Annotated in this window: 50 protein-coding genes and 18 pseudogenes (1 of these 68 only partly in view); 40 read left to right on the top strand and 28 right to left on the bottom strand. The window is 68.1% G+C overall.

Features of this window, described 5'->3' with window-relative positions:
* A protein-coding gene (locus ACWGJM_RS41205; RefSeq protein WP_453416876.1) for an IS630 family transposase crosses the window boundary here: on the top strand, positions 1–686 show its 3' portion. The gene continues 394 nt to the left of window position 1, outside the view; only the last 686 of its 1,080 coding nucleotides appear in the window; the start codon falls outside the window, past its left edge; the stop codon is at positions 684–686.
* Between the two features lie 116 nt (positions 687–802).
* Here the strand turns inward: ACWGJM_RS41205 and ACWGJM_RS41200 are convergent.
* Both ACWGJM_RS41200 and ACWGJM_RS41195 read right to left on the bottom strand, forming a co-directional pair.
* Positions 803–1,138: pseudogene (locus tag ACWGJM_RS41200) on the bottom strand (thioredoxin family protein); the annotation flags it as partial.
* A gap of 37 nt (positions 1,139–1,175) precedes the next feature.
* Entirely contained in the window at positions 1,176–2,390 is a 1,215-nt protein-coding gene (locus ACWGJM_RS41195; RefSeq protein ID WP_453416875.1) for an RNA-guided endonuclease InsQ/TnpB family protein, read from the bottom strand.
* Positions 2,391–2,439: 49 nt separating this feature from the next.
* On the opposite strand from ACWGJM_RS41195, the gene tnpA (ACWGJM_RS41190) reads away from it, so the two are divergent.
* Positions 2,440–2,868, top strand: coding sequence for an IS200/IS605 family transposase (tnpA, locus tag ACWGJM_RS41190; protein ID WP_453416874.1), 429 nt, complete (start codon positions 2,440–2,442; stop codon positions 2,866–2,868).
* A 666-nt stretch (positions 2,869–3,534) separates the two neighbouring features.
* Here the strand turns inward: tnpA (ACWGJM_RS41190) and ACWGJM_RS41185 are convergent.
* Positions 3,535–4,674 (bottom strand): PucR family transcriptional regulator, encoded by a 1,140-nt coding sequence (locus ACWGJM_RS41185; protein WP_453416873.1) that lies wholly within the window; start codon positions 4,672–4,674, stop codon positions 3,535–3,537.
* An 87-nt stretch (positions 4,675–4,761) separates the two neighbouring features.
* Here ACWGJM_RS41185 and ACWGJM_RS41180 point away from each other — a divergent pair, with 87 nt between their 5' ends.
* From ACWGJM_RS41180 to ACWGJM_RS41160, 5 genes are all read left to right on the top strand, one after another.
* The gene (locus tag ACWGJM_RS41180) at positions 4,762–5,817 is read left to right on the top strand and encodes a ferredoxin reductase (RefSeq protein ID WP_453416872.1); all 1,056 of its coding nucleotides are present in this window, start codon (positions 4,762–4,764) and stop codon (positions 5,815–5,817) included.
* Between the two features lie 7 nt (positions 5,818–5,824).
* A complete protein-coding gene (locus tag ACWGJM_RS41175; protein ID WP_453416871.1) occupies positions 5,825–6,943 on the top strand; it encodes a fatty acid desaturase family protein in 1,119 nt (372 codons plus the stop codon).
* A gap of 825 nt (positions 6,944–7,768) precedes the next feature.
* Entirely contained in the window at positions 7,769–7,930 is a 162-nt protein-coding gene (locus ACWGJM_RS41170; protein ID WP_453416870.1) for a hypothetical protein, read from the top strand.
* Between the two features lie 499 nt (positions 7,931–8,429).
* Positions 8,430–8,831: a YciI family protein gene (locus tag ACWGJM_RS41165; protein WP_453416869.1), complete on the top strand. Its 402-nt coding sequence runs from the start codon at positions 8,430–8,432 to the stop codon at positions 8,829–8,831.
* Between the two features lie 9 nt (positions 8,832–8,840).
* Positions 8,841–10,082 (top strand): RNA polymerase sigma factor, encoded by a 1,242-nt coding sequence (locus ACWGJM_RS41160; RefSeq protein ID WP_453416868.1) that lies wholly within the window; start codon positions 8,841–8,843, stop codon positions 10,080–10,082.
* 44 nt (positions 10,083–10,126) lie between these two features.
* Here the strand turns inward: ACWGJM_RS41160 and ACWGJM_RS41155 are convergent, their stop codons facing one another.
* Positions 10,127–10,318 (bottom strand): hypothetical protein, encoded by a 192-nt coding sequence (locus ACWGJM_RS41155; RefSeq protein WP_453416867.1) that lies wholly within the window; start codon positions 10,316–10,318, stop codon positions 10,127–10,129.
* A 385-nt stretch (positions 10,319–10,703) separates the two neighbouring features.
* Here ACWGJM_RS41155 and ACWGJM_RS41150 point away from each other — a divergent pair.
* Both ACWGJM_RS41150 and ACWGJM_RS41145 read left to right on the top strand, forming a co-directional pair.
* Positions 10,704–11,522, top strand: a pseudogene (locus ACWGJM_RS41150) (IS256 family transposase); the annotation flags it as partial.
* A 140-nt stretch (positions 11,523–11,662) separates the two neighbouring features.
* Entirely contained in the window at positions 11,663–12,316 is a 654-nt protein-coding gene (locus tag ACWGJM_RS41145) for a class I SAM-dependent methyltransferase (RefSeq protein ID WP_453416866.1), read from the top strand.
* Between the two features lie 29 nt (positions 12,317–12,345).
* On the opposite strand, the gene ACWGJM_RS41140 is transcribed toward ACWGJM_RS41145, so the two are convergent.
* Complete coding sequence (locus tag ACWGJM_RS41140) at positions 12,346–12,468, bottom strand: hypothetical protein (protein WP_453416865.1); 123 nt, start codon at positions 12,466–12,468, stop codon at positions 12,346–12,348.
* A gap of 183 nt (positions 12,469–12,651) precedes the next feature.
* Between ACWGJM_RS41140 and ACWGJM_RS41135 the strand changes: the two genes are divergently transcribed.
* On the top strand, positions 12,652–13,047 hold the full coding sequence (locus ACWGJM_RS41135; RefSeq protein WP_453416864.1) for a VOC family protein: 396 nt from the start codon (positions 12,652–12,654) through the stop codon (positions 13,045–13,047).
* Between the two features lie 25 nt (positions 13,048–13,072).
* Here the strand turns inward: ACWGJM_RS41135 and ACWGJM_RS41130 are convergent.
* Together ACWGJM_RS41130 and ACWGJM_RS41125 are read right to left on the bottom strand one after the other, a co-directional pair.
* Positions 13,073–13,799, bottom strand: a pseudogene (locus ACWGJM_RS41130) (IS5 family transposase).
* Between the two features lie 261 nt (positions 13,800–14,060).
* Positions 14,061–14,525: a site-specific integrase gene (locus tag ACWGJM_RS41125; RefSeq protein ID WP_453416863.1), complete on the bottom strand. Its 465-nt coding sequence runs from the start codon at positions 14,523–14,525 to the stop codon at positions 14,061–14,063.
* 140 nt (positions 14,526–14,665) lie between these two features.
* On the opposite strand from ACWGJM_RS41125, the pseudogene ACWGJM_RS41120 reads away from it, so the two are divergent.
* Positions 14,666–14,797, top strand: a pseudogene (locus ACWGJM_RS41120) (hypothetical protein); the annotation flags it as partial.
* Positions 14,798–15,024: 227 nt separating this feature from the next.
* A pseudogene (locus ACWGJM_RS41115) lies at positions 15,025–15,225 on the top strand (PHP domain-containing protein); the annotation flags it as partial.
* A gap of 106 nt (positions 15,226–15,331) precedes the next feature.
* On the opposite strand, the gene ACWGJM_RS41110 reads toward ACWGJM_RS41115, so the two are convergent.
* Positions 15,332–15,700, bottom strand: coding sequence for a winged helix-turn-helix transcriptional regulator (locus ACWGJM_RS41110; RefSeq protein ID WP_453416862.1), 369 nt, complete (start codon positions 15,698–15,700; stop codon positions 15,332–15,334).
* Positions 15,701–16,145: 445 nt separating this feature from the next.
* Here ACWGJM_RS41110 and nadC point away from each other — a divergent pair, with 445 nt between their 5' ends.
* The 3 genes from nadC (at position 16,146) to ACWGJM_RS41095 (ending at position 18,563) form a co-directional block, all read left to right on the top strand.
* Positions 16,146–17,039 carry a carboxylating nicotinate-nucleotide diphosphorylase gene (nadC, locus tag ACWGJM_RS41105; RefSeq protein ID WP_453416861.1) on the top strand — a complete coding sequence of 298 codons (894 nt, stop codon included), beginning with the start codon at positions 16,146–16,148 and terminating at the stop codon, positions 17,037–17,039.
* On the top strand, positions 17,027–17,884 hold the full coding sequence (locus ACWGJM_RS41100) for a PhzF family phenazine biosynthesis protein (RefSeq protein ID WP_453416860.1): 858 nt from the start codon (positions 17,027–17,029) through the stop codon (positions 17,882–17,884). The genes nadC and ACWGJM_RS41100 overlap by 13 nt, the downstream gene beginning before the upstream one ends.
* Positions 17,885–18,269: 385 nt before the next feature.
* The gene (locus ACWGJM_RS41095; protein WP_030978521.1) at positions 18,270–18,563 is read left to right on the top strand and encodes a DUF1330 domain-containing protein; all 294 of its coding nucleotides are present in this window, start codon (positions 18,270–18,272) and stop codon (positions 18,561–18,563) included.
* Between the two features lie 647 nt (positions 18,564–19,210).
* Here the strand turns inward: ACWGJM_RS41095 and ACWGJM_RS41090 are convergent.
* Positions 19,211–20,070, bottom strand: a pseudogene (locus ACWGJM_RS41090) (IS3 family transposase); the annotation flags it as partial.
* Positions 20,071–20,267: 197 nt separating this feature from the next.
* On the opposite strand from ACWGJM_RS41090, the pseudogene ACWGJM_RS41085 reads away from it, so the two are divergent.
* Together ACWGJM_RS41085 and ACWGJM_RS41080 are read left to right on the top strand one after the other, a co-directional pair.
* Positions 20,268–20,606: pseudogene (locus ACWGJM_RS41085) on the top strand (transposase); the annotation flags it as partial.
* Positions 20,585–20,893, top strand: coding sequence for a GH32 C-terminal domain-containing protein (locus ACWGJM_RS41080; RefSeq protein WP_453416859.1), 309 nt, complete (start codon positions 20,585–20,587; stop codon positions 20,891–20,893). The pseudogene ACWGJM_RS41085 and the gene ACWGJM_RS41080, both read left to right, overlap by 22 nt.
* On the opposite strand, the pseudogene ACWGJM_RS41075 reads toward ACWGJM_RS41080, so the two are convergent.
* Positions 20,860–20,967 (bottom strand): annotated as a pseudogene (locus ACWGJM_RS41075) (IS5 family transposase); the annotation flags it as partial. The gene ACWGJM_RS41080 and the pseudogene ACWGJM_RS41075 sit on opposite strands and share 34 nt — an antisense overlap.
* 513 nt (positions 20,968–21,480) lie before the next feature.
* Here ACWGJM_RS41075 and ACWGJM_RS41070 point away from each other — a divergent pair.
* Together ACWGJM_RS41070 and ACWGJM_RS41065 are read left to right on the top strand one after the other, a co-directional pair.
* Positions 21,481–22,461, top strand: a complete 981-nt coding sequence (locus ACWGJM_RS41070) for a hypothetical protein (protein WP_453416858.1) — start codon at positions 21,481–21,483, stop codon at positions 22,459–22,461.
* On the top strand, positions 22,428–22,967 hold the full coding sequence (locus tag ACWGJM_RS41065) for a hypothetical protein (RefSeq protein ID WP_453416857.1): 540 nt from the start codon (positions 22,428–22,430) through the stop codon (positions 22,965–22,967). Before ACWGJM_RS41070 ends, ACWGJM_RS41065 begins: the two co-directional genes overlap by 34 nt.
* A gap of 663 nt (positions 22,968–23,630) precedes the next feature.
* Here ACWGJM_RS41065 and ACWGJM_RS41060 read toward each other — a convergent pair.
* From ACWGJM_RS41060 to ACWGJM_RS41050, 3 genes and pseudogenes are all read right to left on the bottom strand, one after another.
* Positions 23,631–23,863 (bottom strand): annotated as a pseudogene (locus ACWGJM_RS41060) (IS630 family transposase); the annotation flags it as partial.
* A 246-nt stretch (positions 23,864–24,109) separates the two neighbouring features.
* A complete protein-coding gene (locus tag ACWGJM_RS41055) occupies positions 24,110–24,445 on the bottom strand; it encodes a hypothetical protein (RefSeq protein WP_453416856.1) in 336 nt (111 codons plus the stop codon).
* 1,241 nt (positions 24,446–25,686) lie between these two features.
* Positions 25,687–26,418 (bottom strand): SDR family NAD(P)-dependent oxidoreductase, encoded by a 732-nt coding sequence (locus tag ACWGJM_RS41050; RefSeq protein ID WP_453416855.1) that lies wholly within the window; start codon positions 26,416–26,418, stop codon positions 25,687–25,689.
* 91 nt (positions 26,419–26,509) lie between these two features.
* Between ACWGJM_RS41050 and ACWGJM_RS41045 the strand changes: the two genes are divergently transcribed.
* The 4 genes from ACWGJM_RS41045 to ACWGJM_RS41030 all read left to right on the top strand — a co-directional run bounded on the left by ACWGJM_RS41045 (position 26,510) and on the right by ACWGJM_RS41030 (position 30,007).
* The gene (locus tag ACWGJM_RS41045) at positions 26,510–26,935 is read left to right on the top strand and encodes a MarR family winged helix-turn-helix transcriptional regulator (RefSeq protein WP_453416854.1); all 426 of its coding nucleotides are present in this window, start codon (positions 26,510–26,512) and stop codon (positions 26,933–26,935) included.
* Between the two features lie 1,390 nt (positions 26,936–28,325).
* Entirely contained in the window at positions 28,326–29,306 is a 981-nt protein-coding gene (locus ACWGJM_RS41040) for a hypothetical protein (protein WP_453416853.1), read from the top strand.
* A gap of 309 nt (positions 29,307–29,615) precedes the next feature.
* A complete protein-coding gene (locus ACWGJM_RS41035) occupies positions 29,616–29,843 on the top strand; it encodes a DUF6368 family protein (RefSeq protein WP_453416852.1) in 228 nt (75 codons plus the stop codon).
* Positions 29,840–30,007 (top strand): DUF6368 family protein, encoded by a 168-nt coding sequence (locus ACWGJM_RS41030; protein ID WP_453416851.1) that lies wholly within the window; start codon positions 29,840–29,842, stop codon positions 30,005–30,007. Before ACWGJM_RS41035 ends, ACWGJM_RS41030 begins: the two co-directional genes overlap by 4 nt.
* A gap of 139 nt (positions 30,008–30,146) precedes the next feature.
* On the opposite strand, the gene ACWGJM_RS41025 is transcribed toward ACWGJM_RS41030, so the two are convergent.
* Positions 30,147–30,377 (bottom strand): hypothetical protein, encoded by a 231-nt coding sequence (locus ACWGJM_RS41025; protein ID WP_453416890.1) that lies wholly within the window; start codon positions 30,375–30,377, stop codon positions 30,147–30,149.
* A gap of 259 nt (positions 30,378–30,636) precedes the next feature.
* Between ACWGJM_RS41025 and ACWGJM_RS41020 the strand changes: the two genes are divergently transcribed.
* Positions 30,637–31,110 (top strand): VOC family protein, encoded by a 474-nt coding sequence (locus ACWGJM_RS41020; protein ID WP_453416850.1) that lies wholly within the window; start codon positions 30,637–30,639, stop codon positions 31,108–31,110.
* Here ACWGJM_RS41020 and ACWGJM_RS41015 read toward each other — a convergent pair.
* Both ACWGJM_RS41015 and tnpA (ACWGJM_RS41010) read right to left on the bottom strand, forming a co-directional pair.
* Complete coding sequence (locus tag ACWGJM_RS41015) at positions 31,038–31,478, bottom strand: DUF5996 family protein (protein WP_453416849.1); 441 nt, start codon at positions 31,476–31,478, stop codon at positions 31,038–31,040. The two genes, ACWGJM_RS41020 and ACWGJM_RS41015, sit on opposite strands and share 73 nt — an antisense overlap.
* A gap of 445 nt (positions 31,479–31,923) precedes the next feature.
* Positions 31,924–32,340, bottom strand: coding sequence for an IS200/IS605 family transposase (gene tnpA / locus ACWGJM_RS41010; protein ID WP_453416848.1), 417 nt, complete (start codon positions 32,338–32,340; stop codon positions 31,924–31,926).
* Positions 32,341–32,367: 27 nt separating this feature from the next.
* Between tnpA (ACWGJM_RS41010) and ACWGJM_RS41005 the strand changes: the two genes are divergently transcribed.
* A complete protein-coding gene (locus tag ACWGJM_RS41005; protein WP_453416889.1) occupies positions 32,368–33,612 on the top strand; it encodes an RNA-guided endonuclease InsQ/TnpB family protein in 1,245 nt (414 codons plus the stop codon).
* A gap of 403 nt (positions 33,613–34,015) precedes the next feature.
* On the top strand, positions 34,016–34,282 hold the full coding sequence (locus ACWGJM_RS41000) for a hypothetical protein (protein WP_453416847.1): 267 nt from the start codon (positions 34,016–34,018) through the stop codon (positions 34,280–34,282).
* Here the strand turns inward: ACWGJM_RS41000 and ACWGJM_RS40995 are convergent.
* The 3 genes from ACWGJM_RS40995 to ACWGJM_RS40985 all read right to left on the bottom strand — a co-directional run bounded on the left by ACWGJM_RS40995 (position 34,263) and on the right by ACWGJM_RS40985 (position 37,109).
* On the bottom strand, positions 34,263–35,210 hold the full coding sequence (locus tag ACWGJM_RS40995; RefSeq protein WP_453416846.1) for a DUF5996 family protein: 948 nt from the start codon (positions 35,208–35,210) through the stop codon (positions 34,263–34,265). The genes ACWGJM_RS41000 and ACWGJM_RS40995 overlap by 20 nt on opposite strands.
* Before the next feature lie 75 nt (positions 35,211–35,285).
* On the bottom strand, positions 35,286–35,891 hold the full coding sequence (gene wrbA / locus ACWGJM_RS40990; protein WP_453416845.1) for an NAD(P)H:quinone oxidoreductase: 606 nt from the start codon (positions 35,889–35,891) through the stop codon (positions 35,286–35,288).
* A gap of 693 nt (positions 35,892–36,584) precedes the next feature.
* Positions 36,585–37,109 carry an SRPBCC domain-containing protein gene (locus ACWGJM_RS40985; RefSeq protein ID WP_453416844.1) on the bottom strand — a complete coding sequence of 175 codons (525 nt, stop codon included), beginning with the start codon at positions 37,107–37,109 and terminating at the stop codon, positions 36,585–36,587.
* Between the two features lie 214 nt (positions 37,110–37,323).
* Here ACWGJM_RS40985 and ACWGJM_RS40980 point away from each other — a divergent pair, with 214 nt between their 5' ends.
* Positions 37,324–37,659 (top strand): winged helix-turn-helix transcriptional regulator, encoded by a 336-nt coding sequence (locus ACWGJM_RS40980; RefSeq protein ID WP_453416843.1) that lies wholly within the window; start codon positions 37,324–37,326, stop codon positions 37,657–37,659.
* Between the two features lie 74 nt (positions 37,660–37,733).
* Here the strand turns inward: ACWGJM_RS40980 and ACWGJM_RS40975 are convergent, their stop codons facing one another.
* A complete protein-coding gene (locus ACWGJM_RS40975) occupies positions 37,734–38,426 on the bottom strand; it encodes a maleylpyruvate isomerase family mycothiol-dependent enzyme (RefSeq protein ID WP_453416842.1) in 693 nt (230 codons plus the stop codon).
* A 123-nt stretch (positions 38,427–38,549) separates the two neighbouring features.
* Positions 38,550–38,691: pseudogene (locus tag ACWGJM_RS40970) on the bottom strand (Sua5/YciO/YrdC/YwlC family protein); the annotation flags it as partial.
* 8 nt (positions 38,692–38,699) lie between these two features.
* On the opposite strand from ACWGJM_RS40970, the pseudogene ACWGJM_RS40965 reads away from it, so the two are divergent.
* Positions 38,700–38,807: pseudogene (locus ACWGJM_RS40965) on the top strand (IS5 family transposase); the annotation flags it as partial.
* Between the two features lie 2 nt (positions 38,808–38,809).
* Here ACWGJM_RS40965 and ACWGJM_RS40960 read toward each other — a convergent pair.
* Positions 38,810–39,656: pseudogene (locus ACWGJM_RS40960) on the bottom strand (IS110 family transposase); the annotation flags it as partial.
* 342 nt (positions 39,657–39,998) lie between these two features.
* Between ACWGJM_RS40960 and ACWGJM_RS40955 the strand changes: the two are divergent.
* Positions 39,999–40,274 (top strand): annotated as a pseudogene (locus tag ACWGJM_RS40955) (transposase); the annotation flags it as partial.
* Positions 40,275–40,393: 119 nt separating this feature from the next.
* On the opposite strand, the gene ACWGJM_RS40950 reads toward ACWGJM_RS40955, so the two are convergent.
* Positions 40,394–40,951: a hypothetical protein gene (locus ACWGJM_RS40950; RefSeq protein ID WP_453416841.1), complete on the bottom strand. Its 558-nt coding sequence runs from the start codon at positions 40,949–40,951 to the stop codon at positions 40,394–40,396.
* A 359-nt stretch (positions 40,952–41,310) separates the two neighbouring features.
* A complete protein-coding gene (locus tag ACWGJM_RS40945; protein WP_326623315.1) occupies positions 41,311–41,688 on the bottom strand; it encodes a MerR family transcriptional regulator in 378 nt (125 codons plus the stop codon).
* 75 nt (positions 41,689–41,763) lie between these two features.
* Here ACWGJM_RS40945 and ACWGJM_RS40940 point away from each other — a divergent pair, with 75 nt between their 5' ends.
* Positions 41,764–42,492 carry an SDR family oxidoreductase gene (locus tag ACWGJM_RS40940; protein ID WP_453416840.1) on the top strand — a complete coding sequence of 243 codons (729 nt, stop codon included), beginning with the start codon at positions 41,764–41,766 and terminating at the stop codon, positions 42,490–42,492.
* Positions 42,493–42,571: 79 nt separating this feature from the next.
* Here ACWGJM_RS40940 and ACWGJM_RS40935 read toward each other — a convergent pair whose 3' ends face one another.
* Positions 42,572–43,813 (bottom strand): IS701 family transposase, encoded by a 1,242-nt coding sequence (locus tag ACWGJM_RS40935; RefSeq protein ID WP_453416888.1) that lies wholly within the window; start codon positions 43,811–43,813, stop codon positions 42,572–42,574.
* Positions 43,814–43,968: 155 nt separating this feature from the next.
* Between ACWGJM_RS40935 and ACWGJM_RS40930 the strand changes: the two are divergent.
* From ACWGJM_RS40930 to ACWGJM_RS40910, 5 genes and pseudogenes are all read left to right on the top strand, one after another.
* Positions 43,969–44,179 (top strand): annotated as a pseudogene (locus ACWGJM_RS40930) (transposase); the annotation flags it as partial.
* A 213-nt stretch (positions 44,180–44,392) separates the two neighbouring features.
* Positions 44,393–44,956 (top strand): TetR/AcrR family transcriptional regulator, encoded by a 564-nt coding sequence (locus tag ACWGJM_RS40925; RefSeq protein ID WP_453416839.1) that lies wholly within the window; start codon positions 44,393–44,395, stop codon positions 44,954–44,956.
* A gap of 74 nt (positions 44,957–45,030) precedes the next feature.
* Positions 45,031–45,933: an SDR family NAD(P)-dependent oxidoreductase gene (locus ACWGJM_RS40920; RefSeq protein ID WP_453416838.1), complete on the top strand. Its 903-nt coding sequence runs from the start codon at positions 45,031–45,033 to the stop codon at positions 45,931–45,933.
* 287 nt (positions 45,934–46,220) lie between these two features.
* A complete protein-coding gene (locus tag ACWGJM_RS40915; protein ID WP_453416887.1) occupies positions 46,221–47,585 on the top strand; it encodes an IS1380 family transposase in 1,365 nt (454 codons plus the stop codon).
* A gap of 662 nt (positions 47,586–48,247) precedes the next feature.
* Complete coding sequence (locus ACWGJM_RS40910; protein ID WP_236041762.1) at positions 48,248–48,790, top strand: nuclear transport factor 2 family protein; 543 nt, start codon at positions 48,248–48,250, stop codon at positions 48,788–48,790.
* 3 nt (positions 48,791–48,793) lie between these two features.
* Here the strand turns inward: ACWGJM_RS40910 and ACWGJM_RS40905 are convergent, their stop codons facing one another.
* Positions 48,794–48,967, bottom strand: a complete 174-nt coding sequence (locus ACWGJM_RS40905; RefSeq protein ID WP_453416837.1) for a transposase — start codon at positions 48,965–48,967, stop codon at positions 48,794–48,796.
* 131 nt (positions 48,968–49,098) lie between these two features.
* A pseudogene (locus ACWGJM_RS40900) lies at positions 49,099–50,017 on the bottom strand (IS982 family transposase).
* 70 nt (positions 50,018–50,087) lie between these two features.
* Between ACWGJM_RS40900 and ACWGJM_RS40895 the strand changes: the two are divergent.
* The 3 genes and pseudogenes from ACWGJM_RS40895 to ACWGJM_RS40885 all read left to right on the top strand — a co-directional run bounded on the left by ACWGJM_RS40895 (position 50,088) and on the right by ACWGJM_RS40885 (position 52,710).
* Complete coding sequence (locus tag ACWGJM_RS40895; RefSeq protein ID WP_453416836.1) at positions 50,088–50,477, top strand: hypothetical protein; 390 nt, start codon at positions 50,088–50,090, stop codon at positions 50,475–50,477.
* Positions 50,478–50,830: 353 nt separating this feature from the next.
* Positions 50,831–52,047, top strand: a pseudogene (locus ACWGJM_RS40890) (PP2C family protein-serine/threonine phosphatase).
* A gap of 213 nt (positions 52,048–52,260) precedes the next feature.
* Positions 52,261–52,710 (top strand): SPW repeat protein, encoded by a 450-nt coding sequence (locus ACWGJM_RS40885; RefSeq protein ID WP_453416886.1) that lies wholly within the window; start codon positions 52,261–52,263, stop codon positions 52,708–52,710.
* 393 nt (positions 52,711–53,103) lie between these two features.
* Here the strand turns inward: ACWGJM_RS40885 and ACWGJM_RS40880 are convergent.
* A pseudogene (locus ACWGJM_RS40880) lies at positions 53,104–53,452 on the bottom strand (IS630 family transposase); the annotation flags it as partial.
* A gap of 886 nt (positions 53,453–54,338) precedes the next feature.
* Between ACWGJM_RS40880 and ACWGJM_RS40875 the strand changes: the two are divergent.
* Positions 54,339–54,584, top strand: coding sequence for a hypothetical protein (locus ACWGJM_RS40875; protein WP_453416835.1), 246 nt, complete (start codon positions 54,339–54,341; stop codon positions 54,582–54,584).
* 109 nt (positions 54,585–54,693) lie between these two features.
* Positions 54,694–54,909, top strand: a pseudogene (locus ACWGJM_RS40870) (IS256 family transposase); the annotation flags it as partial.

Raw genomic sequence — 54,909 nt, 5'->3', positions numbered from 1 at the left:
GCTTCAGCCCGCAGGTCCCCGCGCGGCGGGTCTCCGAGCGCGACGAGCAGGCCGTCACCGTCTGGAAGGAGGCGACATGGGACGAGGTAGAAGAGCCCCGGGCGGCCTGCGGAGGCTACATCTGCTTCGAGGACGAAGCAGGCTTCACCCGCCGGCCGCCCAAAGGACGCACCTGGGGCCGACGCGGAGTGACTCCGCAGGTGACGGTGAGCGGAAGACGTTCAGGACGGCTGTCCGTGGCCGGACTGATCGCCATGAGGCCCGGCTCCCGGACCCGGCTGTGCCACCGCCTGCGCACCCACGCCTCGGGCAAGGGCAACCGCCGCAGCATGGGAGAACGCGACTTCATCGCGCTGGTCGACGGCACTCACCAGCTCGTCAAAGCGCCGATCGTGCTGGTGTGGGACCGCTTGAACACCCATGTTGCCCACGCCATGCGTAAGCTGATCGCCGAGCGTGCATGGCTGACGGTGTTCCTGCTGCCCGCCTACTCGCCCGACCTCAACCCCGTCGAGTGGGTATGGGCACACGTCAAGCGCAGCCTGGCCAACCTCGCCGTGGTCGCCCTCGACCGGCTCGAGGCCCTCGTCCGCAACCGGCTCAAACGACTTCAGTACCGGCCCCACACCCTCGACGGCTTCATAGCGGGCACCGGCCTGACCCTCGACGATCCAGCATCACCCTGACCAGCTGAAGTCAGTACCTGAGCTGTGGGGGTGTCTCAGCCCCAAGGTGTCTCAGGCGGCGCAGCTCCCATAGACGAGACGTGACGGGCGTCGCGGCCACGTGCCACAGCGGCCGCTCAGATGCGGCCGTCCAGGAACTTCCGTACCTCGGCGATGGTCATAGGCCCCGTGCCGTGCGCCACCGCCTCTCCCTCCTTCAGCAGGACGTAGGACGGGGCTCCGGTGATCCCGTATCGCTCGGTTGCGGCCGGACAACGTGTGATGTCGGCGCGGACGGCCGTCAGGCGGCCCGTGTAGTCGTCGGCGATGCCACCCACGACGAGGTCCATCACCCGGCAGGGCTCGATTGCCTTGGGCCATGTCCCGGTGAAGCATGCAAGGACCGGAACTCCGCTCATCCCGAGGATGAAATTGAACTCCGCGTCCTCACGGGGTCGGTGAACCCTGTTCGCCGTGACTCCTCCCCGTCCTGAAGGACGGGGCTTCTCGCTATGCCGGGTTGGCGTGGCGACGGACCAGCCCGGCCCGTAACACGTTGGTGGCTCCGATTGTGTCGGCGTGGGCGGTGTGGCCGCAGGCGACGCAGTGGAACTTTTCCTGGGTGGGCCGGTTCTCCTTGGCGGTATGCCCGCATGCGGGGCAGGTGCGGGAGGTGTTGCGGGGGTCCACGGCGATCACTTCCCGTCCGGCGCTTCCAGCCTTGGCGTGCAGGATCGTCAGGAACACCCCCCAACCGGCATCGTTGATCGATGTGTTGAGCCCTGCCTTCGCGGCGGCCCCGTTGGGCAGGAACGCGCCCGGCCGGTCGGGGTCGGGCTTCGGCGCGGGAGCCTTGCTCATATTGCGGATCTTGAGGTCCTCGTGCGCGATCAAATCGTGCGCGCGGACCAGGCCGAGGGCGGTCTTGTGTGCGTGGTCGAGGCGCTGGCGCCGTACCTTGCCGTACAGTTCGGCGACTTTCTCCACAGCGCGCTGGTGGTTGGCGGTGCGATCCTTGGCCTTGCGGCGCGGGAACCGGGACAGGGCCTGCTGCGCGGCTTCGAGTTTCGCCGCGGCCTTACGCCCGTGGCGCGGGTTGGGGACGAAATCGCCGTTCGAGTCGGCGAGGAAGTTCGCGATGCCCAGGTCGATCCCGACCACGCTGCCGGTCGCGGGCAGCGGCTCCGGCCGTTCCTGTTCGGCGGTCAGTACGACGAACCACCGACGGCCCTCACGCTTCACCGAGACGGTCTTGATCTTGCCGAGCACCGGCCGGTGCTGGTTGACCTTCACATGCCCGACGCCCTGGAGGCGGACGCGGGTGGTCGCATCGCGCGGCGTGGAGTCCCACCGGCAGCCGTCCCCGTCCTTCGGGAAGTCCACCGTGTCGAACCAGTTCACCCCACGGAAACGCGGATAGCCGGGCGCGTCACCGGACTTGACCCGACGGAAGAACGCGACGAACGCCTTGTCGAGACGGCGCAAGGTGGCCTGCTGCGAGCTGAAGGACCAGCGGCCCTGACGCTCCTGGTCGAACGCCCGGATGCCCTTGAGCTGCGCCGACTGGTCACCGTACTTGACGCTGGTCTTCGACGGGTGCCGGTAGGCGTCACGCCGCTCCTGCAAGGCCCCGTTGTAGAGGGAGCAGTGATCCCGCAGCATCTCGGACAGTGCCTGCGCCTGACGGACGGTGGGCCGCAGGAGGAACTTGTACGCACGGATCATCCAGCCCACCCCCTCCGGTCGAGTTCGTCGATCCTACTACACTTGGTGTATGTCACCACGCTGGGAACCAGATCCCGACGTCAGACGGGGAAACCACGTTGTCCACAACCTCCACGCACACTTGGTGTTTGTCACGAAGTACCGGCGGGAGGTCTTCAATGACGACATGCTGACGCGCTGCGAGGAGATCATGCGGGACGTGTGCCAGTCCTTCGAGGCCGAGCTGCGTGAGTTCAACGGTGAAGGCGATCACGTCCACCTGCTCGTGCATTACCCGCCGAAAATCGCCCTGTCCAAACTCGTCAACAGCCTCAAAGGCGTCAGCTCCCGCTACCTGCGCGCGGAGTACACCGGCCGGATCAACCGGATCGGCACGGGATCCGTGTTCTGGTCCCCCTCCTATTTCGCAGGGTCCTGCGGCGGCACACCGCTGAGCATCGTCAAGGACTACATCGAGAGCCAGAAGCGGCCGGCCTGACCGTCACCCCACAGACGTAGAGAACTCCGGCGCTTCGCGCCTTCGGACCGAGGATCGCATTCCCGCCCGGCCCGAAGGCCGGGATTCCCTGCGAAGAGCAAAGGGATGGAAGCTCCTGACCTCACGTTCCGTCATTCCATCCCCATCATCCCTCCCGCGGTGTGCCAGGCCGGCCCGGTCAATCGTCCGGCTGACCTGTCGGAAGGGAGGCACGGGGCCATCACAGAACCACGGTGGTCCCCGGCGCGAGCGGCCCGGCCCCCCGGCCCCTGGTGATCGGGCCTGGCCGCCCCGCCGAACACCCAGCTGCAGCCCGCCGCGCCCGTGGGCCAGTTCGTGCCAGGACAGCGCCTCCACGACGACATGAAAGCCGTTTTCCAGGGTATAGCGGCCCAGATCACCGACAGATGCTCGATGAGCGCGTCGACGAGCGGGCCGGTGCGCATCGTCCACCGGATCCAGTCGAGCCGTATCCGCCACCGCGCTTCTCAGAGACAGCGCCCCCGACGGGCTTCCCGAGGCCTTGTCTGGTCTTCACATCACCCCCCCGTCTCAGCTGGCTCATACCGCTCTTCCCCGGGCCGCATGAGCCAGCTGATGGCACCGAGAACGAGGCACGATTCCTGGACCGCTCGCGGACGCGGTCGTGGACGGTCGAAGTACGCGTCAGCTGACCCGAAGACCGACCGCCAGCGTCAGTTCAAGAACCCGGTGCGGCGATGCGAGATCCGGAAACAGCTCCCGCAGCTGCGACATCCGGTACCGGACTGTCTGGGGATGGACGAACAACGCCGCCGCCACCTCGTCCCGCCTGCCCTGGTGCAGCAGCCACGCCCGCAACGTCTCCTCCAGCCGCCGTGCGGTCGCGACAGGCAAGGTCCGCAGCGGTGCGAGGGCTCGGGCACGCAGGTCTGCGAACGCGTCCACGTCGGCGCTCAGCACCAGCTCGGGCAGGTGGTCCTCAGTGTCGCGAATATCAGAGGAGAGGGAGCGCGCGCGTACGGCTCGAGCGTACGAGGCGGACGCACGAGTCCATGGCCGGGGCGGGCCGACCACGGCGGTGCGGTCGGTCAGCTGCCGCAAGAGATGTGATCGGTCGGCATCGGGGACGAGCAGCACACCGGTGGCGTCCGGCAGGTCGTCGAGGACGAGGGTGCTCGGGTCGAGCACGCGGTAGGCAGGCCGGGCCTGGGCAGCGGGCAGCAGGACCGCGGTCAGCGAAACCGGAGGCTGCCATCCGGCCCGTTGAGCAGAGGCCAGCAGCACGTCCGGGCTCGCGCCGGCGAGGAGGTCGCGGGCCAGGTGTTCCAGGTGGCGCTCGTGGTCCCTGCCGCGGGCGGCCAGTTCGTCGGCGTGGCCCGCGGCGCTCGCGGCGGAGAGCTCGTCGATGTAGGCGAAGGTCAGCTCGGCGAACTTGGCGACCTCGGCGGCGGGCAGACCTGCGGGTACGGCGCCCGCTGCCAGGCATCGCCAGGCCACGCGGGCGCCGACGCGGTAGGCGCTGAGCAGGGCGTCCATCGAACGGCCGTCGCGCACCTCGCCGCGGCCCAACTCGTAGGCTGCGTCACCGGCGTCGCCGCCTGTGGTCTTCCCGCTCGCGAGGTCCAGGTAGTGGCCCAGGGCGGTGCGGACGGCTCGGCGGATGGTGCCGCCCATGCTGCCCGAAAGGGCGTTGGCGTAGGGAGGGACCTCGTCGATGATCGCCTGGACGACCTCGTCGGCGGTGGTCTTCAGCGCCGCCCGAAGTGCGGTGACCGTCGTCTCATCCAGGGCCAGTTCGCTGGCCCTCTGGATTGCATGGCTCACGTTTCTATTCCCTGCGAACAATTCAGCCAGCCAGATTTACGTCCTGCGGTCAGGACTTTACGCCTTGAGGCGCAGCAAGCTGGAGACATGACGAGTGCAGCCCTCCGCAGCAGGGCGTGGAAACTGCTGGAGATGGTCACGACGCCGCTGCTGCCGTCGGACTACCTCGACCTGGTCAGCCCGCTGCGTGCGGGCGCTGACCTGCGTGGGCGCATCGAGGCCGTGCACCCCGAGACGGGTGACGCCGCGACCATCGTGATCAGGCCGGGACGGGGCTGGCGCGGCCACACAGCCGGTCAGTACGTGCGGATCGGGGTCGACGTCGACGGGGTGCGCCTGTGGCGTGCCTACTCCCTCACCTCGCCGACAAACCGCCGGGACGGCCGCGTCACGATCACCGTGAAGGCGATGCCGGACGGCAAGGTCAGCAACCACCTGGTCCGCAGGGCGAAACCGGGCACGCTGATCCAGCTCGACCAGGCGACCGGTGACTTCGTGCTGCCGCAGGCCAAGCCCGCCAAGGTGCTCTACCTGACGGCCGGCAGCGGCATCACGCCCGTGATGGGCATGCTGCGCGACACCGAGTTCGACGACGTCGTCATGGTCCACTGCGCGCCACAGCCGCAAGACGTGATCTTCCGCAACGAACTGCACGACCTGGCCGCGGACAAGAAGCTGCGGCTCACCGAGGTGCACACCGACACAGACGGCATGCTCGACATCGCCCGTCTCGACGAACTCGTGCCCGACTGGGCCGAGCGCGAGACCTGGGCCTGCGGGCCCGCGGGCCTGCTCGACGCCGCCGAAGCGCACTGGAGCGAGCACGGCGTCCAAGAGCGCCTGCACACCGAACGCTTCCGTCCCAGCATCGTCGTCGCCGGCGACGGCGGCGAGGTCACGTTCAGCGCCACCGGCAAGACCGTCGACGCGGACGGCGCCACGCCGTTGCTGGACATCGGCGAGGAGGCCGGCGTGCTCATGCCCTCCGGGTGCCGCATGGGCATCTGCTTCGGCTGTGTCACGCCGCTCAAGGCGGGGGCCGTGCGCGACCTGCGCACGGGCGAGATCACCGAGGCCGAGCCGGGCGTCCTCATCCAGACTTGCGTGTCCGCCGCGGCGGGCCCCTGCGACATCGAACGGTAGGAGCATCTTGACCGCCATCGACCCCACCGCCCACCTGACCGCGGAGCAGATCGAAGAGCTGGGCCGCGAGCTGGACGCGATCCGCGACGAGGTGATCGCCGGCCGCGGCGAGAAAGACGCCGCCTACATCCGCAAGGTCATCTCGGCGCAGCGCAAGCTCGAGCTGGTCAGCAGGGGCGTACTGCTGTTCTCGATCTTCCCGCCCGCGTGGCTGCTCGGCACCGCCGGGCTGTCCGTGGCGAAGATCATGGACAACATGGAGATCGGCCACAACGTCCTGCACGGCCAGTGGGACTGGATGCGGGACCCGAAGATCCACTCCACCACCTGGGAGTGGGATCACGTCTCGCCGTCCGAGCAGTGGAAGCACTCGCACAACGAGCTGCACCACACCTACACCAACGTGATCGGCAAGGACAACGACCTCGGCTACGGCATCATGCGCGTCGACGAGGACCAGAAGTGGCACCCGTTCCACCTCGGCCAGCCGCTGTGGAACTTCATCAACGCCTGCTTCTTCGAGTACGGCATCGCAGCGTACGACCTGGAGCTCGGCAAGAACCTGAACAAGCGCCGCCGAAAGAACCCGGAGTTCCGCGCGCGGGCCAAGGCCGTGGGCCGCAAGATCCGCAAGCAGGTGCTCAAGGACTACGTGATCCACCCGCTGCTGTCGGGCCCGTCGTTCCTCCCCACGCTCGCCGCCACGTTCACCGCGAACCTGGTCCGCAACGTCTGGTCCCACTCGGTGATCATGTGCGGGCACTTCCCCGAGGGCGTACAGGTCTTCGAGCGCCGGTCGATCAAGGGCGAGACGCGCGGCCAGTGGTACCTGCGCCAGATGATGGGATCGGCGAACATCAGCGGCAGCAAGGCCATGCACTTCATGACCGGCAACCTGTCGCACCAGATCGAGCACCACCTGTTTCCGGACCTGCCGAGCAACCGGTACGCCGAGGTCGCGGTGAAGGTGCGCGCGCTGTTCGAGAAGTACGAGCTGGAGTACGTCACCGGCCCGCTGCCCAAGCAGGTGTTCTCCGCGTGGCACAAGGTCTTCCGGCTCTCGCTGCCGAACACGAAGCCCAAGGTCAAAACGCCGGACCGCGAGCAGGAGCTCGTCGCCGCCTGATTCCCGGTATTGGTTCAGATCTCTCGGCCGTACCGGCGGTGCCGCCGGTACGGCCGGGTTCGGTGAGATCCGTTGCGGACGGTGGGCGACCGCGACGTCAGACCGTACGACACGGGATCCGGCGCATACCAGCAAGGCCCACATGCGAATGATGGAGCGTTGGCTTCAGAGCAAGGACCAGCCATATGGACTTGAGAACCCGTACGTGACGCCACGCCTCCTCGGGCATCGCGTACGGGTTCCGCGAGTTCGAGCATCAGGAATTCTCGAACTCGCGCGCTTCGGCGTTCGACGTCCTGGCCCATCCCGCGGCGGGCTTCCCTGACCTGCGCCCGCGCCCGTACTCGGAGCGCCGCCAGGTCCTCCTGGACGTGCTCGCCGACGTCGGCCCGCCGATCGAGCCGGTGTGGTCGACCACCGACCGCAGCAAGGCCCTGCTCTGGTACACCGCGCTCGAAGGGACGGGCGTGGAGGGGATCGTCGCGAAGCCGCTCAAGTCGGCGTATGCGGCGGGCCGGATCTGGTCGAAAGTGAGGCACGCGGACACGGTCGACGTTGGATGGGCCGGTGGAAGCGCCACCGCCGCAACAAGTGAGGACGGCCCCTCGAAGAGTCCTGGCCACGGGTGCGAGTCCGCGGGAGCGAGTATCGACGGGTGCGGGTTCCCTCGCCGAGTAGGGCGCGGAGACCCGCACCCCTTCGTCCGCCACAGGAAGCGGTCCAGAGATCACGGGGGCTTTCGACGGCCGCCTCCATCAGGTCCGGACGGATCCTTGGATGATGTCGCGCGCCAACAGACGTGCAGGTCCGCGCAGTTCCTCCGCGATGGCGTCCGCCGCAGCCGCCGTCATCGTGACGGTCCCGGGCTGGGTCGCCGCGTGGGACAACCAGGCGATACGCAAAGCGGGCGGCACCGATGCGTCACACCCGTCCCTGCGCAGACCCGCGGGGACAGAAGCGGTCGGCGGCGCGTCACCGGAGGAGTGACTGTCGAGGCTGTGCCCCCACGCGCGAGGCAGCGCCTCGGCGTGGGTGGCCACCCGCTCTCAGAACAGCTGGTCGGCGCCGTCCGCGGAATCGCGGCGGAACGTCCGTGCCACGACCGCCAGACGGTGCACCTCGACACTCACCGCGCCGGCCAGTTGCCGATTCCGCACAGCGGCGATGGCGGCCCTGGTGACGCCGTCCGGGCAGCGGCAGCATCCGCCAGGTACTCCGCGTGCCGGGACCCGTTCAGCGCGAGCGAACGATCGACCTCGATGTCAGCTCTACAAACCGGGCGTGGCGGCGCGGCGTGGTCGGCCGGTGGCACGGTCGCTGCGGCCGCGGAGGCGGTGCGGGTCGCGGGGCTGCTGCGGGCCCATCCCCTGGCGGCCGCTAAATTTTTTCGTGGATTCCCGTCGAGGATGTCGAAAACGCCGAGCGTGCTTCTACCTACCCGTGACGGCCCCGCCTGGGGCGGGTATGACGAACGAGGAGCAGAACCATGAAGTACATGCTGCTGATGCAGTTCAGCGAGCAGAACGTCGACTTCCCCAAGCTCGACGAGTGGAAGCCCGAGGAGATCCAGGCCCACATCCAGTTCATGAAGCAGACCAATGCCGGCCTCGCCGCCGCCGGGGAACTGGTCGACGCCCAGGGCCTGGCCATGCCGGAGACCGCCCGGATCGTGCGCTCCCACAGCGGCGGCGCGCCGGTCGTCACCGAGGGCCCCTTCCCGGAGTCCAAGGAGTGGGTGGCCGGCTGGTGGATCGTGGACTGCGACACCGAGCAGCGGGCGACCGAGATCGCCGCCGCCGTCTCCGCCGCCCCCGGCCCGGGCGGCCGGCCGCTCAACATGCCGATCGAGGTGCGCCAGATCATGGCGGCCCCGCCCACCGAGCTGTGAACACCCCCCATGACGACTTTCGAACCAACCGTCGAGGACCTGCTGCGCAAGCTCGCGCCGCAGGTCGTCGGCGTGCTCACCCGCCGCTACGGGGACTTCGCCGCCGCCGAGGACGCTGTTCAGGAGGCCCTGCTGGACGCCGCCACGCAGTGGCCGGCCGAGGGTGTGCCGCGTAACCCGCGCGGCTGGCTGGTTCAGGTCGCCAGCCGCCGGATGACCGAGCAGGTCCGTAGCGAGCAGGCCCGCCGCCGACGCGAGGAACTGGTGGCCGGTCAGGTCCCCGCCGGCGGGCGGTCCGCACCAGGGGCCGACGCCGGGGACCAGGGTGCGCACGACGACACCCTCGCGCTGCTGTTCCTGTGCTGTCACCCTGTGCTGTCGCCGGCCTCGGCGATCGCGCTCACCCTTCGCTCGGTCGGCGGACTGAGCACGGGGGAGATCGCCGCGGCGTTCCTCGTCCCCGAGGCGACCATGGGCCAGCGGATCAGCCGGGCCAAGCAGCGGATCAAGGACTCCGGGGTGCCGTTCCGGATGCCGGACAGCGCCGAGTGGCCAGCTCGCCTGGATGCGGTGCTACACGTTCTCTATCTGATCTTCAACGAGGGCTACGCCAGCAGCACCGGCGCCGAGCTGCGGCGCATCGGACTCTCCCAGGAGGCGATCCGCCTCACCAGGGCCGTCCACACGCTGCTGCCGGACAACGCCGAGGTGGCCGGTCTGCTCGCGCTGATGCTGCTCACCGAGGCGCGCGGGCCCGCCCGTACCGGCCCGCACGGCGAACTCGTCCCGCTCGCCGAGCAGGACCGCGGCCGATGGGACACAGCCGCGATCGCCGAGGGCGTCTCGCTGATCACCGCCGCCCTGCCGCGCGGTCCGGTCGGCCCGTACCAGGTACAGGCGGCGATCGCGGCCGTCCACGACGAGGCGCATACCGCCGCCGACACCGACTGGCCGCAGATCCTCGCCCTGTACGGGGTACTCGCCCGCATCTCCGACAACCCGCTGATCATCCTGAACCGGGCGGTCGCCATCGCCATGGTGGACGGCCCCGCCGCCGGCCTCGCCCTGCTCGCCGACCCGCCGCCCGCGCTCACCGGCCACCACAGGCTGTACGCGGTCCGCGCCCATCTGCACGAACTCGCCGGGGACCGGGAGGCCGCCGCCGCGAACTACCGCATCGCCGCCCGCCGCACCGCCAACCTCCCGGAGCGGCACCACCTCAGTCTGCGCGCCGCCCGACTGGCCACGTAAGCGGGAAGGTAAGTCACCGATCAAAATTCGGTGAGGCAGCGCAACTACGACTCCGGCCGGTCGGCCGCCGTCGGCGGTGAGGCGGGCCTCGAAGCCGTCGAGGAGGGGATCGCCGCCATGACGGCCTCGACCGCCGGGTGCGGCAGCTGGGACAGGGCGTACTGCAGCGCGACGGTCTTGCCCTGGCCGGCGACGCCGTACAGACGGACACGCCCACAGCGGGCAATCACCTTCATGGATCACTGAGGCGAGATGAGACTCACTGCAGTGGGTACAGGGGGCCGGTCGGCCGTGGCTCCGACTTCAGGACCAGCCGGACTGCGGCGGCGTACGCGGCGGGCGAGCAGGCCCCGTAACGCCTCAGCCAACCGACGCTAGTGATTGTGACCGGGGTGGGGGCTTGCCGTCAGATCAGTCTTCATTGAGTCGGGCCGAGTACCTCGTCGGCGCTGCGCGGCTCTGTGCGCGGCTGTTGGTTGAGCTTGTGGCGCGCGATGGAGGAGTGGGAGCAATGCTCAGAACCTGTGGATCGGCCCGGGGAGGACGTACCTTCCCGGGTGATTGATCGATAGGTCACCGAGCAAGACCGGTGTTCACAGCACCGGCCGGGAAGGCACGTCCGTGCTCAGCGTAGTGAACGACGACGGCACCACGGCCAACAGCTCCTCCCTGATCGACGAGATCGTCCGGGAGGGCGACGCACGAAGAATGCTGGCCGCCGCACTGGAGGCCGAAGTCAACGCCCACATAGCCGAGTTGGCGGACCAGCGCGATGAGCACGGCCGACGGCTCGTGGTCCGCAACGGCTACCACCAGTCCAGGAAGGTCACCACCGCGGCTGGCGTAATCGAGGTCAAGGCCCCGAGGGTGAACGACAAGCGTATCGATGAGACCACGGGCGAGCGCAAGCGGTTCTCCTCGGCGATCCTGCCGCCCTGGTGTCGCAAGTCCCCAAAGATCAGCGAGATGCTGCCGCTGCTCTGCCTGCACGGCCTGTCGTCCGGCGACTTCGTGCCCGCGCTGGAACAGTTCCTCGGCAGCGCGGCCGGGCTCTCGTCCGCGACCGTCACTCGGCTGACTCAGCAGTGGCAGGCCGACCACGCGGCTTTCATGGACCGCGACCTGTCCGAGGTCGACTACGTGTACGTGTGGGCCGATGGCATCCACCTCAACGTCCGCTTGGAAGAGGCGAAGGCGTGCGTGCAGGTGCTCGTCGGGGTGCGCGCCGACGGGTCCAAGGAACTGGTTGCGCTCAAGGACGGATACCGCGAGTCCGGCGAGTCGTGGGCGGACCTGCTGCGCGACTGTGCCCGCCGGGGCATGCGTGCTCCCGTGCTCGCTGTCGGGGATGGCGCCCTGGGCTTCTGGAAGGCCCTGGCCGAGGTGTTCCCCGACACCCGCGAGCAAAGGTGCTGGGTTCACAAAACGGCCAACGTGCTCGACTGGCGGGCGGTGAACGCACCTCACCTCGTCGCTCTCGTCCGGGCGGGTGCCCGCTTCGAATGCGGCCGGCTCGTCGAGCGCCCCACAGCCGTGGCAGCATGACCGGCTTCAGCCAAGCGCCCAGGGAGGCATCCGCCATGTCCGACCTCGACAGCCAGGTTCCCTACTGGGATGCCGCTGCGGGCACGAAGACGTTCACCCACCCGCTCCATCTGCCCTGGCTCGACGGGATCAGCAGGCACGCCGCGATCCTCGACTACGGATGCGGATACGGCCGCATCATGGAGGAGCTCGAACAGCGCGGCTTCGGCAACCTCACGGGCGTCGACACCTCACCAGGAATGATCAATCGGGCACGCCGCCTGCATCCCACCATGCGCTTTGCCGCCCTGGATGCACCGCCGGTCTCGCCTTACCCAGACGCAGGGTTTGACGCAGTCTTGCTCTTCGCCGTGCTGACCTGCGTCCCCGGCGATGACGCCCAGCAGCGATTGATCGCCGAGCTGAACCGCATCCTCAAGCCCGGCGGGATCCTCTACGTCAGCGATCTTCTACTGCAAGACGATGAACGCAACCACAGCCGCTACGGCCGCTATGCCCATCACTACGGCACCTACGGCGTGTTCGAGACCGGCGACGGTGCGGTCTGCCGCCATCACTCCCGGGAGTGGCTCTCCACCCTGCTCGCCGAGTTCGAAACCATCGATGCCCGGGCCATCACGGTGCACACCATGAACGGGCATGCATCAACGGGGATCCAGATCCTCGCCGGCAAACCGACGCTGGCATGAGCGCAGCTCCGATCCACAGCTATTGACAATTACTCCGCGCGGGTCCCCCTGCGGGTGCCGAGCCGTTCGCGGTGCTCGCGCAAGAGTTGGGCGAGAGCCTCGGCGGTCTCCCTGCCGACGTCGAGTGTTGCGGTGTAGGTGATACTGGTCAACGCGTGAAGCCTCCGGGTTCCGGAACGTGATCTTCGCAGACCTGTTCCTACCAGGGGCTTCTCGCGTATCTGATGCCGGGTCAAGCGCGTCTGAGGGCCTCGCCAGCCAGGAAGATCGCGGATCTGTCGGACGGGCGGCCTGGCCAATACTCTGAACCCCGTCCGCACTACCTGGGGAGAGTCATGACAAGTAGGTTCACCGAGTTGGCCGTTGACTGCCACGATCCTGAGAGGCTCGCGGCCTTCTGGTGCGAGGTCCTGGGCTTCAAGATGATCGACCGGAGCGAGGGCAAGGTCGAGATCGGCTCCTGGGTGCCGACCGTCGAGGATGTTCGGGCCCGTCAGATGCCGCCCACCCTGGTGTTCATCCAGGTACCTGAGGGCAAGACCGTGAAGAACCGGCTTCACCTCGACGTCAGCCCAATCGACGGCAGCACCGAGGACGAGGTGACCAGATTGCTCGGCCTCGGCGCCACCAAGACAAATGTGGGCCAAGGGTCAGACCGAAGCTGGGTAGTCATGGCAGACCCCGAGGGCAACGAGTTCGACGTCCTACGCACCCTGGCACCGCAGACCTAGGTCGCGAGCGGGCACCCGCACCCCGTCACACACCGCAACCGTTTCGTTGCCGAGAAGACCTCAATGAGCCGAGTTGTCGGTGGGTGATGAGGCAGCAGGCGAGTTTGAGGAACGCTTCGTGGATGTCGGCCCTGCGTTCCCAGCGGATGCGTAGTCCGGTGCCGTGCCAGGTGCCTCGGCGGGCGATGGCGGGCACGATGCCACGGGCGCGGACCTGGTCGCGGTAGATGTCGTGGTCGTAGCCGCGGTCAGCAAAGAGGGAGTCGGGCTTGCGGCGGGGACGTCCGACGCGGCCTCGGACCGGTGAGATCGCATCAAGCAGTGGGATGAGATGGATGACGTCGTCGCGGTCGCCGCCGGTCAGCAGGACCGCAAGCGGAGTGCCGTGGCCGTCGATGATCATGTGGTGTTTCGAGCCGGCCCCCGGTCGACCGGGGACGGGCCCGTGTGGCTTCCCCTTTTAGCGCCCTGACGTGGGAGGAGTCGACCACGCAGCGCGACCAGTCGAGCTTCGCCGCCGCGTTCAGCTCGGCGAGCAGGACCTCGTGCAGCCGCTGCCAGACTCCGGCGTCGTTCCAGTCCCGCAGCCGGCGCCAGCACGTCATGCCCGAGCCGAAGCCCAGCTCGTTGGGCAGGTACTCCCACTGGATGCCCGTGTGCAGTACATACAAGATCCCGCACAGCACCTCCCGGTCCGGCGACGGTTTACACAGATCATCCGACACGATCCACGGACGTCCCCACCACACCAGCCGAACGCTCAACTTCGGCCTGCGACATGGCAATCAGGGAAGATCGACCTCATTGTGTTAAGCCCTTGTAAGACCCGGCAGTTACGACCGTGCTGACATGGAACGGACATATTGTCGGGACGGAGGCTGGAGTCGCCGTCCTCGCGCTGCCGGGCCGTCAACTCGTCGACGTGCGCCTCGAACATCCGGCCGTCCGCAGCCGTCCACCTCGCCCGACGATCGCGAGTGATCTCCCGCAGCAGCAGCCGGTCCGCGACCCGGTCATAGCGGCCCCGGCGTCTCGTGCGAGCTGCGGACATCCGTCGGCGCCAGGTCCGCGACCTCGACTGTGCCGCCGTCCGGCGTGCTCACCGTGTGCGTGAGCACAGGGGACGCCTGCATGAAGCCCAGCCTGACGGCAATCTTGTAGAACAGCCCGAGCGCCGCCAACTCCCGTGCCCACCTCGCCCCACCGATCGGAGACGGGTTCCCCTCGCCGCGCCGCCGCCAGTCCTCCCAGTCCTCCAGCACGTCCGCCGTCGCCTCGTCCCACCGAAGTCCGCGGCGCCACAAGTAGGTGAAGAACAACCGGTAGTCCGGCGCGTACGTCTCCTTCGTCCCCTCCGCCTTCCGGGCGAAGTCCCGATGCCGGAAGACCGCACTCAGGCGCCAATCGACGCGGCCGTCCGGGGCGAGAAGGATCGGCTGTCCGGGCCGGATCCCGAGCGCTCGCTCCCGCTCGGTCAAGTCGCCCCATGCGCCCAGCACATCGTCTCGATCGCCATCCGGGGTACCGCCGACTCCCGTCCAGAACAGACGCCACTCATCCACAACTCAGCTCACTCCGTGCGCAACACGACCTGCCGCAACACGGGGACCGTACACAGAAGCTCGAGAGTCCTGGTCAGCAGGATCTGGTGGGTCGTTTGCAACCTCGGCACATGCAGGACGTCGTCGCCGACATCAGCCTCTTCCGCCCGGGCCCCGTCTCCGGGGGCATGCCCGAGCGAGTCGCGGCATTGGCCGTGTCCCCCGCCGATCTGTCGCATTACAAGCGGGCTGGAAGCACTGCGCGCGAGATCGTGATCAAGGGTCGGAGAGTCGCTTTCCGGTCGCGTTCATGTGACGGAGGACACAACCGATTTGGGGCGTGGGCCACCGTCCGTTCGAGGGTCTCAGACCTGGAGCTCCGCGGCCATGCCGGAAGGGACACCGGCACCAGATCCAGGCGTACGTGGAGCGGCTCATGCATCTCCACGTAGCGTCCGGCTATTCCATGCGCTACGGCGCATCCCATCCCGAGGCCTTGGTGCGGAGAGCCGCCGAGCGGGGCATGGAGTGGCTCGCTCTGACGGATCGCGACAGCGTCACCGGGGCCGTTCGGTTCGCGAAGTCGTGCGCAGCGCATGGAGTGCGCCCGATCTTCGGCGTTGACCTGGCGGTTGCTTCCACAAGGATTGGCGGAGGTTTCGCGCCTGTCCCCGGCGCTCGGCCGAGCCACGGCAACCTCGTGACCCGGCGGTCCCGCCCCGCCTCCGATCCGAGGCGGGGCGTCAGTCCGCGGAGTCCCTCTCCGGCGTCCCGTCGTCCACAGTGTCCGGATGTGAGACGCGGCTGGCGGACTGGTCGTCGGTGTGGTCCGCCCCTTGCGGGTCGATCGTGGCCGCCCAGCGTTCCGCCCAGCGGGCGAGGGGGTTCAGGGCGTGGCGCGCCTCCTGTCCCAGCGGGGTGAGCTCGTAGCGGCTGTCCGGTAGTTGGTGAATCACCTGGGCATCCAGCAGTTCGGTCAGGCGCTGCCGCATCACGCTGGAGGACATGTCGTCGCACCGCTTCTGCAAGGGGCGGAATCCAAGCGGACCCGCGCGAAGCTCCCACAGGATGCGCAGACTCCACCGCCGCCCGAACAGATCGAGTGCGGCCATGAGGGGGCGGCCGGTGGTCGAGCCGCGAACGGGATTGCCAGGTCTGGGTGTTGCCATGTCGGGATGTCCAGCTCTCCAGGGTTGATGCTTCGAATTCCGACACGCTAGCATCGGTGACCGCTTCGGAAATCGAATCGGAGGAGGCTGTTGTGGCACCTGCCCTGCCGACCTGGGTGAGAGGCGTTCCTGAAGGCCCGGGTCGACGGAGGCGAGACCGGCCGGGAGGACCGGTACATGCGCATGGTGCCTCGAGTTCGACGTCGGCGCCGAGTCGCACGGACGGCTCACCCGGAACCTGTTCGTGGCCGGGGGGAGGGGTGACCGGCACGCGGGAGATCGAGTACAGGATCCACCAGGTCCTGCAAACCGGCCCAGCGGAACTTCAGTGCTGCCTCGTCAGCGGTTGTCGCCACCAAGCCGACGTCCGCTCAGAGCTGGAGACCAGATGACCACGACCGAGTTTCCCTCGGCGGCAGCACGGGCCGCCGCCGCTGCCGCCCTGGCCGAGGACGTGTCAGGGAAGGACATCACCACCGAGTGGAGCGTTCCCGAGGACCTGGCGGCCACGGCCGAGATCCGCACCCGGCAAAGCGGCATCGCCGCCGGCCTCCCCGTGGTCGCCGAGGTCTTCGCGCAGGTCGACCCCGAGGTCAAGGTCGAGCCGGCCGTCGCCGACGGCGCCCGACTGGCCGACGGCCAGGTCCTGGTGCACCTGTCCGGTTCGGCGCGCAGCCTGATCACCGGGGAGCGTACGGCGCTGAACTTCCTGCAGCGCATGTGCGGCATCGCGACGCTGACCGACCGCTACGTCCAAGCCGTGGCAGGGACCAGGGCGCGCATCCTGGACACGCGCAAGACGGCGCCGGGCCTGCGCGCCCTGGACAAGTACGCGGTCACCGCCGGCGGCGGCCACAACCACCGCCTCGATCTCGCGGCGATGGTCCTGCTCAAGGAGAACCACATCGCCGCGGCGGGCGGGGTGACCGCCGCGATCGAGGCGGTCAGGCGCGGGATGGCGCGCACCGGGCAGATAGTGGAGAGCGATGTCGAGGTGCAGACCGTCACCCAGGCCGTCGAGGCCCTCGACGCCGGAGCCCGCTGGATCATGCTCGACAACATGCCGGTGGCCGACATCGAGCAGGTCGTGAAGGTCCGGGCCGGGCGGGCCGACGCTTCCCGGATCCTGCTGGAGGCCTCGGGCACCATCCGCCTGGACACAGTTCTCGCCATCGCCGGGACGGGCGTCGACCTCATCTCGGTCGGGGCGTTGACGCACAGCGCGCCCGCACTGGACCTGACCATGCTGCTGACCACCGGCCCGGTGCCATGTCCGAGGTAGCGGTCGTCGTCGCGTGTCAGCGAGACGGCGCGGGTGGCAGCCCGACCGCCGTTCTGGATGATGCGCCGTTCACCGACGAGGAGCGATGCCGCATTCCCACGGCGTTGGGAACATCGCACGCCGTCTTCCTCCGCGCGACCGGAATCGAGCGTCGTCGGCCCGCGTACACACTGCGGTTCTTCACCGCCCAGGGCGAACTGCCCGCCTGCGGACACGGCACCGTCGCCGCCCTCGCCGTGCTCGCCGAACGGGAAGGCGGCGACCACGACTACCGCGCCGCCCTGCGTACGGCCCACCGCAGCTTCGACGGTCGGGCAAGCCGAAACGGTGACGGCCTGACGGCGTCGTTCGACCCGGGCCCGGTCAGCCTGCGTAGCACCGGTGGATCCGAACTGAGGGCAGTCGCAGGCGGCCTCGGACTGACAGAGGACGCGGTCGCCGGCGACGCCTGCGTGGCGTCGAACGGGCGGCCGAGGCTTCTGCTGCCCATCCGATCCCGCGCCGCACTGGCCGAACTCACGCCGGACTTAACCCTGTTGCGCGCAGCCTGTGACCGCTACGGTCTGCTGGGCTGCTACGCCTACTCGCCCCCGGACCGACACGGCCGAGCAGCAGCCCGGATGTTCGCCCCGTCGATCGGCGTCCCCGAGGACATCGCCAACGCCAACAGCACGGCCTGCCTGGCAGCGCATGCTGCCGGGTTCGGCACACACCGCCTCGCTGTCGACATGGGTGACCACCTCGGCAGCCCGTCCACCATCACGGCGACCGTCCACCGCGACCGCACGGGACACCGGATCCGAGTCGGCGGCCAGGCAGCGATCGTGCGCACGGTCATGCGCTGAGGCCTGCGCTCACAAGGCGAGGGTGCCGGTGCGCAGCAGGTCCAACTGCTCCTGTGAGAGCCCGGCCAGTTCTGGCGGCATCTGTGGCAGGGGCTCAGGATTGATGGCCGATCACGTCGTACTGGTGCGACTCGTACCTACTTGTCGGCTCCTCTTCGTTCTAGTCCGGGCCGCCGCCCTTCCGGCGAGGCCAGTCATCGACTCGACCGGCTCTGGTTCGTCCTCGCCCGCCGACGCTCACCCGAAACCAATCCGATCGCAGCCCCAGCCGGTTGATCGAAGCCGTCCGACTTCGACGCCGTCTCCGTCGGCTCGCTGACCCACAGCGCGCCGGCCATGGATCCGAGCATGCTTCTGATCATCAATTCCGAACACAGGAGGTACTGTGGCCAAGGGCTACTGGGTCAGCGTCTACCGCACCATCGCAGACCCTGAGAGGCTTGCTGCCTACGACAAGCTGGCCGGTCCAGCCGTCAAGGCCGCGGGCGGGCGGCTGCTCTCCCGCGGCAGCCGGGTCGTCGCACACGACGCCGGAATCGCCGAGCGCACCGTCCTGATCGAGTTCGACAGCTTCGAACAGGCGGTCGCCGCACGCGCGAGTGCGGCCTACCAGGAGGCACTGGCCGTACTTGCTGACGGCGTCGAGCGCGACTTCCGCATCATCGAAGGCCTCGACTGACGACCGATGCCGCGTCAGGGAGGAACACGATGCTGGCTGCGGGGATCACCCCGGCTCGTCAGCGCGCCGCACCGTCGCGAAAAGCGTCAGGCCGGTGGCATCGGCGGTGATGTCCGGTCCGGCGATGTTTCCTTCCCGGCGGCGCGGCGGCTCGGACGTCGGCCTCGATGTCGGCGGGGGTGCGTTCGAGGAGGTTCCAGCGGCCGATGTGGGTCATCAGGGCGGCGTACGGGTTCGGGGTCGCGATGTTGGAGAAGTAGAACGTGTGTCCGGGGCGGTACAGGCGGGACAGGGTGGTGCGGATCAGGGCTCGGGTGAAGCGTTCTTCGAGGTAGTCGAAGAGGCCTCCGGCCAGGACCAGATCGAAGGGGCCGTGGTCGGCGGCCAGATGGGCGGCGGTGCGCAGGACGTTGCCAGGGGGCCGCGGCGGTCTGGGCGCGGGTCGCGGGCGGCAGGTGTGTGAGGGCGTACTGGAGGGCGTTGGGGTCGACGTCGTTGAGGACCAGGCGGTCGGCGGGGTGCAGGAGAGCCGGGTCGACTCGGCGCAGGTCGGCGGCGCCTCCGGACGCTATCAGCAGGATGCGGCGGCCGGTGGCGCGCGCGAGGGGCCGTGCTCGGAACGTCCGCCGGGTCGCTCCCGAGTGCGGAACGTTCTTCTGCAGGAGTGCGAAGAAGCTCTCCATCGCGGCATTGTCGCCGACAGCCCCGACCCGGCCCATCGAGCCCACCAGGCCGTGCCGGGTGAGGACGGCGGCGACCTTCCGGGACCGGAATTGCGAACCGCGGTCGGAGTGCACGATGCCCCCCGCAGCGGGGCCGCGGCGGGCGACGGCGGACTCCAGCGCGGCCACCGCGAGGCGGGACTTCATCCGGGCATCGATGGAATAGCCCACGATACGGCCCGAGTACACGTCCTTGACCGCGCACAGATACAGCTTGCCCTCACCGGTCGCGTGCTCGGTGATGTCCGTGAGCCACAACCGGTTCGGCCCGTCCGCGGTGAAGTCCCGACGCACCAGGTCACCGTGGACCGGTGGCCCGGCTTTGCCGTTCTTGCCGCGGCCCCTTCGCTTGCCGAAGACACTCCACCAGCCGTTGTCCCGGCAGATCCGCCAGGCGGTCCGCTCGGCCATCGCCTCACCGGCGGCGCGGGCCTCGTCGAGAAGGAAGCGGTGCCCGAACTCGGGATCATCGCGGTGCGCGTCGAACAGGGCGTTGGCCCGGTATGCCTCGGTCAGTTCGGCGTCGGTGGCAGGCCGGGCCAGCCACCGGTAGTAGGGCTGGCGAGCCAGCCCGAGCACCCGGCACGTCACCGCCACCGGCACCCGGTAGGGGACATCGGCGGCGGCCAACTCGCGGACGAGCGGGTACATCATTTTGCCGGCAGGTTCGCCTGCGACAGATACGCCGCAGCCCTCCTGAGCACCTCGTTCTCCTGCTCCAGCAGCCGGATCCGTTTGCGGGCCTCGCGCAGCTCGGCCGACTCACCCGACGTCGTTACCGGGCCTGGCGCCCTCGTCGGTTTCGGCGCGGCGCAGCCACTTCGACAGCGTGATCATCACCGCTGCTCCCGCCACCGCCACACCACAACCCGCCCGCGTCCTCCTGCTGGCTGGGCAACGTTTTCTCCCACTGAATCCATGGCGATATGTGGCCCCAGCCCCCCTTGTTGTGGTCGACGACCTGGATCTGCGCGGCCGTGAGGTGAGTCTGCTGCCTGATGCTGTCCGGAGGGAAGCGTTCGCGGATGCGTCACGCTTCCGGGGAGAGTTCTACGAGTGTCTGACCGCCTGGCGCGATGAGTTGTTCGAGCTGGTGGACGCGGTGCTGTGTGCGGACGGTGCTGTGAAGTCCCCGGTGGACTTGACGTTGTTGCCCGAGCATCGACGTGGGCATGGAGCGATGTACGGCGGCTTGAACCACGGCCGGCTCGACGTCGACAAGCTGCGGACGGTGCTGGCCGGCCTGCCGCTGCCGCGTTTCGACGGCGGGCGTCTGGTCCTGGCGGTCGATGTGTCGCCGTGGCTTCGCTCCCGCCCGCCGAGACTGGCGAGCTGAGCACCCTGCGAGGAAGGAGAACGGACATCGGGGCCACCACCGTCAAGGACGCCACCACCCCGCTCACCGTCTCCGGCGGCACCCTGGAACTCCAGGCCGACCTCACCGCGGGCACCGCCGCCCGCTTCGGCCTGAACGTCCGCACCGGCGGTAAGCAGCGCACCCGCATCGGCTACGACTCCCGCCAGCGGGCGAAGAAGGCATACACGCGCGGCCAGGGCGGGAAGTCGGACGGCATCGCCCGCCACTTGATGCCGTTGTCGACGAGATAGCGCACCGCGTCGATCATCTGCCGGTGGCAGTAGCCCTCCGGCCGGCCACCCCGGCCCGCCAGCCATCCCGGCACCGGCAACAGATCCCGCACCAGTGCTCACTCCGCATCGCTCATGTCCGAGCCGTACCGTTGTCGGCGCTCTGGCCTGTCAGCCGCATTCCCGAACCGATGGGCGAGACAGTCACACCCAGGAGTGGACGGACTGGACCCGGCAACCACGACCACGCGACACTTCGACAAAAGGGCCTCTTGCTGCTCGTTGGACTCGACAACCGCGAGCTACCAAGAGGCCCTTCCTCTATGCCCCACCAGCCCACAAGTCACCCGATCCAGGACCCCGTTCGAACCAGACCGAGCGCACGAACGGATAGAGAACGGCCAGTTAGGCGGCCGGAGTAGCTCGGTGGGGTCGCGGATCCGTCTCCGGTCGAACGGCCGGCACCCATCGGGACAGCAGGCGGGCTCCTCGCGGTGGGCTGTGCCCGTGCCGGTCGCTCAGGGAGCCTCTGGCCGTATCTCGCCCGTTTCTCTCTGGTGTCTTACGGGCATCTGCACGACGGTCGGTCACACATGGGGGTAGGGGCCATGCCGTCTGGCAGAGGGGGAACCAGGCAGCGGGACAGCTGGCGGCGCCGCTCGATGGAGCGTCGCCGCACACCCGAGCCGGAATCATCGCCACCCGAGCGGAACCCGTCGTTCTGGCGCAGATGGCGCGTAACCCTCCTCGGGCTGCTCGGAACGGCGCTGACGGCCGCCACCGTCGGCGTGATGCAGGACGCCGCTGACTCGGCGCTGCGGAACACGTGGGCCACAGTGACCGGGCTGTTCGACACCCCCGGCCACGAGCCTCCCCACTCCGAGCCCACCGCCAGCGCCAGCCCGAGCAGCGGGGTCGGCCCGCTGGTCTCGGTGGGCGTCTCGCCGCACCTGGACGACGGCTGTGGCACCGGTCGCGGATGGGTGTTTCCCACGTCTCCGGCGGGGCTCGCCGGGTATGTGCCCGGCTCTCGGCCGAGCCGGGGAGGGACGACATGGGACCAGGATCCGTACGCCTTCGGCGGCGCGGCCCCGGGCACCCTCCGGCTGAACCTCACGGTGTCCGGACGCGACGGCCACGCCATCGTCGTCAAGGCATTCACGGTGCGTGTCATCCAACGCGCCAAGGCCGGACAGGGCACCGTACTCGATCCTTCGGGGCCCGGGCAGGGGTGCGGTGGCGGGGGCGTCGGCGGCGAGTCCCTCACCCTCTGGTATGGCAAGAAGGACCTGGACGCCTCCCCGCCCCGCTGGGTGACGGGCACCGACGGCCCGAGGGACGTCCGGGCGGTTTCGTTCCCGTACAAGGTGACGGCCGCGGCCCCCGCCGAGTTCCAGATCGACGTGTCCACACAGCACTGCGACTGCACCTGGGTCGGGCGGCTGGAGTGGTCGGACGGCGCCACCTCGGGAACCACGACGATCACCGACAAGGGCCGCCCGTTCCGTACGGCCCCGGCCACGGGACTCCCCCGCTACAAGTGGAGTGGCAGCGCATGGCGAAACTGTCGCGACAACGGCTGCTACTGATCGCGGCTTACGTGCTCGCGGCGGTCGTCGGCTATGCCGTGATACGGCTGTGGCCGTTCGGCCTGGACGGGGGCGGGCATCCCAGTGACCCCACCGGGTCCACGTCGGCGAAACCGTCGCCCGGGCCGACGAGTTGGGCCTTCCAGTCCGACGTCACCTGGGTCGCGCACGCGGGCATGCTGACGGTGAAGCGCGACCGCACCTTTGTCCTGAAGGAGCGTTCCTACCGCGACTGCGCGGCCGTGCATCACCAGGCGCCGTGCGACGACCCGAACTCCGAGACGGGGCGCACGGGCATCGTCGTCCACGGGGTCGTATCCAAGGCCTCCGGTACGCGGGCGACCGGCCGGATCACCCGTACCACTGCCCCGACGTCGTATCCCGTCGGCGGTATCAGCTTCACCCTCGACCCAGCCCACGACGCCATCAGCGCCCATCCGTCGGGTGTCCGGGAGAACCCCCTGTTCTGCGGCCCGACGGCCCCACCGATGTGGTGCGGGGCCTGATGGCTAGGGTCCGTCCTCAAGCTGCGGCGGGCGGGCTCTCGGCCAGGGCTCATGGTTGAGGCCGCCCGGGGCCCTGCTGTCCTGTCGAAGCGGGGCCGCTCCGACGCTAGGGCCCAGTGCCTGGCATGGCCCGTTCGACACGCGATGCCGCGACTGTCCACCTGCGGACCCGTCGTTGACAAACCGCGGGCCATGATGCGAGGCGGTCCCGCGGGGCTCTTCGTGCGGCGGCGTCCGGTACGCCCGAGGGCGTCGATGAGCTGCTCGCGACTCATCTTCGACCGGCCGGGAACGTCCTGCTCGGTCGCCCGCTGGTACAGCTCCGCCTTGCTCAGCTTCTGCAACTCGCTCCCGCCCGTGCCGCGGCCGCGATCCCTCGTCGACGCACGTGCCGTCTTCGGCGGGGCCTTCTTGGACTCCATCTTCCCCCGCCGACGGACGTGCGGTCTAGCGGCGCGCGGACGGGGCGCGGCGGCCGACTGCTCACCGCGGCCCCTGCGGGCGGTGTCCAGGCTGCTCTGAAGGGCCTGCATGAGGTCGATGACGTTGGTCGCGGCGGGCGGCTCCTCGGCCAGGGCGACGTCCTGGCCCTGGCCAGTTCAACTGAGCACAGCCAAAGCCTGCCCGCTACGCGGGCGGACCGACCACCGCACCGAGATGATCTCCGGCTACGAAAATCTTGCCGGAGCCACGATCACTTGTACGTCGGCAGGGGTCTGTCCGATCCGGCCCCAGGTCCTGGCACGCGGCGGAGTCATCGACTGGCCGGCCTCGCCCTCGAAGACGATCCAGGCACCGCGCTCCGCCGCGGTCCTCTTACCCCGCGGCCAGATCTCCTTCTTCCACACCTCGACGGCATCGTCGTCCCGTTCGATGGCGCGCCGGGCCGACTGCTGAAGCCCATGAAGGGCTTCGCCGGCTTCCTCCGGCAGGACCTCGACGCGGTGACCGCCGGCCTGACTCTGCCCTGGAGCTCCGGGGGCGTCGAAGGGCATGTGAATCGGGTGAAAACGCTCAAGCGAGCCATGTACGGTCGAGCTTCGTTCGAACTCCTCCACACCCGCATCCTCACCCAGCCGTGAACCCACAAGTCAGAGGCAAGAAAAGGGAGCCGCAATCGTCAGGTAATGCCGCCCGCTGAATCACACAGAGTTCTCGCGTATCAACTCAACCCAGACCGATGGCAGGTCGTCGGCCTCTGCTTGAGGATCGATGCGTCGTGCCGCGTCGACCACAAGCTCCACGCACGAGTAGAGGCGGTCGTAGTGCCGCATGCACTCCGCCTCTCCAACCGAGTCAGGTTCCTCGATGTGCTGGAGGATCTGCAGGGCCGCCTGCCACCGCCAGGCCGTCTCGACGTACTGGGCGACAGAGGAACTGAAGACGGAGACCGCAGGCTTATGGAGGCCCCGGTTGTACGGCCGGAGAACCTCCGGCAAGTCGTCGACGGTGATCGGCGCACGGAGAAGAAACAGCACGCGGCCTTCCCCGGGAACCACACCAGCCACACAACTGCTCGGATCGGACCCCCAATAGCCCAGGTCGTAGAGCCATTGTCCGTTCCTGACCAGGCGCCGCTCGTGCTCTCCAGCCCTGTCATCACTCCCGGCCAACTCACCGACCCCGGCTGGAAGGCGAACCCGGCCATCTGCCAGGCACTGCCCGTCTACCTCCGCAACGCCCTCGCCTGACCCCGGCAAAACCGCCCGCGTGGCCGGACTGCTCCTGGAAGCGGGATCGCTGAAGAGAGGGCCCAGCCAGCTGTCCGCTCTCGGCAGCGAACTCCACCACGCTCGGCGAGGCGGGACAGCAGTTGCTGCCTGTCCCGGGTTACAGATTGCGCGGCAGGCTTTGTCGGGGCGGCCCATACCAGGGCGCACAGCAAAAGGGCCACCCCCAGCCCCGCCGTCATGTCACAGCAGAGCATGATCGACGGTATCCGTCGGCCTGCGAGAGCGCTGCCCCATGGAAGGCAGGTTCAGCGATCCGGGTGGCCCGACAGCCGTCGCAGGCACTCGTGCCTCCGCGCTGGCCCAGAGACGTGCCGCAAGCTGCCGAGCCCCGGCCCACAGAGGGGGCGCGGGTCGCGCAGTCAGGGTGTGTGCAACGGCGACTCGGCTGCACACCCAGGAGGCGGCGTAACCTTCCTGCACGCGCAGGCGTTGAGCACGGCACGCGTGCAACCCCCCGGTGGACGCGTGCGCAGAAGAGGGGCCCGGACCCTTGCCCGGCTTACGGGCCCCTCCTCGCGCGCGTGGAGCACTCCAGGACTCTCACCGGCCGGGATTCCGACGCCCTCGAGAAACGTGGCCGCACCCAGCGGGCCGAATATCCTCGCCTCCTGGCCCTCGGCGTCTCCCCGGGCCGGGCGCAGTTGATCCCCGGTATCAGCGGTGTGGGCGGATGGCGCGGAGACGATCAGAAGTTCACGGCCGCAGCGACGCGGTCAGCGCCGCTAGCCAGCCTGAGCGTCTTCGCCGGAGCCGCTGCCGGCACGTTGGCTATGCGGATCTCGCCTCAGGCCAAAGGCTCTCCCTAGTCGACGGAACGGCGGCGTCGACCCGCCTCGCCAGCTCCGCCCCCGACACACCGCCGCACTCCACCCTGCCGATCACCAGACCATCACCGCGACCGCGTAACCAGTCTGCGGACGGTCCGATGATCGCGGCCAAGGTCTTTGGGATTGTGTGCCATCCGGCCCTGGCCCGGCGCCAACTCGTCAGACCATGCCTCCGGCGGCGTTGATGGTCTGGCCGGTGATCCAGCGGGCGGCGTCGGAGGCCAGGAACGCGACGACGTCGGCGATGTCGGCTGGTTCGCCCAGGCGGCCCAGCGGTGTGCGGGCCTTGGCGTCGTCAATGACGTGCGGGGGCACGGTGGCTATGACGTCGGTACGGGTCAGGCCGGGCAGGACGCTGTTGACCGTGACGGATCTCGAGCCCATCTCCCAGGCCAGCGTACGGGCGAGTTGATCACCGGCGGCCTTGCTGGCGGCCAGCAGCGCCATGCCGGGCAGCGGCGACACGGTCAGGGCGGAAGAGATCAAGATGATCCGGCCGTGGTCGCTGATGCGCTGCGCGGCCTCGCGCAGGGCGACGAACGTGGCCCGCACGTTGGCGTGCAGGTACTGGTCGAAGTCGTCATCGGTGGCGCGGGCCAGCGGCCCAGCGGTCGCCGTGGCCGCGTTGTTCACCCACACATCCACCCGGCCGTACTGGCTCTCGGCCGCATCGAACAGTTCCTTGACCGCCTCGGGGCGGGTGATGTCAGTGCGGACCGCGGTGACCTGCCCGCCCGCGTCCTCGATCTGGTCCACCGTCTGCGCGGCCGTCTCCTGGTCGCGGGAGCCGATGACGACGCACATCCCCGCCGCGGCGAGCCGGCCGCTGATCGCCCGTCCGATTCCGCGCGATCCGCCGGTGACGACTGCGACCCGATCCTCGATACGCATGACCCCTCCAATTAGTCGACCCTATGGATAGTCCATAGCATCGACTAGTTTGGTAGAGGGTGTCAACTGTCCAGGTAGTAGACTGCCTGCCATGGCCGCCGCACCCGACGACAAACTCGTCGAGACGCTGATCGGAGTCTTCATGGAGATCGACGGCCTGTTCAGCACAGCGAGCCGCCAACTGGGACTAACACCCCAGCAGGCGCAACTGCTGTGCTTCGCCCAACATCTGCAGCCGTCCTTCGGCGAGCTCGCGACCTTGCTGCACTGCGACAAGACCAACATCACCGGCCTGGTCGACCGGCTTCAGCGACGCGGCCTGCTCACCCGCCAACCCGACCCCAACGACCGCCGGATGACCCGCGTCCACCTCACCCCCCAGGGCGAGGCGGTCACCGACCAGTTCCAGCAGGCCATCAACACCACCCTGACCACCCGCTTCAGCTCCTGGCCCAGCACCCAACGCGACAGCCTCGTCCACCTGCTCCAATCCGCCACAACGGCACTACGACCCTGACCTCAGCGGCCACCTCCAACCCCAACACGCCACGGGCACCGACCTCGAACCCTCCTTCCCGGAGCTGCGCTCCGGCGCCGCGCCGCTGCCCGATGCGACGGCCCTGGACGGCGAGCTGGTCGTATGGGACGCCGCGGGCCGCCTGGCGTTCGAGCGGTTGCAGGGCCGGTTGCAGCGTCGCGTCGCGGCGCAACCCGCCCCGGCCCGGCCCGGCCCGGCCCGGCCCGGCCCGGCAGAGTACGCGAGCAGACCACCCGCGAACGCTGGAACAAGATCTACGATCTCCTCTCCTCGGCCAGGGCGTCGGCCAACTCCACCGCTCCCGCCGCCTCGGCCTGGCGCTGCCCGGTCCCCCCCTCGCGGCCGTCCACCGCCCGCGCCCTGCGCGGGAGCTGCAAGGCCGGTTCCGGCCCTGCCCACGACGTGCGGCGGCCCTGTGGCCTGGGGAAGACCACAGGGCCGCGCTGGTGGCTCACTAGATCATCGAGCGGACCTGCACCGTTCCACCCGCGATCTTGTCGAGCCCCCACGGGTGGCGCGCCGAGGGCTCCAGTACGTCCGAGCGTTCATCACCGGTTGGCCAAGGGGTTGGACTGCGCGCTGGGGCGGCCAGGCCGTGTGGTCGGGGCACCGAGGTGGCCCGACCACACACCGCCCGGGCCATGGCATCAGGGCCTGGACGATGCCGAACACGATCGCGGCGAGGACGCCAGCGGCGGTCAAGGCGATGTCGACCGGCTGGCCAAGCGCCGGGCGGCGGTGGACCGCGTAGGCCAGACCGACGACGGCCAGGTCCGTCAACGCCCGAGCCACACCGCGCTCCCGAGGGAGCCGGCGATGCCGGTCGCCAGGGCCAGCACCGGGTACGGGATGCGCTGGACCGTCAGGCGAACCCCGCCGACCCGCAGATCGAGGAGGGGCCGCTGCCCGGTCGCGCAGTGTTTCGTCGTTGGCTTCGTTCACGTCCAGCAGCAGCGTTTGTTCATTGGTCGCGGCGGCAGTTGGTGATCGGCAAGGTCGTGGATATTCACGAGAAATGACGGCACTGTCGCTCCGAGGCGGTTATGTTCCCGTGCGCGACGTCTGGTCGGGTCTCACACTGCGGGCATGCGTGACGGCCCCCGGCCCCGCGGCCGTCACGCCTGCAGAGGGTTGAGTGAGTTACTGGGGCTGTCTGCCCCATGCCCGGCTGCTGATCGTCAACTGCGATGACTTCGGGATGCTTCGGTGCCTGCACGCGGCTCGGGCCGCAACGCTGTGGTCCGCATATGGGTGGTCCGCAGGTTGGAGGGGCGAGTCAGACCAGCGGACGAGCGGGGTGCGCCTGGGGGCTGATGCGGAGGGGCGTGCGGGCCCGGGAGCATGGGGATCCCCAGCAGAGGGAGACGTGGTGGAGCGTTGGGACCGGATCGGGCGTGCGGCGGCGTACGGGGCGGCGGCCGCCCTCGTGCCGTATCTGGTGATCAAGGTGTCGTGGGTGGTCGGTTCGTTACTGGGGCTGTTGCCGGTCGGGCGGGGGTTCAGCCTGGGCGGGTGGCTGGTTCTCAACACCGTCACGATCGGTATGGCTGTGGCCGGGATCATGCTGGGGCTGGCGCTGGTGCGGCCGTGGGGAATGCGGATCCCCGGCTGGCTGGTGGGATTCTTCGCCTGGGTCGGGTCGGGGTTCCTGGTGTCGATCCTGCCGTACGTGGTCGTCAGCGCGCTCGTGAACTCTGGGACGGGGAGTTCGAAGGGCTCGGGGAGTGACGCGGCGATGCCGGGCTGGGAAGCGGTGCTGCTCCAGTGCAGCTTCGTGGGTACCGGGATCGCGCTGGCCATCGCGCTTCCCGCCTATCTGTGGCGGCGCTGGCCACACGCGCTGCGCCGGCCGGAGCCACCCCGCACACGCACCTCCTCAGGGCCGCTGTGGCCTGCTGTGACCGGCGCCGTGACCGGCCTGGCCTGGCTCTACTGGGCGGCCGATGGCTCCTTGGGCATCGCGCACCGCGATGAGCGGCCAGCCAGCTGGCATGTGCTAGTTGGGGTCAGCGCCTGCTGGGCTCTCGCCGCGTCCACCGCCGTACTGGCTCTCGTCCGGCGCCGGTCGACCCGGCTGCCGTATCCGCTCCTGCTTGCGCTGGCGTGGCTGGGATCGGGCTCGATGTTCGCGTGGAGCGGCTGGAGGCTGCCGGCCACGGTGTACGTGGCGCTGGCGCATCCGAGCGACGTCAGCTACCCGGAGAACGTCGCGGTCGCCGTGGCGCTGCACGTCACGGCCGTGCTGACGGGGGCGGGGATCACGGGAACGCTGGTACGCGGCGACCGTGGGCAGGCGAGCGTGGCCGACAGCGCCCAGCAGTCCGCCGAGCGGGTGGGCCGTCGCCCGTGAACTTGGCTGTTCAGGAAACCCTTTTCACAAGGACCACCTCGATGCCCCCGTGGCAAGGCCCGCAGTGACTTCAACACTCGGGTTCTGGCTCAGCCTCTGTGGTGCGGCCACGCTGGGTAATCGGTTGGGGTGACAGTCCCGGCTGGTTAGGCTCCGGGCCATGAGCGGACCGGTGTTGGTGATCGAGTTGGCGGAAGCCGTCCCCCCGCGTGGCGATCCAGCGGCTCCGCGAGTTCCTGCTTGGCGCCTCGGCACGGTTTGAGGAGAAGCGGGTAGGCGAGTACGACCTGAACATTCACGCGGAAAGCCTTGGAATCACCGGACGCCGGGGATGTAGACGGACGTCGGCCCGTGCTGATCTCTCTCATGGGGCCTGAGATCGGTGACGAGGCCATCTTCGAAGCCGAGCACGCCGACGAAGTCGACCAGGAACCTCTCATCGGCTTCACCCCCACCCACGCGGTCGACGTCATCGCGTTCTGCAACCGTCCTGTCGACCACCTCGTCACGGCCCTGCTGACCGCCGCCGTCATGTGATCGGTGGTGTCGCCAACGCCGAACTGCGAGAAGATCAGATTCCAATCGCGGCCGGCCTTCCCGGCATCGTCGCAACGATGACCGATCCGTGGCCCGCCGCGTACGGCTCGGCGGAATTCCTTCGAGCGTGGGCCCAACAGCCCGGTTTCCGGCTCCCGAAGTAGCCGGAACTCAGCCAGCTGGCTCACGCGAGTAGTACCCGCTTGCGTAGCAACTTGAAGCCGGCTCGGCCGAACATCTGGCGCTTGAGCATCTTGATCCGGTTGACGTGCCCTTCGACGGCACCTGAGTTCCAGGCCAGGGTCAGTCCGGCGATGACGGCGTCGAGATCGCGGGCGATGCCGGCGGTGAGGGTTGGAGGCTGGGCAGGTCGTCCTGTACCCACAGCTTGGCGTGTCCTTTCAGGGCCCAGACACGCATCTGCCACCAAGCGCTTTTCGAGAGGGTGATGTCTGTGAAGAACTCTGTGGTGTCCACTGCGACCACACGGGTGAAGCGGTCGCGGTAGGCGCGTTCGAGTTGGTGCTCGGCCATCCAGGCGGTGTGGTCGCCCGCGGCCGGGGCGATGCCGGCCGGCTGCGGCGGTTCCTTGCCTCCATGTCACTGCCACGGGCCTCGACGGCCGGCTGGTCCTGGCCGTCGACATCACCTGCTGGCTGCGTCCCGATGCCGGACGGCACGCTGCGACCAGTAGTTGGCATCGCTCGGCGGCCAGCCGTGCTGGCGGGGCCGTGCTCGGCGGGCTCTGCCGGATGGGAATGCCGGGCGGGGGCTTCCGCCTTACGCTCGCCATATGTCCGATTTCATCGCCGTTGGCGCCACGGCCGACGACCTTCCCGCACCGACCGAGGGCCTGCTGCTCACGCACTTCCTCACGGTTGGTGACGTCCCTCGCTCACGGGCGTTCTATGCCGAGGTGCTGGGCGGGCAGGTGGTGCTGGAGGAGAACCCCTGCATCATCAAGGTCGCCAACAGCTGGATCATCATGAACCCCGGTGGCGGTCCCACCGATGACAAACCCGACGTCGTCCTGCGCCCGCCAGAGGACCGCCACACCGTCTCCAGCTTCCTGAACGTACGGGTGGCGGACATCCACGGCTTCTACGCGGCAGCGCGCGCCAAGGGAGCCGAGTTCCTCACCGCGCCCATAGACCGGCGTGCCGAGCTGCGCTGCTACATGCGCGACCCGGATGGCTACCTCATCGAGGTTGGCCAGTCCACGGGCCTGCTCAAAGGCATCCTGGCGCGCACCGATACCGACGCCTGACCACTGCACTGCTGACCAAATGCGTCAGTTCCGACGGGCCGGGTCCGTGATTCCGCCGGGCACGCAAGCGCTGCGATGTCCCATCCGGCGTGTCCGGCCCCGGCCTGGTAGGCGCTTTCGCAGAAAGTGAGCACGGCGGCACGTGGATCGCGCTCGGCGCGGGCCGCGTCGTAGCGCAGCACGGCCAGGTGGCTGTCGCCGCGCGCCATCCACTGCGCGGGCGCCTGGCTGAGCGGCGCTTCGGCCAGGCCGACGGGCTCGGGCGCGGTGCGGGAGTAGCGACCTGCCCGGGCTGGTCGACCGGCGCCCGGAGAACCGGCTGTGGACTGCGGTGGGGGCCGGCCTGAACGGCGACGAGCCGGCCCCACAGGGAGGCATAGCCGGAGGGGGCCGTGTTCACCGGCACCAGGGCAGCGGCGGCCGCGGCCAGGAGAACGACGGCACTGGCCGCCTCGGTATGGACGAAGGCACGCAGGGGGATCGCTCGCCCTCGCCGCACTTCGTCTGGCCGGTGAGGGCTCACCAATGGCAAGCTCATCCGCCTCCTGGTCGATGACGAGCCGTTCGACCTGCACTATGGCCGGCTGCGCTCACGGCGCTCTCGAACAACTCGCGGTCTTACCGAACCCCGGATGACACACGTGACCGATTCCTGATCGCCCGCCTGGCGGCCACAGGCATCCGGGTCGGTGAGGCGTTGGGACTCCGCCGCGGACATGCGGCAATTTGTCGCACGCTTACCGGGGCTCTTGCAGAAAGCCCCGGCGTTCACGCCGGGGATGAATGCATCTCAAGGCTGCTCTGACGTGCACCTTAGAGCGGACGTTTTTGCTGCTCGATGTACTGGCGGACGATTGACAACGGTGCTCCGCCGCACGACGCGGAGAAGTACGAGGGCGACCACAGGTGGCCGTCCATGATGGCGCGGTTGATCCGGCCGGTGAACTCCTGCCGTATCCGGCGGGCAGAAACGCCCTTGAGGCTGTTGACCAGTTTCGAGACGGCGACCTTGGGCGGGTAATGCACCAGGAGGTGGACGTGATCGCGTTCGCCGTTGAACTCCTTCAGCTCCGCTTCGAAGTCCTCGCAGACCTTGCGCATGATCTCTTCGCAGCGCGTCAGCATCTCGCCGTTGAACACCCCGCGCCGGTACTTCGTCACGAAGACCAAGTGCACATGCATCGTCGAAACAACATGTCTGCCACGCCTATAGTCATTCTGCCCCTCCATGAGACCAATTCTAGTAGGATCTTGGCTGTGCAGCTCCGCTACAACTACCGGGCCTACCCCGACGCCTCCCAGCGCCGTGCGCTGGCGAGTGCGTTCGGGTGCGCCCGCGTGGTATGGAACGACTGCCTGCGCGACCGGAAGGAAGCGCACACGGCAGGACTGCCGTACGTGAAGTCGGCCGAGCTGTCCCGGCTTCGCATCACCCAGGCCAAGCGCACCGAGGAACGCGCCTGGCTCGCCGACGTGTCGGCGGTCGTCCTGCAGCAGTCTCTGCGGGACCTGGACACCGCCTACAAGAACTTCTTCGACTCAGTCAAGGGCAAGCGGCAGGGCCGCATGGTCGGCCCTCCCCGCTATAAATCGAAGAAGGACACCCGGCAGTCGATCCGCCTCAACACCAACGCGTTCTCCCTTCAGGACAACGGCACGGTGTATGTGGCCAAGATCGGCAGTCTCAAGGTCAAGTGGTCCCGTCGGCTTCCCGCCGCGCCCACGTCTCTGACCGTCACCAAAGACAGCTCCGGCCGGTACTTCCTCAGCTTCGTTGTGGACACCGAGCCGGACGTCCTGCCCGAGGTGAAAGCGGAAACCGGTATCGACCTCGGCCTGTCCGCCTTCGCGGTCCTATCGGACGGCCGAAAGATCGACAGCCCCCGCTTCCTGCGCCGAGCGGAGAAGAAACTCAGACGCCTTCAGCGGGAGCTGTCTCGCAAGGCCAAGGGATCGCAGAACCGGGCCAAGGCCCGCATCAAGGTCGCACGCCAGCACGCCAAGGTGGCCGACCGGCGCCGGGACTGGCACCACAAGGCATCCACACAGATCATTCGCGACAACCAAGCGGTGTACGTGGAAGACCTCGCGGTATCCGGCCTCGGCCGCACCCGGCTCGCCAAGTCCGTGCACGACGCGGGATGGTCCGCGTTCGTCGGCATGCTGGAATACAAGGCAGTCAGGCACGGCCGGACCTTCGCCAAGGTAGACCGCGCTTTCCCGTCCTCACAGGTCTGCTCGGCCTGCGGATTCAGGGACGGACCCAAGCCCCTGCACGTCCGCGAGTGGACGTGCGGCGAGTGCGCCACCGTGCACGACCGCGACCACAACGCAGCACGCAACGTCCTCTTCGAAGGACGCCGTATCGTCACCGCCGGACGGGTGGAGACGCTAAACGCCTGTGGAGTGCCGGTAAGACGGGCACACATGCCCGCACAGCGCGTTGAAGCAGGAAGCCCCCGGAAAGGTCAGACGACCCAAGCCGGAATCCCTGGACTTTAGGCCAGGGAGCACGTCAATTCCACACGATGCCCCTGCTCCAGTAGCGCGCGACACGGCCAGGTCAATTAGACTCCGTAAGCACTGTAAAGGGTCTCTGGTCGAGGAGGCTGGTCAACCATGAGTGGAGCCAGTCCCAAGCGGCCGACGTCACCTGGCGACCGGGAGAGCTTGCGACTGACATCTGCCGGTGGGGCGACGTCAGCATGGATTACCGTACTGACCACCGAGCACTACAACGTTCAGACCCAGCGTGCGGGCACAATCGGCGAGGCCAATGGGCGGGCCAGCATCTTTCTCGGTGCCGTATCGGCGGCCCTGATTTCTCTCGGCTTCTACGGTCACAACGGGCGGAGTGAGGGGACCACTGTCTTTCGGCATTTCCGGTCCTGAGCAAGCTGTTGTCATGCTCAGCCCTAAACGGCAACCGTTCCAGCGGATGCTGAGTGTTGCGGGCAGTATCGGTGTCATCACCGGCATTGTCATCGGCGCCGACGCCGGCGTTCTGGTCTATGGACTGCACGCGCCTTTCACCGCTGCCATTCCCGCCGGTGCAGCGGCCGGGCTGACCGCGATTATCGCCAGCGTGTGGTTCCAAGCGGCACGTTGGAATGACGTCACCTCCGCCGACCGGACGGATGGCGCCGGTGAGGTCACCCCCGGATCCCCTTAAGGAGCATGGGATCGGTGATGCCGCCGGGACAGGCGTCGCGAGCCGCGTCCCAGTCGGTAAGCTCGGCGCCAGCTTCAAAAGCTTTGTTCAGGAAGGCAAGTACGGTGGCTCGCGGTGACGGTGCCGTCCGAGCGGCCTCGTAATCGAGGACTGCGAGGTGACTGCCGTTGCGTTCCACCCAGCGGGCGGTAGCGGGCTCGAGCGGTTGATCGGCAATGCCCTTCGGCTCCGGTGCGGTGTAAGCGTAGAAGGCAGGTTGCGGGTAGGTGGGGTCGCCGAACCAGAAGCCGACGCTGACCACCTCCCGTGAGTAGGACTCCCGGGTGACCGGGTCGGCGGAGGCGGGCGGGGTCACGATACGACCGGAGAAACGCGTGACTGCGATGTCGAAGGTGTGCCAGAAGTGGTGGATCGGGCTGGTCTTGCCCGACCACTGCGCTGCGTACTCCTCCAGGACCAGGTTCACTTGGGACAGGATCTGCCAATACCGGTTCACCTGCGCCGGTTCGTAAGCTCGGTGTTCTTCGTCCTCGGCGAACGGGCGACCGGCATCCGGCAGATCGAAGGGGCGCGGCCGGTCGATGTCCACCTCGATGCCCAGCCCGTCCAGGGTCCGACGCAGCCGGCGATACATGGCGGCCACCGACAGGCCGGGCAGGGGAAAAGATGCCCGCGAGCCGTCGCCGGCGGCGACCACCAAGCGGTGCGCGGTGAAGTCGAAATCGATGCAGAAGAAGTTGCCGTTGTCGTCCAGGCCCATGGGACGGGTGGTGATGCCGGAGCCCGTCAGGTGGTAGGGCACGTTCCACCAGTGGTTACGGCGCTGCGACCCGGCCAGGCGCACCTTGCCGACGACTTGGAGGAACCGGTGCAGGGTTTCTTTGGTGTCACGCCACTCGTCATACGGCAGCGACGGAAAGAGTTCCATGCGTCCTCCAGAAGCGGACGGGGACGGTATCGGATTGCTGACGGACGGCCGTGCAGAAGGCGGCCCGTCTCGGATTCAGGCGGCGGCGAGCCGGGTGGCGATATCTGTCAGGTGCCGGCCTTGGTAATGCGCGGCGTCCAGGGTCGCCTGGTCCGGTCCCTCGCCCCCGCCGCTGGGCCAACTGGTGCCATAGGGGTTGCCGCCGGCGGCAAAGAGCAGTGGGTCGGTGTAGCCGGGCGGGACAATGATGCAGCCCCAGTGGTAGAAGACGTTGTTCAGGGACAGGATGGTGGACTCCTGGCCACCGTGCCGGTTCATCGCAGAAGTAAAGCTGGTCACCGGCTTGTTGTGGAACACCCCGGCCTGCCACTGGGCGCCGGACTGGTCGATGAACTGCTTAAGCTGCGCGGAGACGTTTCCGTACCGGGTTGGTGTCCCGAAGGCGTAGGCACTCGCCCACTCAAGGTCGTTTAGCGTCGCTTCGGGGACCGGGTATTTCGTGGCATCCATGTGCGCCCGCCACACGGGATTGGCTTCGATCGACGCATCGGGAGCCAGTTCCGCCACCCGGCGGAGTCTGGCCTCCGCCCCGCGGCTTTGAGCCCCCTCCGCGAGGGACTGCGCCAGCGCGTGCACGTTTCCTGTGGCGCTGTAGTAGATAACTGCGACGCGCACGCTCATACCCGGCTCCTTCCATCGTTCGATCGCGGATTCGTGCGTTGTATGAGCAGTGTTTCGCGGGTCTCGGCTCCGTGCACGCCGGATGCGGTGGCGCCCCACCGGCACGCTTCGCCCCTGATCTTGCGCGGGGCAGCGGCGTCCCAGCACCGTCCTGCCTGTGCGCGGGCACGACTGGCGTGGCCGCGACTGCTCACCTAGCGTGGACGGACGGGGTGTCGGAGCTGCCCGGAGGTAGAAGTGGATGATCTCCGCTGCAGGCGGTGGCCGAGAGGGCGATGCGGCAGAGGCCGCCACGACGTGGACCGGGCATCCGCTTCGGGTTCGAGAGTCACGGCTTCCTTGGACGGGATCGGCTGCGACCGCATCGCTCAGCGCGTTGTGACAAACGGGCCCGTCGATCCTCGCGCTGTGCGTGTCGGGACCTACGGCAAGGGCCCGACACCCGAGAGGTGCGCTGCCCCGGCCGTTTGCCACCGCTGATGGGGCAACAGGGAACGCGGCAGTGCCACACGACCATGACGTTGCGGGGTTGTCCTGTGGAGCCGGAAAGGTCATCGAGGAGTTCCCGCAGCCCGTCTGTGGAGTAAGTCGCCGGGCTGGGCAAGGTGCTGGCGGCCGGGCTGGTTGGGTACGACCTCTCGGGCGCGAGGCACTACTCCACCTGACCGCGAGCGGTCCACCTGGTTCGTTTGGTTACAACGCTGCCGCGAGACCGTTCAACCGCAGGCGGGTGGCACCGCGCAGGTGGGGAAGGTCGTGGTCAGGTTCCGCGGACGGGGTTAGGAAGGCTGCATGCTCAGTCCACCGCAGGTGGGTGCCGTCGGTTTCCGGCTGTAGTTCGACGGTCACCAGCGAGCCCCAGCGCGGGATGCCGTCCACCTGTGAGGTGTATGCATAGACGATCCTCGAGCCCGACACGATGTCGAGATACCGGGATGCGTACGCGAGCTGCTCCGGCGCGGCGCCCGGCACCGTGAAGATACTCGTTGCGGTTTCGCCTCCGTTCACTGTGAAGTCGTGGTGGTACGACACCTGGCGGCCCGGCAGCCTGAACCACCGGCGTCGGCTCGGCGTGTCGGCGAAGGCTTCGAAGACCGTGTCGGGGGGTGCCGCCAGGTGGAATTCGATAGTGAACGTGTCGTGCCGCACGGTCCAGGGCGCGCTGTCGACGTGCTTGTCGGTGGGCGAGTCCGGTGCGACGGCTTCCTTGCCGGCCATGGTTCCCTCACGTGGCATCTCGGCGTATCGGGGCAGGAGCCCATTGATTACCATCCGTATGTAACGTGGGTGCAGCCGCCGCGATCAAGGGCTCCCGCTCACGCACTTTCATGTCAGCTACGCACACGAAGGGAACAGACGGATGAGTTCTGGGCTGCGTTCCCAGCTGTTGGCCGACGGGGTCACTCCGGAATGTGCGGCGACCATCGAACTCGTGCGCGACGTGCTCGGCCGGGTCGGCGACAAGTGGACCGTCCTGGTCATCACCACGCTCGCGGACAGACCGCTGCGCTTCACGGCCCTGCAGGAGCGGATCGCCGGGGTTTCCCAACGCATGCTGAGCCAGACGCTCCGCTCGCTCACCCGCGATGGCCTTGTCACGCGTACGGCTTACGCCGAGGTACCGCCTCGGGTCGAATACGCGCTGACCCCGCTGGGCCGATCGCTCAGCGACACCGTCACGCACGTGGTGCGCTGGGTGCAGGGTCATCAAGCGGAGATCGTTCGCAACCGCAAGGAGTTCGACGGAGGCGGTCCCGTAGCAGCGTGAGGCGGCGAATGCGTTCCCGATCGATGGGTGCGCGGCGGCAGGTGTCATGCTGCGCTCCGCCCCCAGAACACGGCTCAGGGGGTCAACGGACCATGCAGGATCCGCCTCCCAGCCTCCTCGTCGCCGTTCCAGACGAACGCCCCGCCGTCGAGGGGCGCCCGGCCCCACAGCAGGAGTAGCAATGCTTCCGCAGGTGCGGCGAGTTCGGCCGCTGGTGCGCCAGGGCCGTAGTCCCAGGTTGCGCCGATGTCCGTGGCGGTCAGGCGCAGAGCGGCCTCGGGCGACCGGGCGCGTCCGCGGGCGATCTGCCTTGGCGCCATTGTGTCGAAGACCTCGGCCACCCCTTCGCCGGCGAGTTCCGCGTCGAGCGGTTGCGGGGTGCCCACCGCGAGTTCGGCGTCCCAGCGGTGGACGAGCGCCTCCAGGCACCGGCGCCGCTGCCAGAAACCGACGGTGTGCGGCGGGTGGAACGTCCACGCGGGAGTGGCCGGATCGGCGTCGAGTGCCTCGTACAGGCTCCGCGACGCGTCGTCGAACCATCGCAACAGGGCGGCGCGCTCGCCTGGTGCGGTCGGAGGTTCGTGGTCGCCGCGCTTCTCGGTGACGGCGGCGGCCGCCCAGAGGTTCGAACCGCCCAAGTGCTCCGCGAGATCCAGCAATGTCCAGTCGCCGCAGTGCACGACGGGGGCGGCCAGGTCGCTGTCGAGACAAGTCCGGAAGGCATCCAGCTCGCTGCGTAGGTGACGGAGAAGCGAAGAGGGTTCCATGCGGCGAACCTAGCCGATGTGGTGCGAGCGGCCTACCAGACGTCCTGCCTCTGCCGCCGAGGCCCGCGTTGGCCTGCGCGTGGCCGAGACAGGCTCGAACGGCCTGTTCAGGGAAGGCTTGTTCAGGTAGTCGACGGCATCACCGATGCTCCGTACACACGTGGTCGACTGCGGTGGGGCTGACTGAGCCGAAGCGGTTGGCGGACGGAGCTGTGACACCGCCATCGAAGGCCGGCAGCAGCGCGAGTGCGACGGGGTGGCCGGGCCAGCCGCGCCTGGCGGTCCGGGCGGCGCCAGCATGCGCTGAACATCGGACGCCCGCCCGAGCACGATTTACGCGAGATCATGAACGCGATCCTGTACGTGGACCGCACCGGGGTGCAGGGGAAGCTCGTGATGATCTCCGCGTCGGGATGCTGCAGAAAGAGTTCTTCGGTGTCGTGTGCCAACTCGTCACAGGCCCGGCAGGCCGTCTCGAGCTGGGCAAGCAGTGCGCGTGTCTGATGTCCCATCGCCTTCTCGACCAAGGCCGGCTGGCGAAGCCGGGGGCGACGGAGCACTTCGAGGAGCCGGTCAGTCTCTGCCTGGATCCGACGATGACGGCCGGCCCGCGTGACGGCGGCTCTGAGCCTGCTTCGGGTGAGCCGGGCGGCCTCGGCCGGAGTGGGCGCGATCGCCAGGATCGCGCGGGCTTCACGCGCCAGCAGCCGTTCCCGCTTGTCGGCGAACGCTTCAAGGATCGCCGGGTAGTACTCACGCAGGTGCGATCGGAGCCGGTTGTGGGCCCGGGTGCGGTCCCAGACAGCGTCCTGCTGGGCCCTGGCAAGGACGGCAATCGCCCTGGGCCAGGTCAGAGTCGTCCGGCAACGGCCTATGCAGCTCGGCGTCGGTCCGCAGGATGTTCGCAAGGACAACGGCGTCCTGATGGTCGGACTTCTTGCCGGAGACGACGTGCCGGTCACGGTAGCGTGCGACAGCCATCGGGTTGATCGCGTACACCCGGCGGCCAGAGGCCCGCAGACAGGCCACGAGGAGTCCGCGAGATGTCTCGATCGCGATCGGGATCGGATCGTCCGGGCTGTCACCGTGGTCGGCGAGCAACCGGAGCAGGTCCTGGAAGCCCGCTGCGTCGTCGCCGATCCTGAGCTTGCCGAGTAGTCGAGCGTCCTGGTCGACCACGGCGACGTCGTGGTGATCCTCAGCCCAGTCGATTCCGCAGGTCACGTGCAACGCGCGCTCCTTTCGGGCCTTCCCTGTCCGTCCATGTCGAGCCGTGGCAGTACCACCCGGCGACCTAATAGAAGCGCTCATCGGCGCACCACCCCATCAGCCGTCCGTGGCCCCAGCGGTGTCCAGGGTCCTCGCTCTCGTGAAAAGCTCCACGGCTCCGGCTGATCGGGAGGTGTTCCTGGGAACGGCTCGAACCACGGCACGGTATGGCGGCCGAGCTCGAATCGGCAGAGGCCGTGCATGCGTCCCTCTTGTCGAAGCACTCCCAGGCGCTGCATACAGTCCAGACGTCTCGCCCGGCCCCTGCCAGGACCGCAACTGCCAATTCACAGTGCCTATTACGCGTACGCCTCTCGCAAGAACCGCGCCTACCTGCGGCGGCGCGGCATCCGCTGCACCATCCCGGACAAGGCCGACCAGGCCCGCAACCGCAAGAAACGTGGCTCGCTTGGCGGTCGGCCGCCGAAGTTCGCCCCGATTGACTACCGCGAGCGGCACGCGGTCGAGTGCGGTATTAACCGCCTCAAAAGGCACCGGGCCGTAGCCACGCGGTACGACAAGTTGGCGGTCCGGTACGAGGCGACCGTCCTTGTCGCGGCAATCAACGAGTGGCTGTGACCAGCACATTCGATCCACGCCCTAGGCTCTGAGGTTGGAGCACTTCCTGACATGGGGGGGCTCCACGACCAACGAGTCGTGGAGCCCCCCATGTCAGGCCTGCGGGTGCGCGCCTGTGATCACCGGCGGTTGGAGCCGAATCTGTCGTCGATGTCTGGGATCCAGAAGCAGATCTCCAACGTCTTCAGGCGGTCCCAGTGCCGCACACGGCGCCCGTGTCTGACTGCGGCAGTCAGGCTCACCAGTAGCAGTGCCGCACAGCTTCCTGCCAGCACACGATCGGGTCCCACAATGAGCTCGATCACCGCGACGACGAGCGCGAACACCAGGGCGAGGGCCGAGTTGCGCAGCATCAACGCGACGCCTTGAAGCCGAGTGATCTCGCCCGCTGCCTCCTTGTTGTGGAGTTCCACCGCAGCCAACAGCAGAGATACATCAGTGCGTACGAAGGGTCGGTCCCGGGACTCGGGCACTCTGGCCACGAAATCGAGACGAGCGGCCTCGACACTCCAGCTCCAACGTGGTGCCACCTTGTCCAGGAGGGCACTCAGCGGATAGGCGAGATGCCCCAACAGGTAACTGGCAACGCCGACTCCGACCACCTGTAGTGCCGACGGCGCTGAGGCCAGACTTGTGAGATCGATGATCTGCAAGCGTGCGAGCACGTAAATGATCAAAGATAGATGCAGTGCTCCTGGTATCCCAATAGGTGAACAGATCGAAGAAACCCACAGCTAAGGTCACGAAGCTCCCCCTTGACTCTCCAAGGCCCCTGACTCTAACCTCGCGCTTTCACGAGGCGCGTTGTCCGATGTTGGATCAAATAAACGGAGAGTGCCCCTGAACTGCAACGACAGGACTTGTCGAGGGTCCTGTCAGCTGCAAGGGGAAAGCACTCTCCAGATGAAGAAGGGCAGCGGGTCGCACCCGCCTGTCCGTGCCGAAGGCGGCGGCCATGGGGGGGCTGGGCTGGGTCGGTGCTGGTGGCCTAGTACTCCAGCCGTAGATCGCTGGTGCGCCGTCCGACCGACCGCGCCTACGGGTGCGTGTCCGTGATCGCGATGACCTCATCGAGGCGGTCCAGGGCGGCCTGCAGGTCGTCGACCTTGGCCTGGATACGGTCGCGCTCGGCGCGCAGCATGGCTCGTTGCTCGGCGTCGGTGTGCCCGGAGTCCCAGCACGGAAGGAGTTCGGTGATCCTTCGGCTGGTGAGGCCGGCGGCGAACATCTGCTGGAAGAAGCGCACCAGGGTGACGGCGTCCTGCCGGTAGAGGCGCTGGCCGGATGGGCTGCGCTCCGCGATGAGCAGTCCCTGCTGCTCGTAGTAGCGCACGGCGCGTACCGAGACGCCGGCGCCCCGCGCCACCTCGCCGATGCGGATCAGCCGCTCGGCCGCGGCCTGCGTGACGGTCATGGTGATTCCTCTCACCCCGGTCCTGACGACCAGCACTTGCCCCTGACGTCAACGTCAGGTTTTAGCGTACCGGACATGGATATCAACAACTCAGTTGCCCTTGTCACTGGAGCCAACCGCGGCCTGGGCCGCGCCTTCGCCCAGCGCCTGCTCGAACGGGGCGCCCGCAAGGTCTACGCGACGGCCCGCCGACCGGAGACCGTGGACCTGCCCGGGGTCGAGGTGCTGCGCCTCGACATCGCCGATCCTGCATCCGTGAGGGCCGCCGCCGAGGCCGCCCCGGACGCGTCGCTACTCATCAACAACGCGGGAATCAGTACGGGGACCGACCTGGTGACCGGTTCGCTGGACGCGGTGCGGCACGAGCTGGAGACCAACATGTTCGGCCACCTGGGAATGATCCGGGAGTTCGCGCCGGCGCTCGCCAGGAACGGCGGGGGCGCGATCGTCAACGTCCTCTCCGCCATGTCGTGGTTCGGTGTTAAGGGCGCCAATGCCTACCACCTGACCAAGGCCGCCGCCTGGGCCATGACCAACGGCGTCCGCCTGGAGCTCGCCGAGCAGGGCACGCTCGTCACAGCGGTACACCTCGGCCTGGCCGACACCGACATGGCGGCGGGCTGGCCCGTGGACAAGATCGCTCCGTCGGACCTGGCCGACGCGGCGCTCGACGGTGTCGAGGCGGGCTCCGCCGAGGTCCTCGCCGACCAGTGGAGTCGGGACGTCAAGTCCCGGCTGCCGCTGACGCCGGAAGAGTTCAACGCCGCGATGGACCGCGCCTTGGCGGCGCTAACGGCGACCTGAGCGGCCCTCGGGCCACGCTGGCTTCGGTCGGTTGCTTCTGAGGTCGGTCAATTGATACTCCATCCGCAGTTGTGGATCTTCATGTTGTGGCCTCGCGTCGGCGGTAGTGGCAGTCGCGGGAGCGTGCCTGGTGTCGGCGACGCCATAGGGACCAGCGCAGGCGATGGTCGCGTTGGCCGTTCGGGGATGCGGCGGGCAGGGCGAATAGTCGCTGTATTTCGTTGCAGGTGAGGGCGATAAGTCCGGTGGGGGCCGGGTGTTCGCGATGCTCGTCGGCGCGGATGACGGCCAGGAAGGCGTGGGCGAGCATCGCGAGGGTCACCCAGCGCAGCCAGGGGGTGTGGCGGCGGACCTGGTGCTCGTCCAGGCCGGCGAGGCCCTTGCTGGCCTGGAAGGTCTCCTCGATCCTCCAGCGGGTTCCGGCGACGCGGACCAGGGCGGGCAGCGGTACTGGCCGCGGGCTGAAGCAGCGGTAGTAGGCCACCTCGCCGGTGGTGCGGTTGCGGCGGATCAGCAGCTGGCAGGTGCCCGCCGAGTGGGTGGGGATCAGGCCGACGGCGGCCCAGTCGTAACGGCGCGGGCCTTTTGCGCCGACGCCTGCGGACAGTTGCTGCCAGCCGCGTCGGGGCACCTTGCGCATCAGCACGTCGACACGGAACTTGCCAGCAGGGGTGCGTACTTCGGTGCGGCAGGAGACGGCCATGACGTATCCCGTCCCGTGCGTAGCGATCATCGACAGTAGGGCCGGGTTGCCGCCGTAGACCTCGTCGCCGGTGACCCAGCCGGCCGTGTGACCGCCGGCCCAGAACCTCTCGAGCATCGCGGCGGCAAGCTGCGTCTTGGTGGCGAAACGCACCTCGTCGGGGTCCACGCCCGCCCTGCGGCACCGCTCGGGATCGTCGGTCCATGCCCTGGGCAGGTACAACTCACGGTCGACGGCGGCGTGCCCGCGCGGCGTGGCATGGACAAGATAGACCGCGACCTGGGAGTTCTCGATCCGCCCGGCGGTGCCGGTGTACTGGCGCTGCACCCCGACGGTCGCGTTCCCCTTCTTCACGTCGCCAGTCTCGTCGACGACGAGGACGGCCTGCTCGGCGCCGAGGTGATCGACGACGTACTCGCGCAGATCATCGCGGACTGCGTCCGCGTCCCACTTGGCCCGCTCCAACAGATGCTGCATGCCATCCGGCGTGGCCTCACCGGCCCACTCCGCGATCGTCCAGCAGTTCTTGCGGGGCAGATCGGCCAGCAGTCCGCGAACGAACTTCCCCACCCGACGCCGAGGTTCAGAACGGGCGAACCGCCCGGCTATGCGCTCCATCAGCCCCTCGAACTCCTCGTCCCAACGGGCAGGGCCTACGCTGTGACCTGCGGCCACCGTCTGATCTTCTGTCTTCACACACGATGATCACCGGTGGCCGCACCCGTCGGCACCGCCTCACCCTCCAAGATCCACAACTACGGCTGGAGTACTAGACGGTCCGCAAGTCCGGCCTGGATGCCGCGATGTCTGCGGCACTGGCGCCGTAGCGCAAACCGCAGGCCGTGCACGATCCGGGCAAGATCCTGCTGGACGCGGCCTTGGCCGTCGCACTCGGGCGAGACTGCCTGGCCGACGTCGGCGTGCTGCGAGCTGGACCGGCTCGGGCCGGTGGCCTCTTGCCCGACCGTCTCCCGTCTCATCGACACCGACAAGGAAAATAAGAACCCGGTTCCCCTTGCTTGAAGGTCCGGCGGCTGCAGGTGGGCGGTCCTTGGTCTCGGCCGTGACCAAGACCAACCGCCCTGAGCCGACCGAAGCTCAAGCGGGTGGCTGCGTGGATACCTGCTGCGGTGTACGTCGAGGGAAGAGTGACCCCCTATATTTGACTGACCGATCACTCTCCTACATGCTGTCCTCATGCCCAGACCGAGGAGCGACGACAAGCGCGCGGCGATCATGGCCGCCGCCACGCGGATCATCGCTGCTCAGGGGCTGGGGGCGGCGACGGCGGCGATCGCGAAGGAGGCCGGCGTCTCGAACGGGTCACTGTTCACCTACTTCGACACCAAAGCGGATCTACTGAACCAGCTTTACCTGGAGCTGAAGGGCGAGATGGGGGCAGCCGCACTCGGCGACCTGCCCGCAGCCGATGCGCGCACCCAGATGCTGCACATGTGGTCACGATGGATGGACTGGGCAACGGCCAATCCCCTGAAGCGCCGCACTCTGGCCCAGCTCCAGGTCTCCGACGAGATCACGGCGTCCACCCATGAGTCCGCAAACCGGACCATGACAGGCATCGGAGAGATCCTGGAGCGCAGCCGGGCGAACGGCCCGATGCGCGATACCCCGGCGGCTTTGGTGTTCACGCTGTCCAATGCCCTGGCCGAGGCCACCATCGACTACATCATCGGCGACCCGGACCGCGCCGACGAGCACAAGCAGTCCGGTTTCGACGCACTCTGGCGCATGATCGGCTGACCCGCCCCGGGCCCACTTCCTCGCACTCACGCACACCCATTAATGACTGACTAGTCAGACAGCTAAGGAGCGTCATGCCCGACAAGGTGTACGTCATCACCGGCCCGACCTCCGGCTTCGGCCGCCGCACCGCCCTCGAACTGGCCAAGCATGGCACCGTCGTGCTGGTCGGGCGCAACGCCGCCAAGCTCGACGACGTGCGCAGCAGCATCGAAGGCAGAGGTGGAAAGGCCGTGTCCGTCCTCTGCGACCTCTCGGACCTGACGAGCGTGCGACGCGCCGTCGCTCAGATCACTGAGCTCGGCCTTCCGATCACTGGCGTGCTCAACAACGCCGGGATCTTCCCCAACCGTCCCGGCACGAACGCCCTCGGCTGGGACATCGCCTACGCGACCAACCACATCGGGCCTTTCGTGTTCACCGAGACGCTCGTGCCCCACCTCGAAGACGGCACACAGGTGGTGTTCATCGTCTCGGCTGTGGAGGATCCGGAGCGCAAGGCCGCCACCATGTCCGGTTTCCGCGGCGCCCGGTACATCTCCGCCGAGGCGAGCACCCGTGGCGAGTGGAAGCCCGGCGGCTCGAAACTGCCCGGCGGAGACGCCTACGCCACGTCCAAGCAGTGCAACCTGGCAACGGTGCTCGCCTTCGCCCGCGAAACACCCCGACTGCGGTTCAACGCCATCGAGCCCGGCTTCGCGCCCGGCACGAATCTCGGCCGTGACGCCAGCCTGCTCCTGCGTCTGCTGTCGAAGTACGTGCTCTCGCCACTGGCCCCGCTCATCAAGTACTGGACCAACCCGGGCGCCGCTGCTCGCATGATCACCCGGATACTCACCGACGAATCGGACACCACCGGCATCTACTACGACGAGAAAGGACGACCAATGCGGGGTTCCGCACAGGTGCACGACCCGGCGTTCAACGCGCGGGTAGTCGCCGAGACCCGTGCACTACTGGGGACAGTGCACGTCTGAGGAAGGACTTCGGGTGGCCCCCCGGACAACCGGACTCGGGCCACCGTTCGGATGGCTTCGCCCCCGCTTGGCCTGCACCTGCGAGGCATCGAGCGTGTCGCGAGAGAAGTCCAGCCGGTGAGCCTCCCGCAACCGGTCCAGCAACACCTGTTAGCCACGCGCTTTTACGCGGCAGGGTGTCGGGTGGGTGATCAAAAACGCGAGGAGTGCTCGTGGCCTGCAACGGTGAGACGTGTCCAGGGTCCAGGTCGTCGCAGGAAAGAAGCACTCTCCAGACGAAGAAGCGTATCGGGTCCTACCCGCGTGTCCGCATCGAGGGCGGCGGCCGGGCGGTGGTCTCGCAGGCCGGCGGCGTGCTGCTGGTCGAGACCGTCCGCAAGACCGGTCTGGATTCCGCGATATCAGCGGCGCTGACGCCGTGGCGGAAGGCTCGGGCGGTGCACGACCCGGGCAAGATCCTGCTGGACGTGGCCCTGACGGTCGCGCTGGGCGGCGACTGCCTCGCGGATGTCGCCATGCTGCGGGCCGAGCCGGCCGTGTTCGGGCCGGTGGCCTCCGACCCGACGGTCTCCCGCCTCATCGACACCCTCGCAGCCTCCGGCAAGAAGGCCCTGCGGGCCATCCGTGCCACGCGGGCCGAAGTACGTGAGCGATTCTGGCGGTTGGCCCACGGACAAGCGCCTGATGCAGGCGGGACGGTGACCGTCGACCTCGACGGGGTGCTGGTGATCGCGCACTCGGACAAGGAGGACGCCGCACCCACGTGGAAGCGAACCTACGGCCACCACCCGCTGATGGGGTTCGTCGACCACGGGCCGGGCGGCACGGGTGAACCGGTCGCGGCCCTGCTCAGGCCGGGCAACGCGGGATCGAACACGGCGGCCGACCACATCACCGTCGCCCAACTGGCCTTGGCCCAGCTGCCGGAGAAGTACCGGCGCGGGCGCCGGACCCTGATCCGCACCGACTCCGCGGGCGGCACCCACCACTTCGTCGCCTGGCTCGCTCAGCGGGGACAGTGGCTGTCCTACTCGGTCGGCATGGCAGTCACCGAGGCGATCCACCAGCATGTGCTGAAGGTTCCGGCATCGGCCTGGACGGCGGCCGTCGAGGCGAACGGCGAGATCCGTGACGGTGCCTGGGTCGCTGAACTCACCGGCAACGTTCTGGACGGCTGGCCGGAGGGCATGCGGCTGATCGTCAGGAAGGAACGACCGCACCCTGGGGCCCAGTTGCGGCTCACGGATGCGGACGGCATGCGGCTGACCTGTTTCGCCACCAACACATCGGGCCGGCCGATCGCCGAGCTCGAGCTCCGTCACCGGCTGCGGGCCCGGGCCGAGGACCGCATCCGCGCCGCCCGGGCCACCGGCCTGCGCAACCTGCCCCTGCACCGCACCGCCCAGAACCGGATCTGGCTGGAGATCGTCCAGATCGCTCTCGACCTGCTGGCCTGGATGCCGATGCTCGCCCTGACCGGCAAGGCCAGGCTCTGGGAGCCCCGCCGACTACGGCTCCGCCTGTTCAGCGCGGCCGGACAGCTCGTGACCACCGGCCGTCGGCGAATCCTCCGCCTGGCGCGCCACTGGCCCTGGACCGGTCACATCACCGCAGCCCTCGACCGGCTCACCCAACTGCTCGACCCTGGCTGACCAGCAGATTCCCCGTCCCTACGACAGCAGCTCAACACCCGGAGCAGTGGAACCCGGCGCCATCCCGAGGCGACACTCGGGCACTGAGTCTGCCCAGCCTCAGCCCACGGCACGAAAACGGTCCACCGTCGCCGTCGGCGGACCGTCACGAAACTGCGAGGCTAGTGAGTAGAGGCCGGGCGTGGTTCTGATGAGTCGAGAGCTTCCCTGCCTGGCCATGATGCGAAAGCGCCGCGAGCACCGCTCCCAAGTCGAGCATGGACGAGCACGCTCGGTTCGGCGGGGTGGTGCCCGAGGTCGCCGCCCGCGCCCAACCGCGAGCGAATGCGGCATCAATCGGCTCAAGTGCCACCGCGCGGTCGCCACGAGATACGAGCTCGCCGTCCGCTACGAGGCGACCGTGCTGATCGCAGTCCTCAACCGAGTGGCTGTGACCAGCACATTCGATACACGCCCTAGCTTGATCTTTAACCTCGGGGTCCGAACGACTCCTCGTACTTGATCACTAGGGAGTGCGCGCGGACCCACACCTGCCTATCCTGAATCTGCGGTGTCTTCCTCGCGTCCAGAAGAAGGGGATGCGGCGCAATGGGCAGCGGCGTATGGCTATCCCGAGACCCGAGACACCCGCACAGCCGAGACGCCTACTGTCAGGAGCGGGCATGGCTGATCGCGCAACGATGGAGCGTATCTGGGAAGCCCACACCGCCGGCGAGTTCGTGGCGCAGGACGTGGAGGCTACGATGGCCACGATGGACGACGACCCCATCGTCGTCCATGTGCCGACCGCCATGGGCGGTAGTGGGTACGACGGCGTCAAGGACTTCTACGCACGCTGGTTCATTGGACGGAACCCGGACGATTTCACTGTGCGTTCGATATCCCGCACGGTGGGAGACGACAGCCTCGTAGACGAAATGATCGTGTCGTTCACCCACGACATCGAGGTGCCTTGGATTCTCCCTGGCTTGGCACCCACCGGGCAGCAGGTCCGTATACCCGTCATCGCCGTCGTGGACTTCCGAGGCCCGCGTGTGCGGAGCGAGCGCATCTACTGGGATCAAACGGCGGTGCTCGCGCAGACCCAGTTGCTGAACGACGACATCGTCCGGCGCCTGCCCGTGGTCACCACACCGTTGGACGTACTGGACGGCAGGGTCCCCCTCAACCAGCTGACGTCGCCCCGCCTCGATGTCGAACCGTGAATCTCAATCCCTTCGAACCCGGAACCGGTCGTAGATCGTCGACCAGCATCCGTACCTGCGCGGAACGTCGCGCCAGGGCTCCCCGTACGTAACCTCCACATCACCGCATTGAAGTAGGTAGCTGCGCAGGTCAGGGATCGGCCCACTTTCGCCCGACGGCAGGTGCGGCTCGATCAACTCCTATCGGCATCGGTCACATCACCAAGCGTCACAGATCGTTCCTGCAGCAGCCGGAAGCTCCCGGGAGCCGAAGACACTCATCAGTGATCTGAACTCAGAACAGGCCCTAGATGATCTATTTCAAGGGGTCAGTGATCGTAGGCGATCAGTGAGCGTAGGACGGTTTGGCCGGTCGCGTCGTTGTGCCAGATCGCGGCGGTCAGCGCGAGGATGCGTTGCATGACGCGGGCTATGACACCTCCGGGTGTGCGCCCTCGGTGCCGTTCGAGGTCAAGCTGTCCCTTGAAGGTCTCGTTGATCGATTCGATGATCTGCCGCAGCGGCTTGAAGAGGGCGGCACGCACCAGGCCGTTCCCGTTCGCCTTTACGGGCAGGCCGCAGCAACTGGACTCCATGCTCGGACAGTTCGCGTTCGAAACCCCGGCCGAAGTAGTTCTTGTCGCCGATGAGAGTCTGTCGGGAGCGCTCTCGCAGAAGCTCGCATTCGGCGGCCAGGAGGTCGAGGAGGGTCTCGCGTTCGTCGGCCTTGGCCCCGGTCAGGACAAAGGCGATGGGCAGGCCCTGAAGGGTGCACACCAGGTGCAGGCGCAGGCCCCAGAAAAAGCGGCTGTGGCTGGCGCAGTAGCCGTATTCGGCCCAGCCTGCCAGGTGGGAGCGTTTGACGGTCTCGCGGGAGCGGCCGCATTCCACCGGGGTGGAGTCCACGACCCATACGTCGTCGCTCCACCCCGAGGTGGTGGCGGCCAGGATCCGGTTGACGCTTCGCATCAGACCGGCGGCCTTGCGCAGCCGCTTGTTGTAGCCGGGCTGCTGGGGCAGGTAGGGGAAGAGGTGGCGCAGGTGGGCACGAGCATGGCGGAGCTATTTGGCCTCGGAGGTGAAGCCGAGTATGGCCCGCATCGTGGCGAGGGTGACCAGTTCGGCATCGCTCAGGCGGGGCGTAATGCCGACCGGCGGGCGCCACGGCGCCAGGTCGGGATGCTCCTTCAGGATGTCGTCGGTCGTCGCATAGAGTGCTGTCGCGAGGGTGTCCACGTCGTTCGTCACAAAACGATCTTGGACACCCTCGTTCTCGTCTCCGCAGGCCCCCCTTGGACCAGACCACCAGGAGGAACCAGTGTCATACCCGCAACTGCTCACCCCCGAGGAGAGGTTCGCCGACGCGAAGAAGCAGCTGAGCCTCCCGCGTATCGTCGTGATCTGCGGCTCCACCCGCTTCATGACCGAGATGAACGAGGCCGATCTGCGGGAGACCAAAGCCGGAAAGATTGTCGTCAAACCGGGCTGTGACATGAAGTCGCCGCACGAACTTTGGTCCGATCCTGCCGAGGCCGAGGCGCTGAAGGTTCGACTCGACGATCTGCACCGAGCGAAGATCCGGCTCGCGGATGAGGTGCTCGTAGTCGGCGACTACATCGGAGACAGCACCCGAGCCGAAATCGCCTACGCCCGGTCGCTGGGCAAGCCCGTGCGGTTCACGCACCCCGAAGTCGACCCTGACGCCTGACCGCCCGCTGCCACCTCGACAACCAGGGCCGGCAGCCTGCCGCCTGACCGTCTCGCGGTGGCTTCGGCCGCCGCCCATCCCACACCCTCCGCAGGCATCCCTGGGTCATGCCCAGCCTGGGCGCGTCGCTGCCCGCGTCACCGGGATTCCCAGGCGCCGGACGATGTCAGCTTCGGCCGGGATCCGCAGCGTGGAGCGGAGCTGGGCGCGCCCGCCGTCGCACAAGGAGGCGGGTCCGGGTCACGGCGTGCGCGGAATCAGCGTACGCAGCCGCCACGGGCTGCCCATGGGCCAGCTCGGCGGGCGCGGGAGCTGGGCCTTTCGTAGATTGAAGAGGGAGCGACTGGCAGGGAATGCGCGTGACGCGACCGGAGATCGACTACACGGCGGTGTTCGCCGCCCTTCCGAGTCCGTGCCTGATGCTCGGCACGTGATCGCCGACGCCAACAGGGCCTTTTGTGAGGCGACCGGACGCAGCCGGGCCGAGCTGGTCGGGCAGCACCTCTTCGACGCCTTTCCGGACAACCCCGCCGACTCGGAGGCCGCCGGGGTGGTGACACTTCAAGCCTCACTGCGCCGGGTCCTGTCCTTCGGCCAGACCGATCACATGTCGCTACAGAAGTACGACATCCCGGTCCCCGGCAACCCCGAGGTGTTCAAGGAGCGGTGGTGGACCGCGATCAACGTGCCCGTCCTCGGCCCATACGGAAAGGTCGCCCGGATCCTCCACCGGTCCGAGGACATGACCGAGGCCGTCCGCGCCCGCCGCAAGGCGCACCTGCCGTCGGTCAGCCCCGGCCGGGAAGCGGCCATGGAAGCCGAGCTGTACGCCCGGGCGCGGCAGCTACAGCAGCTGAACGCGGAACTGCGGCAGGCCCACGCCCGTGAACGACGCATCGCGGTCGCTCTCCAAGAAGCCATGCTCCACTCCCCTGACCTGGCCCAGCACCCGAATATCGCCGTGCGTTACCAGCCCGCGACCGGATCACTGAACGTGTGCGGCGACTGGTACGACGCGGTCGACCTGCCCGCGGACCGCTTCACCGTCGCGGTCGGCGACGTGGTCGGCCACGGGCTGACGGCCGCCACCGTCATGGGCAGGCTCCGCAGCGCGCTGAGCGCCGCCACGTACGCCCGCTCGGTCGAGGGAGCACTGGCCGCCACCGCCGTGCAGGTCCTCATCGACTGCCACAGCCAACTGCTCATCTACAGCAGCGCCGGCCATCCCCCGCCCGTCCTGCTGCACCCGGACGGCTCCTGCGAGCTGCTCGACCAGGCCACCGACCCACCGCTGGGCGCCCGCCCCGAACACGTCCCCCGCCCCCAGGCCAACGCGACCTACACCCCCGGCGACACTCTCATCCTTTACACCGACGGCCTGATCGAACGCCGCGATGAGGACATCGACGCCGGCCTGACCCGCCTGACCTCCACGCTCGCCACCTGCACCGGGTTCGGGGCGGAACACCTCGCCGACGCCCTCCTCGCCCGCCTCGACCTCGCCAGCGGCGCCAACGACGACATCGCCATCGTCGTCGTCCGCCTGGACCGAACAACCCGACCGTACTGATCCGGCCGAAGTCGCCGGTAGGCGTACAGCCGTGGGGATAGGCGGCCCACCCCTAAGGCGGGTCAGGAGCCCACACCCGGCCGCGTCGAAGAAGTAGCCGGGCATGCGACTTCCTCTTCACCCTGGTTTGTCTGCGCCCGCTGGGTACCCGGGGCCGGAAATGCCCACTCTCATACCAAGGTGACCGCAATGACCACTTCTCACGGGCCTTCCATGGAGACCCACCCCGACATCATCGACATGCGCCTACGGCACGAAATCGCCGAGCGTGCCACGAGCACCCCGCAAGGCCAGGCCGTCGGCATGCTGGCCTTTCTCACCGGCATCTACCTGGCAGCGTCACCATGGATCACCGGTTTCAACGGCCTGTCCACTCTCGCCGTCAACAATCTCCTCGTGGGCCTCGCCTACGCCCTGCTCATGAGCGGCGGCTTCGGCCGAGCATACGAACGCACCCACAGCATGGCCTGGGGAGCGTGCCTCCTGGGCGTGTGGACGATCATCGCGCCCTGGGCCGTGGCAGGCAACGTCAGCACCACCAAGACCATCACCAACAACGTCATCACCGGGGCCGTCGCGCTTCTGCTCGCACTGGCCGCCAGCGCCACCGCCCGAGCAGCCGAATCACGACGCGGAACGGCAATGCCGTACACGGGCCGATGAAACCGACCGGGCTTCGGGCATTCGGCCGACGGTACGACGACCATCCCGCCGACAGGGCAGCGGCAGAAAGCCCTCAGGGAGCCGACAGCCGCACTGGCTGCCATCTCGGTCGATCTTCCTCGGCACGCTTCCAAATTGCCGCCAACCGTCCTTCAGACGGTTACGGCGTGGCTGTTCGGTGTTCAAGGGGCCCAGCTCGTGCTCAAAGCCGCATCAGGTGCGCCCGACGCGGCCGAGAGGCCCCACTGACCGGGTTGCTCAGCGATGACACGGAAAGCCTCTTGTGGCCGGGTACGGCAATCCCTTGTTGTGGGGAAGGGTGAACAAGGCAGTCTTGTCCAGTTGTGCCTCGGGTCAGGCCCTGGCCCCGGACGGCACACCCTGAGTCTCACAGTTGTCCCAGAGCAGGACGATCGGGCGCCGAGCTGGGTATGAGCGGCGATGAGCAGGCCGCGGTAGTCGCGCCGGGAGAAGCTTTGCGTCCGTCGCAGTTTCCAGTCGTCACGGCGGGGCCGGTAGATCAGCCGTGATCTCTCATCGGGCTTGTAGCAGGTCAGGGCAGCGATCCAAATACGTCTGCGGGAGCGGCCGCACACGCGCACCACTGGGGTGCGGCCTCGCTGCGTCCATGTCCTCGCGTGCGGCGGCGCCACCCTCCACGCGCCGCCGCAAGCCTTCCTCGCGGGACCACACCTCCTTTACCCACCCGGCCGCGGCCTCGTCGTCCCGCTCCACAGCCCGGCGGGCGGTCTGGGTGCGGGGCAGCTCCGCGGGCGACAACAGCATCGGGGGGCGGCTCCGGCACTTCGGTCACCCTCTCCTCCTCGGCACGTTTGCGCAGGCAGTCGCCGTGCTGGTGACAGGTGCTGAAACGATCCCTCGCTCACTTCGCTGACCCGGGGGGTGACCGACCGACAAGATCACAGGCTGGCTGCGTCGGGATTGTTGGGGGGGATGGAATGCCCTGGTGGAACAGGAAGCCCGAGGAACGGGCGCATTGGGTGCTTGATCCGTTGGCGGGGGTGGGCCCGCTGCGGTTCGGGATGAGTCCCAATCAGGTGGAAGCGGCCTTGAGCGGAGCGGTTCCCCGGTGTCTCGCAGGGCCTGCAAGGCAAGGAGTCCTGGCAGCAGTACAGCGAAGTGGGGGTGACCGCGATCTATGAGCGGGGGCCGCGTTTGGTCGCTGTGGCGATCGATGCGTTGGACGGACCGCTGATCCGGTTGCGGGACATTGAGCTGATCGCCAGGGTGCCGTCCGCTGCACGCTCTGACATCCACGACCTCGCGCGCCGGGAAGGAGCAGGGGCCCGGGTGAACTGGAGCGGTGATCCCGAGGTAGCGGCATGGGGGCTTTCCATGGGAGCCGCGCAGGAGTGGGGGGTGTCGCCCGAGGGGTCGCCGAGCGCAGAGACATGATGCTCACCAATGCTCTGCTTGTCTGCTCGGAGTTGGCGGAGGATCAGTATCAGGCCGAGGCGGTCATCCGGTGGCGCGATGTCCGCGAGCTGGAGCCGAACCCTGGGGCGTGGCCAGTGAAGCCCGACCGGGACCGTCCGCGCTGGGCCTGGAAGCCGCTGAAGAGGGTCCGACCGCTCCAGTTCGGGATGAACCCGCAGCAGGTGGCAGCCGTGTTGGACGGCGAAGTACCGGCCGCCCGCCAGGGACACTTCCCATGGCCGGTCTACGGCAAGGCCGGACAGTGGTACCTGAACCAGGACCGGTTCGACCAGGCCGGGGTGACCGCGCACTACTGGCATCTGGAAGGCGGCCCTGCTCTCGGGGCGGTGACCGTGCACGGGCGCACCGGTCCCCAGGTCTCCCACGCCGGCATCCAGCTGATCGGCAGGACGGTTTCCGACGAGCAATGCTCATGACCTGTGGATCGGGCCTCGGGGAGCACGCGAAGGGCGTACCTTCCCGAGTGATCGATTGAAGGTCACCGAGTAGGCCGACGCTGCGAACGTCGGTCGGGAAGGCACGCCCGTGCTGAGCGTAGTCAATGCCGATGGCTCCACCCCGAACGGCTCCCTGATCGACGAGATCGTCCGGGAGGGCGCGAGGCGGATGCTGGCCGCCGCCCTGGAAGTGGAAGTCAACACCTACATAGCTGAGTTGACCGAGCAGCGGGACGAGTCGGGCCGCCGCATGGTGGTTCGCAACGGCTACCACCAGCCGCGGAAGGTGGCCACCGCTGCCGGG

The organism is Streptomyces sp. NPDC054834, from assembly GCF_053611185.1.
Note: the sequence above shows the minus strand (reverse complement) of the source record. Positions and strands in the feature narration are given on the sequence as shown.

Excerpts from the sequence above, each read along its gene's own strand:
- ACWGJM_RS41195 (WP_453416875.1), bottom strand. The coding sequence starts at position 2,390 with ATGATCCGTGCGTACAAGTTCCTCCTGCGGCCCACCGTCCGTCAGGCG.
- tnpA (WP_453416874.1), top strand. The coding sequence starts at position 2,440 with ATGTCACCACGCTGGGAACCAGATCCCGACGTCAGACGGGGAAACCAC.
- ACWGJM_RS41180 (WP_453416872.1), top strand. The coding sequence starts at position 4,762 with ATGACGAGTGCAGCCCTCCGCAGCAGGGCGTGGAAACTGCTGGAGATG.
- ACWGJM_RS41170 (WP_453416870.1), top strand. The coding sequence starts at position 7,769 with ATGGCGTCCGCCGCAGCCGCCGTCATCGTGACGGTCCCGGGCTGGGTC.
- ACWGJM_RS41165 (WP_453416869.1), top strand. The coding sequence starts at position 8,430 with ATGAAGTACATGCTGCTGATGCAGTTCAGCGAGCAGAACGTCGACTTC.
- ACWGJM_RS41160 (WP_453416868.1), top strand. The coding sequence starts at position 8,841 with ATGACGACTTTCGAACCAACCGTCGAGGACCTGCTGCGCAAGCTCGCG.
- ACWGJM_RS41155 (WP_453416867.1), bottom strand. The coding sequence starts at position 10,318 with ATGAAGGTGATTGCCCGCTGTGGGCGTGTCCGTCTGTACGGCGTCGCC.
- ACWGJM_RS41145 (WP_453416866.1), top strand. The coding sequence starts at position 11,663 with ATGTCCGACCTCGACAGCCAGGTTCCCTACTGGGATGCCGCTGCGGGC.
- ACWGJM_RS41135 (WP_453416864.1), top strand. The coding sequence starts at position 12,652 with ATGACAAGTAGGTTCACCGAGTTGGCCGTTGACTGCCACGATCCTGAG.
- ACWGJM_RS41110 (WP_453416862.1), bottom strand. The coding sequence starts at position 15,700 with ATGGCCGCACTCGATCTGTTCGGGCGGCGGTGGAGTCTGCGCATCCTG.
- nadC (WP_453416861.1), top strand. The coding sequence starts at position 16,146 with ATGACCACGACCGAGTTTCCCTCGGCGGCAGCACGGGCCGCCGCCGCT.
- ACWGJM_RS41100 (WP_453416860.1), top strand. The coding sequence starts at position 17,027 with ATGTCCGAGGTAGCGGTCGTCGTCGCGTGTCAGCGAGACGGCGCGGGT.
- ACWGJM_RS41070 (WP_453416858.1), top strand. The coding sequence starts at position 21,481 with ATGCCGTCTGGCAGAGGGGGAACCAGGCAGCGGGACAGCTGGCGGCGC.
- ACWGJM_RS41065 (WP_453416857.1), top strand. The coding sequence starts at position 22,428 with ATGGCGAAACTGTCGCGACAACGGCTGCTACTGATCGCGGCTTACGTG.
- ACWGJM_RS41050 (WP_453416855.1), bottom strand. The coding sequence starts at position 26,418 with ATGCGTATCGAGGATCGGGTCGCAGTCGTCACCGGCGGATCGCGCGGA.
- ACWGJM_RS41045 (WP_453416854.1), top strand. The coding sequence starts at position 26,510 with ATGGCCGCCGCACCCGACGACAAACTCGTCGAGACGCTGATCGGAGTC.
- ACWGJM_RS41025 (WP_453416890.1), bottom strand. The coding sequence starts at position 30,377 with ATGGCCGAGCACCAACTCGAACGCGCCTACCGCGACCGCTTCACCCGT.
- ACWGJM_RS41020 (WP_453416850.1), top strand. The coding sequence starts at position 30,637 with ATGTCCGATTTCATCGCCGTTGGCGCCACGGCCGACGACCTTCCCGCA.
- tnpA (WP_453416848.1), bottom strand. The coding sequence starts at position 32,340 with ATGGAGGGGCAGAATGACTATAGGCGTGGCAGACATGTTGTTTCGACG.
- ACWGJM_RS41000 (WP_453416847.1), top strand. The coding sequence starts at position 34,016 with ATGCTCAGCCCTAAACGGCAACCGTTCCAGCGGATGCTGAGTGTTGCG.
- ACWGJM_RS40995 (WP_453416846.1), bottom strand. The coding sequence starts at position 35,210 with ATGGAACTCTTTCCGTCGCTGCCGTATGACGAGTGGCGTGACACCAAA.
- wrbA (WP_453416845.1), bottom strand. The coding sequence starts at position 35,891 with ATGAGCGTGCGCGTCGCAGTTATCTACTACAGCGCCACAGGAAACGTG.
- ACWGJM_RS40985 (WP_453416844.1), bottom strand. The coding sequence starts at position 37,109 with ATGGCCGGCAAGGAAGCCGTCGCACCGGACTCGCCCACCGACAAGCAC.
- ACWGJM_RS40975 (WP_453416842.1), bottom strand. The coding sequence starts at position 38,426 with ATGGAACCCTCTTCGCTTCTCCGTCACCTACGCAGCGAGCTGGATGCC.
- ACWGJM_RS40945 (WP_326623315.1), bottom strand. The coding sequence starts at position 41,688 with ATGACCGTCACGCAGGCCGCGGCCGAGCGGCTGATCCGCATCGGCGAG.
- ACWGJM_RS40940 (WP_453416840.1), top strand. The coding sequence starts at position 41,764 with ATGGATATCAACAACTCAGTTGCCCTTGTCACTGGAGCCAACCGCGGC.
- ACWGJM_RS40935 (WP_453416888.1), bottom strand. The coding sequence starts at position 43,813 with ATGGAGCGCATAGCCGGGCGGTTCGCCCGTTCTGAACCTCGGCGTCGG.
- ACWGJM_RS40925 (WP_453416839.1), top strand. The coding sequence starts at position 44,393 with ATGCCCAGACCGAGGAGCGACGACAAGCGCGCGGCGATCATGGCCGCC.
- ACWGJM_RS40920 (WP_453416838.1), top strand. The coding sequence starts at position 45,031 with ATGCCCGACAAGGTGTACGTCATCACCGGCCCGACCTCCGGCTTCGGC.
- ACWGJM_RS40910 (WP_236041762.1), top strand. The coding sequence starts at position 48,248 with ATGGCTGATCGCGCAACGATGGAGCGTATCTGGGAAGCCCACACCGCC.
- ACWGJM_RS40885 (WP_453416886.1), top strand. The coding sequence starts at position 52,261 with ATGGAGACCCACCCCGACATCATCGACATGCGCCTACGGCACGAAATC.